This is a genomic window from Streptomyces sp. DG2A-72, assembly GCF_030499575.1.
Lineage (GTDB): Bacteria > Actinomycetota > Actinomycetes > Streptomycetales > Streptomycetaceae > Streptomyces.
Genome location: NZ_JASTLC010000001.1, coordinates 9297197 through 9354867 on the forward strand (window position 1 = coordinate 9297197; position 57671 = coordinate 9354867).

Here is a 57671-nt window from a genome sequence, read left to right on the forward strand (position 1 = left end):
CGCCGAGGTGGCCCTGCCCGAGGAGGCCGCGGACGCGGCCGACGCGTTCGGAGTGCACCCGGCGCTGCTCGATGCCGCCCTGCACGCCATGAACTTCGCCTCCGTGGCCGAGGGTTCGGGCACGCCGCTGCCGTTCGCGTGGACCGGGGTCGCCCTGCACGCGGTCGGTGCCACGGCTCTGCGGGTGCGGATCGCACCGGACGCGGCACGTGGTGGCGTGAGCGTGGAGCTGTTCGACCAGGCCGGACTGCCGGTCGCGTCGGTGGAGTCGTTGGCGCTGCGCGAGGTGAGCCCGGAGCAGTTGGCGGTCCCGGACGATGCCGACCCCCTGTTCCGGGTGGAGTGGGTGCCGGTGCCCGGCGGTTCGGGTGAGGTGGCCCCTTGGGCGGTGCTGGGGGACTCGCCTCTGGCCGACGGTGGTCTCGCGTTCGCGGATGTGGATGCGCTGATTGCCTCCTCGGAAGACCTTCCCGTCGCCGTGGTGTTGGAGTGCGCGCCCGTCGCGGGTCCGGTGCCGGATGCCGTGCGGGATCAGCTCGCCGGTGTTCTGGGTGTGGTGCAGCGGTGGGTCACTGACGAGCGGCTGGCGTCGTCGCGGCTGGTCGTGGTGACCCGTGGTGCCGTGGCCGTGTCGGGTGATCACGCGGTGGATGTGCGGACGGCGCCGGTGTGGGGTCTGGTGCGGGCGGCCCAGGCCGAGCATCCGGGCAGGTTCGTGCTGGCGGACCTTCCGGTGGAGGCCGGTGCGGAAGCGCTGGCTGCCGGGCTGGCCTCGGGTGAGCCGCAGTGGGCCGTCCGCGACGGCGCCGTACGAGCCCCGCGTCTGGTGCGGGCGCAGGTCGAGACCGGTGAGGCTCCGGGGTTCGGGAGTGGTCCGGTGCTCGTCACGGGAGCGTCCGGGACACTGGGTGGCGTCGTCGCCCGGCACCTGGTGGCGGTGCATGGTGTGCGGGAGCTGGTGCTGCTCAGCCGCCGGGGTCTCGCCGCCGACGGCATGGACGTACTGCGCGACGAACTGACCGAGCAGGGCGCGGCTGTAGAGATCCTGGCCTGCGACGCGGCCGACCCCGATGCCCTCGCCCATGCGCTCGACGGGCGCCGGCTCACCGGTGTGGTGCACGCGGCCGGGGTGTTGGACGACGGTGTGCTGGAGTCGCTGGACGCGGCCCGTTTCGACACCGTCCTGCGCCCGAAGGTGGACGCCGCCTGGAATCTGCACGAGCTCACGCGTGACTACGAGCTGTCGGCGTTCGTGGTGTTCTCGTCGGCTGCCGGTGTGTTCGGCAACGCGGGTCAGGCCAACTACGCGGCGGCGAACGTCTTCCTGGACGCCCTCGCCCAGAGTCGGCGCGCCGAAGGGCTCCCCGGCCTCTCCCTGGCCTGGGGGCTGTGGGCCGAGGCGAGCGCGATGACCGCCAGGCTCGCCGAGGCGGACCGGGAGCGGATCGCGCGGCTCGGCGCGGAGGCGCTGGGCGAGGCCGAGGGGCTGGCGCTGCTCGACCGGGCGGTCGCCGGTGACGGAGACGGCCTGCTGGTCCCCGTACGGCTCAACCTACCCGCCCTGCGCGGTCGTTCCGAGGGTGTGCCCGCCGTGCTGCGGGCGCTGGTGCCCGTCAGGGCGCGGCGGCAGGCCGCGGCCGGAGCGGCGGCGGGCTCGGGCGGCGGGCTGGTCGAGCGGCTGGCGGCGCTGAGCGAGAGCCGGCGGGCGGTGCATCTGCTGGACCTGGTGCGTACGGAGGTCGCCGGGGTGCTGGGACACCGTTCCGCCGCGACGGTCGAGCCGGAGCGTGCCTTCAAGGACCTCGGGTTCGACTCGCTCACGGCGGTGGAGCTGCGCAACCGGCTCCACGCGGCCACCGGTCTGAAGCTGGCCGCCACGGTCGTCTTCGACCACCCGACCTCGGCCGACCTGGCCCGTCATCTGCGCACACAGATCCCGCACCTGCCGGCGGCGGGCCCGGAGGGCCTGCTCGGCGAACTCGACCGGATCGAGCAGATGCTGACCGACGTCGACCCGACCGACGAGGAGAGCGCCGGCATCCAGCGGCGCCTCGCCGCCCTGCTCGCCCGCTTCGACGAGGCGGCGCGACCGGTGGAGGCTGAGCGGGTCGCCGACAAGATCGACGCGGCGACGGACGACGAGATCTTCGCCTTCATCGACAACGAACTCGGCTGAGCGCCGTACCCCTCCAGCCGGCCGCCCCCAGCCCCTCCTGGGGGCGGCCACCCCGACACCCCCCGACGCCGACCCCGGACTCCGATCGTCTCCGACGACGACTCGAATGGTGACTGACTGATGTCCAACGAGCAGAAGCTGCGTGACTACCTCAAGCGGGTGACGACCGACCTGGCCGAGACCCGCCGCCGTCTCGGACAGGCCGAGGCCGCTCGGCACGAGCCCATCGCGATCGTCGGGATGGCGTGCCGGTACCCGGGTGGTGTCGAATCGCCGGAGGATCTGTGGGAGCTGGTCGCCGAGGGCAGGGACGCGATCGACGTCATGCCCGGCGACCGCGGCTGGGACGTGGACACCCTCTACGACCCGGACCCGTCGAGCACCGGCAAGACGTACTCCCGTGAGGGCGGCTTCCTGCGGAACGCGGCCGAGTTCGACCCGGCGTTCTTCGGGATCTCGCCGCGCGAGGCGCTCGCGATGGACCCGCAGCAGCGGCTGCTGCTGGAGACGGCGTGGGAGGCGTTCGAGCGCGCGGGCATCGACCCGGCCACCCTGCGCGGCAGCCGTACGGGCGTCTTCGCGGGCGTCATGTACCACGACTACGGCGCGCGCTTCGGCACGGGCGCGGGTGCGGTCGCGCTGCCGGAGGGCGTCGAGGGCTACGTCGGCAACGGCAGCGCGGGCAGCATCGCGACCGGCCGTGTCGCCTACACCTTCGGCCTGGAGGGCCCGGCGGTGACCGTGGACACCGCCTGCTCGTCGTCCCTGGTCGCGCTCCACCTCGCCATCCAGGCACTGCGGCAGGGGGAGTGCAGCCTGGCCCTCGCGGGAGGTGTCACCGTGATGGCGACGCCGGACACGTTCGTCGAGTTCAGCCGGCAGCGGGGGCTCGCTCCCGACGGCCGGTGCAAGGCGTTCGCGGCGGGCGCGGACGGCACCGGGTGGGCCGAGGGCGCGGGCATGCTGCTCGTGGAGCGGCTGTCCGACGCCGAGCGGCTGGGCCACCCGATCCTTGCGGTGGTGCGGGGCAGCGCGGTCAACCAGGACGGTGCGTCCAACGGTCTTACGGCGCCTCATGGGCCGTCCCAGCAGCGGGTGATCCGGCAGGCGCTCGCCGCCGCGAGTCTGACGCCCGCGCAGGTCGACGTGGTCGAGGGACACGGCACGGGCACCACGCTGGGTGACCCGATCGAGGTGCAGGCGCTCCAGGCGACGTACGGGCAGGGACGTACCGACGAACGGCCGCTGTGGCTGGGGTCGTTGAAGTCCAACATCGGGCACGCGCAGGCGGCGGCCGGTGTCGGCGGGATCATCAAGATGGTGATGGCGCTGCGGGCCGGTGTGCTGCCGCGCACCCTGCACGTGGACGAACCGTCGCACCAGGTCGACTGGTCGGCCGGTGCGGTACGGCTGCTCACCGATCCGACGCCGTGGCCCGAGACCCGGGAACCGCGCCGGGCGGCGGTGTCGTCGTTCGGCGTCAGCGGCACCAACGCGCACGTGATCATCGAGCAGGCGCCGGAGCCGGCAACCGAGGCGGACAGTGACGAGACGCCTGTCGTCAGCCCCGCCCTCCTCCCCTGGCCGGTCTCCGCGCGCAGCGCCGACGCGGTGCGCGCCCAGGCGGCCCGGCTGTACGCGCACCTGCTCGCCCACCCCGATCTCACCGCCGCCGACGTCGCGTACTCGCTCGGCGCCACCCGTTCCGCGCTCCCTACCCGTTTCGTCGCGTTCGGCACCGACCGCGACGAACTCCTCGACGCCGTCGCACGGTTCGCCACGGGCGCCGAGGGCGTGACGGGCACGGCGACGCCGGGTGCGACCGCGTTCCTGTTCTCCGGGCAGGGTTCGCAGTGGGCCGGCATGGGGCGCGAACTCCGCGACCGGTTCCCGCGGTTCCGGCAGGCCCTCGACGCGGTGTGCGCCGTACTCGACCCGCTGCTCGAACGGCCGCTGCGCGAGGTGATGTTCGCCGCGCCGGGCACCGCGGAGGCCGCGGCGCTCGACACCACCGGCTGCACCCAGCCCGCAGTCTTCGCCCTGGAAGTCGCCCTCTTCCGGCTCCTGGAGTCATGGGGCATACGGCCAGACGTGCTCGCCGGGCACTCCGTCGGCGAGATCGCCGCCGCCCATGTCTCCGGGGTCCTCTCCCTGGAGGACGCCTGCACGCTGGTCGCCGCGCGCGGCCGGCTCATGCAGCGACTTCCGTCCGGCGGCACCATGGTCGCCGTCGAGGCCGGCGCCGACGAGGTCCTGCCGCTGCTCGCCGGACACGAGCACGAGGTCGGCCTGGCCGCCGTCAACGCACCCGGCGCGGTCGTCCTCTCCGGCGCGGACGCGGCCGTACGGGAGATCGTCGACGTCCTCACGGAACGCGGCCGCCGCACCAGGCGGCTCCGGGTCAGCCACGCGTTCCACTCGCCGCTGATGGAGCCGATGTTCGACGGGTTCCGGCGCACCCTTGAGGGCGTCACCTTCCACGAGCCGGGCATCCCGATCGTGTCGACCGTCACCGGCGCCACCGACCCGGAGGAGATGCGGACGGCCGACTACTGGGTCACCCATGTCCGCGCCACAGTCCGTTTCGCCGACGCCGTCACCGCCCTCCACGCGCAAGGCGTCGGCCGCTGGGTCGAGGTCGGCCCGTCGGCGGCACTGCTGCCGATGGTCCAGCAGACCCTGGACGCGATGGACGGGCCGGTGGGTCCGGAGGGTGGCGGTGGGGCCGACGTGGCCGCCCCCGGCGGTCCGGCCGTCGTCGCCGTGCTCCGCCGCGCCGAACCGGAGGAGAAAGCCCTGCTCACCGCCGTGTCCCGGCTGCACGCGGCCGGTACGTCCGTCGACTGGGCGGCCGTCCTCGAAGGGCTCGGCGCGCAACGGGTGGACCTGCCCACCTACGCCTTCCAGCGGCAGCGGTACTGGCTCGACGTCCCCGCCGGCACAGGCGACATGAGCGCGGCCGGACTCGGCGCCGCCCACCATCCGCTGCTCGGCGCGTCCGTCGCCCTCGCGGAGGGCGACGGCGTCCTGCTCACCGGCCGGCTGTCCCCGGCGGCCCAGCCCTGGCTGGCCGACCACGCCGTGGGCGGGGTGACACTCGTGCCGGGCGCGGCCCTGGTGGAGCTGGCGCTGCGCGCCGGTGACGAGGCCGGCTGCGGTCGCGTCGACGACCTCACCCTCGAAGCGCCGCTGGTCCTGCCAGCCGACGGCGCGGTGCAGGTCCAGGTCACCGTCGGGGCGCCCGACGAACGCGGGGCGCGCCCCGTCCACGTGTACTCCCGGCCGCAGCCCGACCCGCAGCACGCTCGGAGCGCCGACACCGGCTGGACCCGCCACGCCACCGGCCTCCTCACCCCGGGCACACCCGCCCCGCCCCCGTCGGACGACTTCACCGTCTGGCCGCCGCACGCCGCCGAACCGGTCGGCGTCGAGGGCTTCTACGAGGGCCTCGCGGACCGCGGCTACGACTACGGCCCCGCCTTCCAGGGCCTCCTGCGCGCCTGGCGACGCGGAGAGGAACTGTTCGCCGAGGTCGCCCTGCCCGAACAGCAGACATCCGGCGTCGGCGGGTTCGGCCTTCACCCGGCCCTCCTCGACGCCGCCCTCCACCCGATCGGCCTGACCTCCCTCGTCGCCGACGGCGCCACGCGGCTGCCGTTCGCCTGGTCCGGCGTCTCCCTGTACGCGGTCGGCGCCACGGCACTGCGGGTGCGGATCACACCGGCCGGCCCCGACAGCTTCTCCGTGACCGCGGCCGACCCGACGGGCGCGCCGGTGGCCGCCGTCGAGTCGCTGAACGTGCGCGAGATGTCGCGCGAGCAGGTGATCGCGGCGATGGGCGCGGCGGCTGCGGGGACCGGCGCCGACTCGTTGTTCGAGGTGGAGTGGGTTTCCGCGGTCGGCGGTGGCTCGGCGGAGGCCGGGGCGTGGGCGGTGCTGGGTGCCGATGGTGGGCTTCTGGCCGATGGCGGTGTCGCGTTCGCGGATGTGGAGGCGCTGCTGGCTTCTGGGTCGGCTGTTCCTGGCACGGTGGTGTTGGAGTGTGCGCCCGTTGAGGGTGGTTCGGTGCCGGATGCCGTGCGGGGTCGGCTGGCGGATGTACTCGGGTTGGTGCAGCGGTGGGTCACTGATGAGCGGCTGGCGTCGTCGCGGTTGGTTGTGGTGACGCGGGGTGCGGTGGGTGTGTCGGTTGGTGAGGCTGTGGATGTGCGGACCGCGCCGGTGTGGGGTCTGGTGCGTGCGGCTCAGTCGGAGCATCCGGGTCGGTTCGTGGTGGGGGATCTTCCGGTGGGTGCGGGCGTGGAGGAGTTGTCTGCCGGGCTGGCGTCGGGTGAGGTGCAATGGGCGGTGCGGGACGGGGTGGTTCACGTGCCGCGGCTGGTGCGGGCGCAGGTCGAGGCCGACGGGGCTGCGGGGTTCGGGGATGGTCCGGTGCTGGTCACGGGTGCGTCTGGTGCGCTGGGTGGTGTCGTCGCCCGGCACTTGGTGGCGGTGCATGGTGTGCGGGAGTTGGTGCTGCTGAGCCGCCGGGGTCTCGCCGCCGGCGGTATGGACGTACTGCGTGATGAACTCACCGACCAGGGTGCGACCGTAGAGGTGCTGGCCTGCGATGCGGCCGACCGGGACGCGTTGGCGCAGGTCCTCGACGGCCGTCGGCTCACCGCCGTGATCCATGCGGCGGGTGTGCTGGACGACGGTGTGCTGGAGTCCCTGGACGCGGCCCGTTTCGACACCGTCCTGCGTCCGAAGGTGGACGCCGTCTGGAATCTGCACGAGCTCACGCGTGACCGCGAGCTGTCGGCGTTCGTGGTGTTCTCGTCGGCTGCCGGTGTGTTCGGCAACGCGGGTCAGGCCAACTACGCGGCGGCGAACGTCTTTCTGGACGCCCTTGCCCAGAGCCGGCGTGCCGAGGGGCTCCCCGGGCTGTCGCTGGCCTGGGGGCTGTGGGCCGGGGCGAGCGCGATGACGTCCGGGCTGGGTGAGTCGGACCGGCAGCGGATCGCGCGGCTCGGTGCGGAGGCGCTGGGTGAGGCGGAAGGGTTGGCGCTGCTCGACCGGGCGCTCGGCGAGGGCGCCGCGGGTCTGCTCGTACCGGTGCGACTCAGCCGTCCCGCGCTGCGTGCCCAGGCCCAGGCGGGCACCCTGCCCGCGCTGCTGCGGACACTGGTGCCCGCGACGGAGCGACGTCAGGCCTCGGCCGGGGCGGCGGGTGCGGTCGCGGGCGGTGGCGGACTGGCCGACCGTCTGGCCGGCCTGTCGCCGGCCGAACGGGAGGAACACGTCCAGGACTTGGTACGTCGAGAGGTCGCCGGCGTCCTGGGCCACGCCACCCTGGACGCCATCCAGGCCACGCAGTCCTTCAAGGAGCTGGGCTTCGACTCGCTGACTGCGGTGGAGTTGCGTAATCGGCTCACCGCTACCACCGGTCTGCGGTTGTCCGCCACCCTGGTGTTCGACTACCCGACGTCCGCTGCCCTGGCCGATCATGTGCTGACGCAGGTCGTCGGCGAGGCCGGCCAGGTCGCGACCGCCCTCGTGTCCGCCGCGGCCGGCGCCGAGGACCCCATCGTGATCGTCGGGATGGGCTGCCGCTACCCGGGTGAGGTCATGACGCCCGAGGACCTGTGGGACCTCGTCCTGTCCGGCGGCGACTCTGTGTCCGAGTTTCCCTCCGACCGCGGCTGGGACCTGGAGAACGTCTACCACCCCGACCCCGACCACCCCGGCACCACCTACTCCCGCGAGGGCGGCTTCCTGCACCGCGCCGCCGACTTCGACCCGGCGTTCTTCGGGATCTCCCCGCGTGAGGCGTTGGCCATGGACCCGCAGCAGCGGTTGCTGTTGGAGACGGCGTGGGAGGCGTTCGAGCGGGCCGGCATCGACCCCGCGACGCTGCGGGGGAGTCGGACGGGTGTGTTCGCGGGGGTGATGTACCACGATTACGCGTCGCGGCTGCGGGAGGTGCCGGGGCATCTTGAGGGGCTGATGGGGACGGGTAATGCGACGAGTGTGGTTGCGGGGCGTCTGTCGTACACGTTCGGGCTTGAGGGTCCTTCGGTGAGTGTTGATACGGCGTGTTCGTCGTCGCTGGTTGCTCTTCATCTTGCTGTGCAGGCGTTGCGTGCGGGTGAGTGTGAGATGGCGCTTGCGGGTGGGGTGACGGTGATGGCGACGCCGGAGGCGTTTGTGAATTTCAGTCGTCAGCGGGGGCTGGCGGTGGATGGTCGGTGTAAGGCGTTCGGTGCGGGTGCGGACGGCACGGGGTGGGCTGAGGGTGCGGGGATGTTGCTGGTGGAGCGGTTGTCCGACGCCGAGCGGCTGGGGCATCGGGTGCTGGCGGTGGTGCGGGGCAGCGCGGTCAACCAGGACGGTGCGTCCAACGGTCTTACGGCGCCCAACGGGCCGTCTCAGCAGCGGGTGATCCGGCAGGCGCTCGCCGTTGCGGGACTGGGGCCCGGGCAGGTCGACGCGGTGGAGGCTCATGGCACGGGCACGACTCTCGGTGACCCGATCGAGGCGCAGGCGCTCCAGGCGACGTACGGGCAGGAGCGGCCGGTCGAACGGCCGCTGTGGCTGGGGTCGTTGAAGTCGAACATCGGGCATGCGCAGGCGGCGGCCGGTGTAGGGGGCGTCATCAAGATGGTGATGGCGCTGCGTGAGGGCGTCCTTCCCCGGACCCTGCACGCCGACGAATCCTCCCCGCACATCGACTGGTCGGCGGGGCAGGTACGGCTGCTCAGCGAGCAGACCGCCTGGCCCGAGACCGGGCAGCCGCGGCGGGCGGCGGTGTCGTCGTTCGGGTTCAGCGGCACCAACGCCCACGTGATCATTGAGCAGGCCCCCGAGCCTGCCGAGCGGGCGGAGGCCGAGCCTTGGGACGGGGGCGCCCTGCCGTGGGTTCTGTCGGCGGCCTCCCCGCAGGGCCTGCGCGCCCAGGCGGAGCGGCTGCGGTCGTACGTCGCCGAGCGGCCCGAACTGCGGCCGGTGGACGTGGCGTTCTCCCTCGCCACCACCCGGAGCGTGCTGGAACACCGGGCCGTGGTGGTGGGGGCCGAGCCGAGTGAACTCGCCGAGGGGCTGGGTTGCTTGGCGGAGGTCGGCTCGGTGGCCGGTGGGCGTACCGGGTTCCTGTTCACGGGGCAGGGGGCTCAGCGGCTGGGCATGGGGCGGGAGTTGTACGACGCCTACCCCGCGTTCCGGGACGCGCTGGACGATGCCTGTGCGGTGCTTGATCCGTTGCTGTCGCGTCCGTTGCGGGAGGTGATGTGGGGTGAGGACGCGGAGGCTCTTTCGCGGACGGAGTTCACGCAGTCGGCGTTGTTCGCGGTGGAGGTGGCGCTGTTCCGGTTGCTGGAGTCGTGGGGGATCCGGCCGGATGCGGTGGCCGGGCACTCGATCGGTGAGATCGCCGCCGCGCATGTGACCGGGGTGCTCTCCCTGGCGGACGCGTGTGCGCTGGTTGCTGCGCGGGGCCGGTTGATGCAGGCGTTGCCCGCTGGTGGCGTGATGGTCGCGGTGCAGGCGGGCGAGGACGAGGTGCTGGCCCTGCTGGCGGAGGTGTCCGACCGGGCCGGTGTCGCCGCCGTCAACGCCCCTGAAGCGGTGGTGATCTCCGGTGCCGAGGCGGAGGTCGAGCAGGTCGCTGCCGTGCTCGCCGCCCAGGGCAGGCGGGTCAAGCGGCTCGCAGTGAGTCACGCCTTCCACTCCCCGTTGATGGAGCCGATGCTGGAGGACTTCCGGGCCGTCGTGGAGGGGTTGACCTTCCGCGACGTGCCGTCGGTGCCGTTCGTGTCGACCGTCACCGGCGCGGTTGTGGGCGCGGAGATCGCTGACCCCTCTTACTGGGTGCGGCATGTCCGGGAGGCCGTCCGGTTCGCGGACGGGCTGCGGGCGCTGCACGGGCTGGGTGTGCGGCGGTTCGTGGAGGTCGGCCCGGACGCCGTTCTGACCGGGCTCGTCGAGCAGACCCTGGAGACCGACGTGGCGGCCGTGGCCGTACTGCGCCGTGATCAGGCCGATGTGCGGGCGCTGATGTCGGCGGTGGGCCGGCTGCACCTGGCCGGGGTTCCCGTCGACTGGTCGGCGGCGCTGCCCGGTGGGCGGCGCGTGGACCTGCCGACGTACGCCTTCCAGCACGAGCGGTACTGGCTGGAGGAATCGGCCGGCGTCGGTGACGTCACCGCGGCCGGGCTGCGAGGTGCGGGGCATCCGCTGCTCGGGGCGGCGATGGAGCTGGCCGGGTCCGACCGGACGGTGTTCTCGGGCCGGGTGTCGGTCGCCTCGCACGGGTGGCTGGCGGATCACGCTGTGGGCGGTGTGGTGCTGGTACCGGGCGCCGCGCTGGTGGAGCTGGCGCTGCGCACCGGAGACGGGGTGGGCTGCGGGCGGTTGGAGGAGCTGACCCTCCAGGCGCCGCTGGTCCTGCCGGAGACCGGTGCCGTGCAGCTCCAGGTCTCCGTGGGCGAGGCGGACGTCGAAGGCCGCCGTCCCGTCGAGATCCACTCGCGTCCCCACGACCCGACCGGTGCCGTGACCGCCGAGTGGACCGCGCACGCGGACGGCGTCCTGGCGGCGGCCGACGCCGCTCCCGACAAGCACGACGCGCCCTGGCCGCCCGCCGGGGCCACGTCTGTCGACGTCTCCGACGTGTACGACGCGCTCGCCGACAAGGGCCTGGTCTACGGCCCGGCGTTCCGCGGACTGCGGGCAGCGTGGCGGCTCGACGACGAGGTGTTCGCCGAGGTCGCGCTGCCGGAGGAGGCTGCGGAGACGGCCGACGCGTTCGGGCTGCACCCTGCGCTGCTCGATGCCGCCCTGCACGCGATCGGGCTGCTGCCGCTCGCCGACGGCGAGGGGACGCGGCTGCCGTTCGCTTGGTCCGGGGTGACCCTGCACGCGGTGGGCGCGACGACGCTGCGGGTACGCATCGCGCCGGACGGACGCGGGGGCGTGACCGCGGACCTCTTCGACGAAGCCGGACTGCCGGTCGCCGGGGTCGAGTCGCTGAGCCTGCGGGAGGTGTCGCGGGAACAGCTGGCCGCGGCGGCTTCGACAGCGGGGGACGAGTCGCTGTTCCGGTTGGAGTGGGGGCCGGCGGTGGGTGGCTCGGCGGATGCCGGGACGTGGGCGGTGCTCGGAGACGGCCCTCTGGCCGATGGCGGTGTCGCGTTCGCGGATGTGGAGGCGCTGCTGGCTTCTGGGTCGGCTGTTCCTGGCACGGTGGTGTTGGAGTGTGCGCCCGTTGAGGGTGGTTCGGTGCCGGATGCCGTGCGGGGTCGGCTGGCGGATGTACTCGGGTTGGTGCAGCGGTGGGTCACTGATGAGCGGCTGGCGTCGTCGCGGTTGGTTGTGGTGACGCGGGGTGCGGTGGGTGTGTCGGTTGGTGAGGCTGTGGATGTGCGGGTGGCGCCGGTGTGGGGTCTGGTGCGTGCGGCTCAGTCGGAGCATCCGGGTCGGTTCGTGGTGGGGGATCTTCCGGTGGGTGCGGGCGTGGAGGAGTTGTCTGCCGGGCTGGCGTCGGGTGAGGTGCAATGGGCGGTGCGGGACGGGGTGGTTCACGTGCCGCGGCTGGTGCGGGCGCAGGTCGAGGCCGACGGGGCTGCGGGGTTCGGGGATGGTCCGGTGCTGGTCACGGGTGCGTCTGGTGCGCTGGGTGGTGTCGTCGCCCGGCACTTGGTGGCGGTGCATGGTGTGCGGGAGTTGGTGCTGCTGAGCCGCCGGGGTCTCGCCGCCGGCGGTATGGACGTACTGCGTGATGAGCTCGCCGATCAGGGTGCGACCGTAGAGGTGCTGGCTTGCGATGCGGCCGACCGGGATGCTTTGGCGCAGGTACTGGACGGTCGTGAGTTGACTGCCGTGATCCATGCGGCGGGTGTGCTGGACGACGGTGTGCTGGAGTCCCTGGACGCGTCTCGCTTCGACAGGGTGCTGCGTCCGAAGGTGGACGCCGTCTGGAATCTGCACGAGCTCACGCGTGACCGCGAGCTGTCGGCGTTCGTGGTGGTCTCGTCGGCTGCCGGTGTGTTCGGCAACGCGGGTCAGGCCAACTACGCGGCGGCGAACGTCTTTCTGGACGCCCTTGCCCAGAGCCGGCGTGCCGAGGGGCTCCCCGGGCTGTCGCTGGCCTGGGGGCTGTGGGCCGGGGCGAGCGCGATGACGTCCGGGCTGGGTGAGTCGGACCGGCAGCGGATCGCGCGGCTCGGTGCGGAGGCGCTGGGTGAGGCGGAAGGGTTGGCGCTGCTCGACCGGGCGGTGGCCGACGACGAAGGCGGCCTGCTGGTCCCCGTACGGCTCAACCTCCCCGCCCTCCGCACGCTCGCCGAATCCGGACGGCTGCCCGCGCTACTCGGCGGACTCGTCCGCACCCGGCCCCGGCGTGCGGCCGAGACGACGGTGGGCAGCGGCGTCGGCCTGCGCGAACGACTGGCGGGCATGAACGAGGCCGAAGCCGAACGGCACCTGATCCACCTGGTGCGCAGCGAGGTCGCCGCCGTCCTCGGACACGCGTCGCCGGACGTCGTGGGCGCGAAGAGGTCGTTCACCGAGCTGGGCTTCGACTCGCTGACCGCGGTGGAACTGCGCAACCGCCTCACCGCGGCCACGGGCCTGCGCCTGCCCGCCACGCTCATCTTCGACTACCCGAACTCCACCCTGCTCGCCGAACAGATCCGGCTGGAAATCGTGCCGGAAGGGGCCGCCGCAGAGCAGGACGACCCCGAGGAGAAAGCCTTCCGCGAGGCCGTCTCCGCCATCCCCATGTCCCGGTTCCGCGAGGCCGGCCTGCTGGACCGGGTACTGCAACTCGCCGATCCGGAGGGGCAGCAAAAGACCGCCGCGGGAGGGGAAGAGACGGAATCCATCGACGAGATGGACGTCGACAACCTGATTCGCATGGCACTCGACGGCAAAGACTCCTGACCCACCTCGTAATCCGGAGCACATCATGGCAACGCCCAACGAAAAGGTCGTCGAAGCACTTCGCGCCTCACTCAAGGAAACGGAGCTGCTGCGCCAGCAGAACAACGCCCTGCGCGCTGCCTCCAGCGAGCCGATTGCGATTGTGGGGATGGGGTGTCGTTTTCCGGGGGGTGTGGTTTCTCCGGAGGGGTTGTGGGAGGTGGTGTTGTCGGGTGCGGATGTGATTTCGGATTTCCCGTCGGACCGTGGCTGGGACGTGGAGGGGCTGTACGACCCTGATCCGGATCGTCCTGGGAAGACGTACGGGCGTCGGGGCGGTTTCCTGGACGCGGTGGCGGATTTCGATGCCGGGTTCTTCGGGATTTCGCCGCGTGAGGCGTTGGCGATGGATCCGCAGCAGCGGTTGCTGTTGGAGACGGCGTGGGAGGCGTTCGAGCGGGCCGGTATCGATCCGGCGACGCTGCGGGGGAGTCGGACGGGTGTGTTCGCGGGGGTGATGTACCACGATTACGCGTCGCGGCTGCGGGAGGTGCCGGGGCATCTTGAGGGGCTGATGGGGACGGGTAATGCGACGAGTGTGGTTGCGGGGCGTCTGTCGTACACGTTCGGGCTTGAGGGTCCTTCGGTGAGTGTTGATACGGCGTGTTCGTCGTCGCTGGTTGCTCTTCATCTTGCTGTGCAGGCGTTGCGTGCGGGTGAGTGTGAGATGGCGCTTGCGGGTGGGGTGACGGTGATGGCGACGCCGGAGGCGTTTGTGAATTTCAGTCGTCAGCGGGGGCTGGCGGTGGATGGTCGGTGTAAGGCGTTCGGTGCGGGTGCGGACGGCACGGGGTGGGCTGAGGGTGCGGGGATGTTGCTGGTGGAGCGGTTGTCCGACGCCGAGCGGCTGGGGCATCGGGTGCTGGCGGTGGTGCGGGGCAGCGCGGTCAACCAGGACGGTGCGTCCAACGGTCTTACGGCGCCCAACGGGCCGTCTCAGCAGCGGGTGATCCGGCAGGCGCTGGCCGCCGCTGGTCTCACCCCGGCCGGCATCGACGCGGTGGAGGCCCATGGCACGGGTACCTCGTTGGGTGACCCGATCGAGGTGCAGGCGCTCCAGGCGACGTACGGGCAGGAGCGGCCGGTCGAACGGCCGCTGTGGCTGGGGTCGTTGAAGTCGAACATCGGGCATGCGCAGGCGGCGGCCGGTGTTGGCGGGATCATCAAGATGGTGATGGCGCTGCGGGCCGGTGTCCTTCCCCGGACTCTGCACGCCGACGAGCCCTCCCCGCATATCGACTGGTCGGCGGGGCAGGTGCGGCTGCTCAGCGAGCAGACCGTCTGGCCCGAGACCGGGCAGCCGCGTCGGGCGGCGGTGTCGTCGTTCGGGTTCAGCGGCACCAACGCCCACGTGATCATCGAGCAGGCCCCCGAGCCCGCAGAGCCTGCCGAGGTCGGGCCCTCGGACGGGGATGTGGTGCCGTGGGTGGTCTCGGGCGCCTCGTCGGAGGGGCGGCGGGCGCAGGGGGAGCGGCTACGGTCGTATCTCGCCGAGCGGCCCGAACTCAGGCCCGTGGACGTGGCGTTCTCCCTCGCGACGACGCGCAGCGCGCTGGAGCACCGGGCTGTCGTCGTGGGCGCCGATCGGAACGAACTTCTCGACGGCCTCGGTGAGTTGTCCCTCACCGGCCCTGTGGCGGAGGGCATGTCCGCCTTCCTGTTCACGGGGCAGGGTGCTCAGCGGTTGGGCATGGGGCGGGAGTTGTACGACGCCTTCCCTGTGTTCCGCGAAGCGCTGGATGACGTGTGCGCTGGTCTTGATCCGTTGCTGTCGCGTCCGTTGCGGGAGGTGATGTGGGGTGAGGACGCGGAGGCTCTTTCGCGGACGGAGTTCACGCAGTCGGCGTTGTTCGCGGTGGAGGTGGCGCTGTTCCGGTTGCTGGAGTCGTGGGGGATCCGGCCGGATGCGGTGGCCGGGCACTCGATCGGTGAGATCGCCGCCGCGCATGTGACCGGGGTGCTCTCCCTGGCGGACGCGTGTGCGCTGGTTGCTGCGCGGGGCCGGTTGATGCAGGCGTTGCCCGCTGGTGGCGTGATGGTCGCGGTGCAGGCGGGCGAGGACGAGGTGCTGGCCCTGCTGGCGGAGGTGTCCGACCGGGCCGGTGTCGCCGCCGTCAACGCCCCTGAAGCGGTGGTGATCTCCGGTGCCGAGGCGGAGGTCGAGCAGGTCGCTGCCGTGCTCGCCGCCCAGGGCAGGCGGGTCAAGCGGCTCGCAGTGAGTCACGCCTTCCACTCCCCGTTGATGGAGCCGATGCTGGAGGACTTCCGGGCCGTCGTGGAGGGGTTGACCTTCCGCGACGTGCCGTCGGTGCCGTTCGTGTCGACCGTCACCGGCGCGGTTGTGGGCGCGGAGATCGCTGACCCCTCGTACTGGGTGCGGCATGTCCGGGAGGCCGTCCGGTTCGCGGACGGGCTGCGGGCGCTGCACGCCTTCGGAGCCAGGCGGTTCGTCGAGATAGGCCCGGACGCTGTCCTGACCGGGCTTGTCGAGCAGACTCTCGAGACGGACGCCGTGGCCGTACTGCGGCGGCGGGTGCCCGAGGTGCGGGCGGCGGTCGAGGCGGCCGGTGGCTTCTTCGTGCGGGGTGGTTCGGTCGACTGGTCGGCGTTGCTGGCCGGTGGGCGGCGCGTCGACCTGCCGACGTACGCCTTCCAGCACGAGCGGTACTGGCTGGACGCCCCCGTCGGCGTCGGTGATGTCACGGCCGTCGGTCTGAGCGCGGCGCGGCATCCGCTGCTGGGCGGTGCCATCACGCTCGCCGACCGCTCGGGCGTGCTGCTCACCGGGCGGCTGTCGCCGGCGACCCACGCCTGGTTGGCGGACCACGCGGTTCACGGCACCGTCCTCGTGCCCGGCACCGCGCTGGTCGAGCTGGCGCTGCGGGCCGGTGAGGAGGTCGGCTGCGACACCATCGAGGAGCTGACCCTCCAGGCGCCGCTGGTGCTCCCGGCGACCGGCGCCGGCGCCGTCCAGGTGCAGATCGTCGTCGGTGAACCGGACGCCCGGAACCTGCGCCCGGTCGACGTTTACGCCCGCATCGAGGACGACACGGTCGACGCCTCCTGGACCTGCCACGCCACCGGCCTCATCGCCCCCGGCACCAGGACCCCGGAGGAGGCCGCCGACTTCGCCGTCTGGCCGCCGCGCGACGCGGAACCGGTCGACATCGGCGGCTTCTACGACGCGATGGCCTACCGCGGCTACGACTACGGGCCCGTCTTCCGGGGCCTGCGCAGCGTCTGGCGGCGCGGCGACGAGGTGTTCGCCGAGATCGCGCTGCCGGCGGAAGCGGCCGACACGGCCCGGGAGTTCGGGGTGCACCCCGCCCTACTGGACTCCGCCCTGCACGCCGCCGCGGCGGCGGCCGACGAGCGGGTTGACGGCGCCCGCGTCCCCTTCTCCTGGCGCCGCGTCGCGCTGTACGCGGCGGGTGCCACGGCCCTTCGGGTCCACCTCACCCCCGCCGGAGAGAGCCTCGCCCTTCGCGCGGCGGACACGGAGGGCCAGTTGGTAGCCTCCGTGGAGTCGCTGGTATTCCGCGAGGTGAGCCGGGAGCAGATGGCCGCCTCCCAGGGCGCCGACTCCCTGTTCCGGACGGAGTGGGTGCCGGCGCAGGCGACTTCGAACGCGACCGACGAGGCTTGGGCGGTGCTCGGCGACGGGCTCCTGGCCGAGGGCGGTCGGGCGTTCGCCGACGTCGATGCGCTGCTGGCTTCTGGGTCGGCTGTTCCTGGCACGGTGGTGTTGGAGTGTGCGCCCGTTGAGGGTGGTTCGGTGCCGGATGCCGTGCGGGGTCGGCTGGCGGATGTACTCGGGCTGGTGCAGCGGTGGGTCACTGACGAGCGGCTGGCGTCGTCGCGGCTGGTCGTGGTGACCCGGGGTGCTGTGGCCGTGTTGGGTGACGAGCCGGTGGATGTGCGGGTGGCGCCGGTGTGGGGTCTGGTGCGTGCGGCTCAGGCCGAGCATCCGGACCGGTTCGTGCTGGCGGATCTTCCGGTGGACGTCGGTGCCGATGCGCTGGCGGCCGGGCTGGCCTGCGGTGAGGCGCAGTGGGCCGTCCGGGACGGTGCCGTACGCGTCCCGCGCCTGACCCGTGTGCAGGCTGCTGTCCCCGGTGTCCCGGCGTTCGGGGATGGTCCGGTGCTGGTCACGGGTGCGTCTGGTGCGCTGGGTGGTGTCGTCGCCCGGCACTTGGTGGCGGTGCATGGTGTGCGGGAGTTGGTGCTGCTGAGCCGCCGGGGTCTCGCCGCCGGCGGTATGGACGTACTGCGTGATGAACTCACCGACCAGGGTGCGACTGTCGAGGTGCTGGCCTGCGATGCGGCCGACCGGGACGCGTTGGCGCAGGTCCTCGACGGCCGTCGGCTCACCGCCGTGATCCATGCGGCGGGTGTGCTGGACGACGGTGTGCTGGAGTCCCTGGACGCGTCTCGCTTCGACAGGGTGCTGCGGCCGAAGGTGGACGCGGCCTGGAACCTGCACGAACTGACCCGTGACCTGGACCTGGACGCCTTCGTGGTGTTCTCGTCGGCTGCCGGTGTGTTCGGCAACGCGGGTCAGGCCAACTACGCGGCGGCGAACGTGTTCCTGGACGCCCTTGCCCAGAGCCGGCGTGCCGAGGGGCTCCCCGGGCTGTCGCTGGCCTGGGGGCTGTGGGCCGACGACAGTGCCATGACCGCCGGGCTCGCCGAGGCGGACGTGCGGCGGCTGTCGCGTTCGGGGGCCGGTGCGCTGTCGGTCGAGGAGGGGCTCGCGCTCCTCGACACCGCCGCCACGGCCGACCACGACGGCCTGCTGATCCCCGTACGCCTCGACCTCGCCGCCCTGCGCTCCGCCGACGCCGTACCCGAGCGAGTGCCGCCGATCTTGCGCGGACTCCTGCCCACCCCGGCCCGGACCCGACGCAGGGCCGTAGGCGCCGCGACCGGCGCGGCGGCCGATGGTGGTGAACTCGCCCGTACGCTCGCCGCGTTGGACGCCCCGGCGCGCGCGGCCCATGTACTGGACCTGATCCGGTCGGCCGTCGCGACGGTGCTCGGGCACGCCTCGCCAGACACGGTCGAGCCCGAGAAGTCGTTCCGAGACCTCGGCTTCGACTCGCTGACTGCGGTGGAGTTGCGTAATCGGCTCACCGCTACCACCGGTCTGCGGTTGTCCGCCACCCTGGTGTTCGACTACCCGACGTCCGCTGCCCTGGCCGATCATGTGCTGACGCAGGTCGTCGGCGAGGCCGGCCAGGTCGCGACCGCCCTCGTGTCCGCCGCGGCCGGCGCCGAGGACCCCATCGTGATCGTCGGGATGGGCTGCCGCTACCCGGGTGAGGTCATGACGCCCGAGGACCTGTGGGACCTCGTCCTGTCCGGCGGCGACTCTGTGTCCGAGTTTCCCTCCGACCGCGGCTGGGACCTGGAGAACGTCTACCACCCCGACCCCGACCACCCCGGCACCACCTACTCCCGCGAGGGCGGCTTCCTGCACCGCGCCGCCGACTTCGACCCGGCGTTCTTCGGGATCTCCCCGCGTGAGGCGCTGGCCATGGACCCGCAGCAACGGCTGCTGTTGGAGACGGCGTGGGAGGCGTTCGAGCGGGCCGGTATCGATCCGGCGACGCTGCGGGGCAGCCGGACGGGTGTGTTCGCGGGGGTGATGTACCACGATTACGCGTCGCGGCTGCGGGAGGTGCCCGGCCACATGGAGGGTCTGATGGGCACCGGCACGGCCGCCAGTGTGGTCTCCGGCAGACTGTCGTACACGTTCGGGCTGGAGGGCCCGGCGGTGACCGTCGACACGGCCTGCTCGTCGTCGCTGGTCGCGCTGCACCTCGCTGTGCAGGCGTTGCGTGCGGGTGAGTGTGAGATGGCGCTCGCCGGTGGGGTGACGGTGATGGCGACGCCGGGCGCGTTCATCAACTTCAGTCGGCACCGCGGACTTTCGCCCGACGGTCGGTGCAAGGCGTTCGGTGCGGGTGCGGACGGCACGGGGTGGGCTGAGGGTGCGGGGATGCTGCTGGTGGAGCGGTTGTCCGACGCCCAGCGGCTGGGCCACCCGATCCTGGCGGTCGTGCGGGGCAGCGCGGTCAACCAGGACGGTGCGTCCAACGGTCTTACGGCGCCCAACGGTCCCTCCCAGCAGCGGGTGATCCGGCAGGCGCTGGCCGCCGCTGGTCTCACCCCGGCCGGCATTGACGCGGTGGAGGCCCATGGCACGGGTACCTCGTTGGGTGACCCGATCGAGGTGCAGGCGCTCCAGGCGACGTACGGGCAGGGGCGGTCGGTCGAACGGCCGCTGTGGCTGGGGTCGTTGAAGTCGAACATCGGGCATGCGCAGGCGGCGGCCGGTGTAGGGGGCGTCATCAAGATGGTGATGGCGCTGCGTGAGGGCGTCCTTCCCCGGACCCTGCACGCCGACGAATCCTCCCCGCATATCGACTGGTCGGCGGGGCAGGTGCGGCTGCTCAGCGAGCAGACCGTCTGGCCCGAGACCGGACAGGCGCGGCGGGCGGCGGTGTCGTCGTTCGGGTTCAGCGGCACCAACGCCCACGTGATCATTGAGCAGGCCCCCGAGCCTGCCGAGCCGACCGACACCAGGCCTTGGGACGGGGGCGCCCTGCCGTGGGTTCTGTCGGCGGCCTCCCCGCAGGGCCTGCGCGCCCAGGCGGAGCGGCTGCGGTCGTACGTCGCCGAGCGGCCCGAACTGCGGCCGGTGGACGTGGCGTTCTCCCTCGCTACCACCCGGAGCGTGCTGGAACACCGGGCTCTCGTCGTCGGCGCCGACCGCGACGGCCTCCTCACCGCCCTCGACACCCCGACGGAGACCACCGACACCCCGACCGGCCGCACCGCCTTCCTGTTCACGGGGCAGGGTGCTCAGCGGTTGGGCATGGGGCGGGAGTTGTACGACGCCTACCCCGCGTTCCGGGACGCGCTGGACGATGCCTGTGCGGTGCTTGATCCGTTGCTGTCGCGTCCGTTGCGGGAGGTGATGTGGGGTGAGGACGCGGAGGCTCTTTCGCGGACGGAGTTCACGCAGTCGGCGTTGTTCGCGGTGGAGGTGGCGTTGTTCCGGTTGCTGGAGTCGTGGGGGATCCGGCCGGATGCGGTGGCCGGGCACTCGATCGGTGAGATCGCCGCCGCGCATGTGACCGGGGTGCTCTCCCTGGCGGACGCGTGTGCGCTGGTTGCTGCGCGGGGCCGGTTGATGCAGGCGTTGCCCGCTGGTGGCGTGATGGTCGCGGTGCAGGCGGGCGAGGACGAGGTGCTGGCCCTGCTGGCGGAGGTGTCCGACCGGGCCGGTGTCGCCGCCGTCAACGCCCCTGAAGCGGTGGTGATCTCCGGTGCCGAGGCGGAGGTCGAGCAGGTCGCCGGCGCCTTGGCCGCCCAGGGCAGGCGGGTCAAGCGGCTCGCAGTGAGTCACGCCTTCCACTCCCCGTTGATGGAGCCGATGCTGGAGGACTTCCGGGCCGTCGTGGAGGGACTGACCTTCCATTCCCCTGCGCTGCCCGTCGTGTCGACCCTCACCGGGGCCGCCGTGTCGGGCGAGATGGGCGCCGCCGACTACTGGGTCTCCCACGTCCGTGCGACCGTCCGCTTCGCCGACGGGGTGCGCGCCCTGCACGCCCTGGGCGTGCGGAACTTCGTGGAGGTCGGTCCGGACGGCGTGCTGACCGGGCTCGTCGAACAGGCCCTGGAGACGGACGTGGCCGCCGTGGCCGTACTGCGTCGCGATCAGGCCGATGCGCGGGCGCTCATGTCCGCGGTGGGCCGGCTGCACCTGGCCGGGGTCCCCGTCGACTGGCCGGCGGTGCTGCCCGGCGCCCGGCGCGTCGAACTGCCCACGTACGCCTTCCAGCACGAGCGCTATTGGCTGGACCCGGAGGAGTTGGAGGCGGCCGACGGCACGGTGGCTCCGGTCACGTCCCAGGACAGTGCAGAGATGCCGGACACCGACGCCCGTTTCTGGCTGGCCGTGGCCGATGAGGACCTGGGCTCGCTGGCGGCCCTGCTGGGGGTCGACGGCGAGACGGGCGGCGCGCGGGAACGCGCGGCGGTCGAGGCGGCGTTGCCGGTCCTCGCGTCGTGGCTGAGGCGTAGGCGGGCCGACGCCCCCGCGCCGCACTATCGCGTCGGCTGGACCGCCGTGGCCCGGCGTCCGGACGACGCTACGGCACGGCTGCGGGGCACCTGGCTGCTGGCCGTACCGGCGCGGCTCGGTGCCGAGGACGCCCTGGTGACGCGCCTCGCCTCGGCGCTGGGAGCCGCGGGAGCCGACGTACGGGTCGTCGCCGGTGACCCGGAGGCAGCGTCGCACGACGACCTCGCCGCCGAAGTGTCGTCCCTGGCGGCGGACGGCGGTGATCTCGCCGGTGTCCTGTCGCTGCTCGGCCTCATGTCGGCGGACGGCCCCGGGGCCGCTCGGGAGGCGGCCGCCGGCACGCTGGCACTGCTGCGTGCCCTGTCCGGCGCCGGTGCGTCCGTGCCCGTGTGGTCCCTGACCGCGGGGGCCGTGTCGACGGGCGGCTCGGAGCGGGTGACCGCGCCCGCCCAGGCCGTGCTGTGGGGCCTCGGCCGGCTGCTCGCGGAGGACACCGAAGCGCGCTGGGCCGGTGTCGTCGACGTACCAGCCCGGTGCGGTGACCGTGTGCTGAGGCGGCTGACCGAGGTGCTGGCGGCCCCGGCCGAGGAGACCGAGCTGGCCGTGCGTGACGCGGGTGTGTTCGCCCGGCGACTCCTGAAGGCGGCCGGTGCGGCCGACGGCCCGGCCACGGCCACGGCACTCGCGCCGCGCGGCACGCTCCTGGTGAGCGGCGGCATCGACACCTGGCGGGACCGCGTGGCCCGCCGTCTGCTGGCCTCCGGTGCGGCGCACGTCCTTGTGGCCACCGCGCCGGACGAGCCGGAGCCGGCGGGCACGCCGGAACCCGCCGTGGACGGGATCACCCACGTCGTCTGCGACGTCTCCGACCGCCCTGCGTTGGCCCACCTCGTCGCATCGCTGGCCGACGGGCCCGACGGGCGTCCCCTGGGCGGCGTGGTGCACGCCCCGCGCGTCGCCGCGGCCGACGGCCCGCTGGACAAGGCGCTCGACGAAGTCCTGGGCGCCGAACTCCCCGCTCTGACAGGACTTTCCGGCACCGCGGACCCGGTCGCCCTGTTCCTCGCCGTGGACGTGGACGCCCTGGTCGGCGCCCCGGACACCGGTGCCGTCGCGGCGCTGGCCGGCTGGTGGGAGGCCGTGGTCCGGGAACGGGCCGCCGACCGGGCGCCGGTACGGCTGATCGCCGCCGACCCCGATGGGCTCGACCTCGCCGTGCTGGACCGGGCCCTGGAGCGGGAGGACGGGCTGCTGGTCGTCACGGGACGGGACTGGGCGCAGTACGCCGGCACTCGCGCGGACACTCGCGGCAGGCGCCTCCTGGAGGGTCTCCCCGAGGCGCGGGCGGCGCTCACCGCGGCGTCCCCCGCAGGGGAGGCGGGGGAGTCCGGCCGGCTGGCCGGGGTCGACGGCCCCGAGTCGCTGCGCCGCGTCCTCGCCGCAGGGGACGCCGGCCAGCGGCTGGAGACGCTGGTGGAGCTGGTGCGCGGGCAGGTCGCCGTCGTCCTCGGGCACGCGTCGGCCGACGCCGTCTCCGCCGACGGCGACTTCATGGACCTGGGGTTCGCCTCGCTCACCGCGGTCGAGTTCGGGCACCGCCTCACCGCGATCACCGGGCTGAAACTGCCCACCACCCTGATCTACGACCACCTCAACCCGGTCGAGCTCGCCGAGTACCTCGCGGACGAACTCGCCCCCGAACTCACCGCCGCCTGACGGCACGGCCGGCGCCACCCCTTTGATCCGACAGAAAGTGGGACCCGATGACCTCCGCAGTGGACACCGGAGTCTGGATACGCCGTTACCGGCCCGCCCCCGACGCGGGCGTGCGACTGCTGTGCCTGCCGCACGCCGGCGGCGCGGCCAGCTACTACGTGCCCGTGGCCGCCGCGCTCGCGCCCGCCGCCGACGTGCTCGCCGTGCAGTACCCGGGGCGTCAGGACCGCCGCTCCGAGGAACCCCTCGCAGACCTGCGGGAGTTGGCGGACCGGGTCGCCGACGCGGTCCGTGACGGCGACGAGCGGCCCCTCGCGGTGTTCGGCCACAGCATGGGGGCGCTCCTCGGCTACGAGGTGGCACTCCGGCTGGAAGAGTCCGGACGCGGCCCGGTGGCACTGTTCGCGTCGGGGCGGCGCGCCCCGAGCGCGGTCAGGCCCAGCGAGGACATGCACAAGCACACCGACAGCGCCCTGCTGGACGGGGTGCGCCGGCTCAGCGGCACCGACGCTCAGGTCTTCGAGGACGAGGAGCTGGTGCGGATGGTGCTGCCCGCGATCCGCGCCGACTACCACGCAGTGGAGACGTACGAGCTGCGTCCCGGCGACCGCGTGCGCTGCCCGGTGACCGTGCTGACGGGCGACGACGACCCCATGACGACGGTGGAGGAGGCCCGCGCCTGGTCCGCCCACACCGAGGGCCCCACCGACCTCCACGTCTTCCCCGGCGGGCACTTCTATCTCAACGACTGCGCGGCGGAAGTCCTCGCCGTCATCCGGGCCCACTTGGGGTTGTGACACGCCGACGAGGCCGGGCCGGCCCCCCGTGGGGAACCCGCCCGGCCTCGTCGTGGGTCCGCGGCCGGTGCCTCAGACGAGGGCGGCCGGACGGTACGACGCCGTGTAGCGGACCAGGAGCCGTTCGAGGTACGCGGGCCCGCCGGCCGGGGCATGATCGCCGACGTGGTGGCGCAGCCGGTCGACGCGGACCGTGGTGCGCCCGCCCCGGTCGCCGGCGTCCACCACGTCCCAGCGTGCCGTCCGCCCCAACTGCCGCTCCACACCGCGCACGATGTCCTCGACGGCGTACGGCGTCCCCGCGGCCACGTTCAGCACCTCCCGACGCGTGCCCGAGGCGAGCAGCGCGTCCAGGCAGGCGACGACATCGGCGACGTCGACCAGGTCGCGGTGGGCACCCGCGAAGACGCGGACCTCGCCGGAGGCGATCTGCGCGACCAGCGCGGGCAGCAGCTGGTGCGGGCGCTGGTGGCTGCCCACGACGTGGCTGAGCCGCAGCACCAGCCAGGAGGCGTCCGAGTCGGCCAGATCCTGCGCCAACCGCCGTTCCAGGTCCAGCTTGTGGCGTCCGTACGGGGTGACGGGCGCCGCGGACTCCTCCCCTGCGGGGGTGTCGCAGGTGCCGTAGAGGGCCTGGGACGCCGTGGAGAGGAACACCAGCGTGCGGCCCTCGGCCCCGCAACGGCGGGCGGTGTCCCGCACCAGGGCGGCCTCCCGTGCGAGGGCGTCCGGCGAGGCGACTGCCGTGCTCGACACCCCGGCGGCCAGCACGGTCACGTCCTCGTGTGCCCCCGCGAGGGCGGACAGATGGCGGGCGAGGAACCCGCGTCCGACGATCTCCACCGCACTCACCACCCCTTCCCGTGCGCGATCGCGGCGACGGATGCCTCGGAAGCCGCCGAAGCGGCAGCGGCCGTCGAGGTGGTCGGCGGGTCACCGTGCGGCTTCTCGGCCCTCGTGGCGGCGTTCCGTACGTCGGCCAGGAGCCGGGCCAGTTCCACCGCGGCGGACGCGCCCCGCCGGGCCGTGTCCACGCCGCCCGGCAGGCCGAGCGCGGCGGCCGCGAACGCCCTTACGGTCGCCGTGACCTGGTCCTCGGCCGGGAGCCGCAGGACCCGCTCCTCCTGGCCGGTGCGCAGATGGACGACGGGTTCGTGGTCGGCGGGCGGGGTGAAGGCGCGGTCGAGGCGGATCCGGCCGTGGCTGCCCCACAGTTCGTACGACGACTCGTACGCGTGGCGCATGCCGAACGTCAGGTGGGCGGCGACCGGGCGGGGCGCGGACGGCGGGGTGCGCAGCAGGACGGCGCCGGCGATGTCGACGCCGTGGCGGGGGTCGTCGACGAGGGTGGCGTCCCCGACGCGCAGGCCCTCACCGAGGACGTGGGCGGCGAGGCGCAGCGGGTAGACGCCGGTGTCCGCGAGGGCGCCGCCGCCCAGGTCGGCACGGTGCCGGATGTCGTCGGCGGGCAGCTCCGGGATGGTGAACGTGGCGTTCACATGCCGGAGTTCGCCGATCGCGCCCTCGTCCAGCAGTGCGGTGATCCGGGCGTGGGCGCCGTGATGGACGAACATGACGTTCTCCATCAGCACCAGCGAGCGGGCGGCGGCCAGGTCGGCCAGCTCCGCCGCCTCCCCGGGGTTGCCGGTCAGTGGCTTCTCCACCAGCACGTGCTTGTCGGCGAGCAGCGCCCGGCGGGTCCAGTGGGCGTGCAAGGAGAACGGCGTCGGGATGTACACGGCGTCGACGTCGGTCCGGTCGAGCAGCGCGTCGTAGGGCGTGACGGCGGCGCAGCCGTACTCGGCGGCGAGGCCGTCGGCGCGGCCCGGCGCGCGGCCGGCGACGGCGGTGACGCGGGTCTCGGGCACGGCGGCGAACGCGGGCAGCATCCGGCGCCGGGCGATGGCCGCCGCGCCGAGCACCCCGATCCGGAGCGGGACGATGACCTTCTCCGCGCTGCCGGTCATGAGGGCCGGGCGACGGAACGCAGGCACGCGAGCAGGGTCCGCGCCTGGACGTTGACGCTGAGCCCGGCGCTGGTGAGCCGTTCCAGCTGGCGCGGGCTCAGCCAGGCGTACCCGGGCGGCAGGGGCTCGGCGGCGAGGGCGCCGTCGGCCTCGACGAGGAGGTAGCGGCTGACGGCGTTGCGGAACCGGCCGCCCTCCTCGGCGTGCACGGCGCTGTAGCGGACCCGGGCGGGCGGCGCGGCCAGCACCTCGTCGAGGTAGCGGGGACGCTTGTCCTCGGGGTAGTTGGCGGGGACGCACTGGACGGTGGGCGCCACCTCGACCACCAGGGGCAGGCCGCCCTCCATGCGGGCGTGCGCCAGGACGTGCGGCATGCCGTCGAACTCGTGGAGCAGGAACGCGGTGACGCCCTCGCCGTGCGGTTCGATCAGCGGCTGCGTCCAGCTCGGCACCTCACGGCTGCCGGCCTCCACGGCGACCGCGACGACGTCGAAGAAACGCCCGTCCTCGCGGGTGATCTCGCGCTCGGCGCGCCGCCAGCCGGGCAGCCCGCTCAGTGGGACCGTCTCGATCGTCCAGTCGTGGGTGGAGCGGTGCTCGGTGAGCCAGCTGAGGACTTCCGCGTCCGGGATGAACGCCAGCCGGCTGTCCGGCTGATCCGCGAGGGAGGGCAGGCAGGACAGCACGGTGCGGGAGTCCATGTTGACCGTGTTGTCCCGGCGGAGCAGTTCGTACAGCTGGCCCAGGGTGAGCCAGCAGAAGTCGGGGTGCGGGGGCACCTCGTCACGGGTCTCGACGATCATGTTGCGGTTGTGCTTGCGGTAGAACCACGAGCCGTGCTCGGACTGCAGCACGTCCGCCAGGACCCGGCCCCGGCACGGCCCGGCGAAGTACTCCACATACCTGACGGGCGCGCCGCGGTGCGCGCGCGTGTAGTTGCTGCGGGTCGCCTGCACGGTCGGCGACAGCTGCAGCAGATTCGGATTGCCGGGTTCCATCTTCGCCTGCATCAGAAAATGCAGAACACCGTCGATTTCCTTCGCCAGGATTCCGAGAATGCCGACCTCGGGCTGCCGGATGATCGGCTGATGCCATTCGGGGAAGGGCCCGGCCGTGGTGCGGACCCGCAGTCCTTCCACGGTGAAGAATCTGCCGGACTGGTGGACCAGGTTTCCGGTGGGCTGACGGAAATGCCAGCCCTTCAGTTCGGTGAAATCGATCCGCCGCACCCTGAAGGCGTGTTCGCGCCCACGCTCGGCCAGCCAGTCGGCGAACTCCGCGGTGGCCAACTGGACGCCCCGGTCGGTCACCCGCGCCGATCGGGCGAGCAGATCCGTCGTCCGCCGGTCCCAGCGCGGACCGGTCCGCGAGCCGGTCCGCTGGGGCTCCACGAGTGCCGCCGCCCGGTTCTGCGCGGTGGAGTCCACCGTCGCTGCACGTGTCGTCATTTCCGACAGCGTACGGACGCCGGGCCCCCCTATTGGCCCCCTAATATCCCCTGACAGAAAGCAGCGGACCGGAATTGTGCGGGGGTTTTCCGGGGTCGGCGTTCGGCAATCTTCTGCGACGGCCGTGGGCTTGCTAGTTTGCCGGATGTAATCGACTCGACTCGGCCGCCTCCGGCCGCGACGGCAGGAAAACGAATTGTTGAACGAAACGCAGAGTGCGCAGAATACGCACGGCGGGCAAGGGCCGCAGGGCATACGGGGTTCGCAGAGCGCGGTCGCGGGCACGCCCGGTGGCGCGGCGGACGACGCCACGTTCGCCGTCGGTCTGCTCGCCGAGGCGGCCCGGCTCACGGTGGCCGAGGAACGGTGGGCGGATCTCGAGGCACGGCGCGGCCGGCTCCTCGGCGCCGGCCGGGCGCTGGAGGCCCTCGACCTGGACGGGCAGCGGCTGCACCCCGCGTTCCGTCTCGAATGGAAGTGACACAGACGTGAACCCGATGGCAGAGACCGGGACCGGCACCGAAACGGCCGCTCCCGGTCACGAGTTGAGCGCGGTGGAGGCGGCGGCCCGCATCGCCGACGGCAGCCTGAACCCCGTCGACCTGGCCCAGCAGGTCCTCGCCCGCATCCGCGAGGCCGACCCAGAGGTGGGCGCGTACACCGTCGTCCTGGAGGAGTCGGTCCTCGACGAGGCCGAGCGGGCCGCCAAGCGCATCGCCCAGGAGGGCCCGCGCGGCCCGCTGGACGGGGTGCCCGTGTCGGTCAAGGACTTGTTCGACGTGGCCGGCACGCCCACCTGGGCCGGTTCGGCCGCGCTGCGCCGGGCCGGCGGGACATCGGCCGCCGCCGACGCCGCAGTGGTCGCGCGGCTGCGGTCGGCGGGGGCGCTTGTCCTCGGCAAGACGCAGATGGACGAGTTCGCGTTCGGCACCGTCACCCCGGGCACGCGCAACCCGCGCTGCCCCGAACGCTCCGCCGGCGGCTCCAGCGGCGGCGCCGCCGCGGCCGTCGCGGCCGGCATGGGCCCCCTCGCCCTCGGCAGCGACACCGGCGGCTCGGTGCGCATCCCGGCCGCCATGTGCGGGGTGGTCGGGCTGAAGCCCACGTACGGTGTGCTGCCGGGTGAGGGCGTGGCCCCGTTGTCCTGGTCGCTGGACACACCGGGCGTGCTGTCCCGCAGCGTGGCCGATGCGGCACTGGCGTTCGCGGCACTGACAGGAGCGGACACCGACGCGCACTCGGAGCCGGGGGCGGCGTCGGAGCCCGCCTCGGCGGAGGGTCTGACGCTCGCCGTCCCGGACGACGCGCTGTTCACGCGCTGCGCGCCGGACGTGGCGGAGCGCGTCGCCGCCGGGGTGGACCAGCTCGCCGCGCAGGGCGCACGCATCGTGCGGGTGAGCCTTCCGATGGCCGACCTGGTGTCGCCCGCCGTCGCGCTGATCATGGCCGCGGAGGCGAGCGCCCACCACCGCCGCGCCCTGCGGGACGGCGCCGAGCTGCACCCGACGACCCGCGACCGGCTGGAGGAGGGCGCGCTGGTCCCGGCCAGCGACTACATCGACGCGCTGCGCACCCGGCAGCTCCTGCACGCCAAGTGGCAGGAGGCGTTCGAGGGCGTCGACGCGTTCGTCCTGCCGACGGTTGCCATCACCCCGGTCGCGCACGGCGAGTTCTTCCTGCCGCAGCCCGACGGCGGCATGGACGTCGTCCCCGTCGCCAGCACCCGCTTCGCCCACCCGGCGAGCCTGACGGGCCTGCCCGCCCTCTCCGTGCCCTGCGGCTCCCCCGAGGATGGCCTCCCGGTCGGCCTGCAGTTCATGGGCCGTCCCCACGGCGAACAGACCCTCCTGCGCCTCGGCCGCCTCTACGAGCGCTTGACCGGCGGCCCCTGGCCGGTGGCCGAGGTGCCGGCCGGCGCCTGAACAGACTCCCGGCCGGACGGGACCCGGGCCGCCGCCGACCCGACCGCCCGGGCCGGACCGGCCCAGCGAAACCCGGTGGCCGCGCGCGGGGGCGCTGTGCCGGTCCGACCGCAGACGGGGAGGTGTGGACGCCGGCGGAGCCACGGCCCGGCAGATCCGACGGGCTCGACAGACCCGTCAGATTCGGCAGACCTGATGGGCTCCCCAGTTCCCATGGGCTCGCCAGGACCGATGGCTCGCCAGGACCGGTGGGCTTGCCAAGTCCGGTGGGCTTGCCAAGTCCGGTGGGCTTGCCAGGACCGGTGGGCTTGCCAAGTCCGGTGGGCTTGCCAGGACCGGTGGGCTCGCCAAGTCCGATCGGCTCGCCAGGACCGACAGGGGCGCCGACCCGGCAGGCTCAACCGGCCCGGGGATTTCGCGGCCTTCCCCGGCCCGGTCGGGGACCACCGACCCCCGCGATGCCACCGGCTCGGCGGGTTCCACCGGCTCGCCCCGATTGCCCGGACCGCCGGGCTCAGCCGACTCGCCAGGCCCACCGCCTACCTGCCTACCCGGCCCACCTGGCAGCCCACCTGCCCACCGCCTGCCGCACCTGGCCACCTGGCCACCTGTCCCACCTGGCCCACCAGCACCGCCGTACCCCGTCCCCTTGCCCTTCGGCGTCTGGCTCTGCGTGGCCTTCCCCGTGCCGCATATGCCTGTCCCCGTGTCTGGCGGCCTGGCCCGGCACGTCCTCCGCAGCGATCCGCCCGCGCCGCGACCGCACCACCTCTTCCGGGCCGACGGGTGGGTGCTCCAGGAGACCCTGGCCCGGTTGCCGGCCCTCCGGAGCCCCTGGCTGCGAGATGCTGAAGGACCTCACGCAGCACCAGTACGCCCGCGTCTTCTGGGGGCGCTGCCCACCGTCCCCCGGCGGCCTCAGAGCTGGTCGGCGACGAACGCGGCCAGGGCCTCCGCCGTGCGGTGTTCGAAGACGTCCTGGAGGCGCAGGGGCAGGCCCTCCTCGCGGGCGGCGGCGACGAGGCGGATGGCGCCCATACTGTCCCCTCCGTGCAGGAAGAAGTCGTCCTCGGGCCCGATCCCGTCGGCGTCGGCGTCCCCGAGACCGAGGATGTCCGCGAACAGCCGGCACAGCAGCTTCTCGCCCGGCGTCCGGGGCTCGCGCCCGCCGCGCGCCGGTGCGCCGAAGTCGGGGGCCGGCAGGGCGGAGCGGTCGAGCTTGCCGTTGGGGGAAAGGGGAAGGGCGTCGAGGACGACGACGGCGGACGGCACCATGTACGCGGCCAGCGACTCGGCGGCGAACGCCCGCAGTTCCTCCGGTACACAGCCCTCGCCGACCACGTAGGCGACGAGATGCTGGGCGCCCGGGGTGTCCTCACGGAGCAGCACCGCGCACTGCGCGACACAGGCGTGGCCCAGCAGCACCTGCTCGACCTCGCCCAACTCCAGTCGCTGGCCGCGCAGTTTGACCTGGTCGTCGGCGCGGCCCACGAAGACGACGGTGCCGTCGGGGGACTGCCGTACGAGGTCGCCGGTGCGGTACATGCGGGCGCCGTCCGGCTGCCAGGGGTCGGTGACGAAGCGTTCGGCGGTGAGGTCGGGCCGGCCGAGGTAGCCGCGGGCGACTCCCGCTCCCGCCAGGTGCAGTTCGCCGGTCTCGCCGGGTGCGCACGGCCGGCCCCGCTCGTCGAGAACGTAGGCGCGCGTGTTGAGGACGGGCCGTCGGCCGATCGTCGGCGAGGGGTACTGCGCGAGCAGGGCGACGAACGCGTCGACAGTGCACTCGCTGGGCCCGTACAGGTTGAGCGCGAGCAGGTGCGGCAGGGCGCGCAGCCGTTCCCACTGGACGGGCCCGATGGCCTCGCCGCCGAGCGCGAGCACCCCGAGCCGGTGGGGCAGGCCGGTGTCGAACAGACCGCTGCGGTCGAGCTGTTCGGCGAAGGTGGGGGTGGTCTCCACGACGTCGATGCGGTGCTCGGCGATGTGCCGGACCAGGAGGGACGGGTCCCGGCGGACGTTGTCGTCGACGAGGTGCAGTTCGTGCCCCTCGAACAGCCACAGCAGCGGGTCCCAGGCCGCGTCGAACGACTGCGCGGCGGTGTGCGCGACGCGCAGCCGCTCCCGCCCGAGGTGCCGGGTCGCGGGCCCGAAGAACAGCTCGCGGTGCGAGGCGACCAGGTTCATCAGGGAGCGGTGCTCGACGACCACGCCCTTGGGGCGGCCGGTCGAGCCCGACGTGAACAGCACGTACGCGGCGTCGTGCGGCGTGAGCGGCCGGGTGCGCTCGGCGTCCCCGACGGGGTCGGGGGACAGGGCGTCCGTCGCCGCGGCGCTACCGGGGTCGTCCAGGCACAGCGCGGGGACGTCCGGCGCGAGCCGCGCGGCGAGGTCGCGGGTGGTGAGCAGCAGGCGGGGGCGCGCATCGGCGAGCATGCCGGTGATGCGCTTCTCCGGGTAGCCGCTGTCCACGGGCACGTAGGTGGCGCCGGCGGTGAGGACGGCGAGCAGCGCGACGATCGAGTCGGCGGTGCGCGGTAGCAGTACGGCGACCAGGTTCTCGGCACCGACGCCCTCCGCGAGCAGCCGGCGGGCCAGCCTCTGCACGCGGGCGTGCAGTGCGCCGTAGGTGTACGTCGCGTCGGGCGCGACCAGGGCCGTGGCGTCGGCCCGCGCCGTGGCCGCAGCGCCGAACAGGTCGGGCAGCGGAGTGCCGGGCACCGGTCGCACGGGCCCGGTCAGCGCGTGCGCCGCGACCTCGGCCGTGCTTGCCGGGCAGGCGTCCTCGCTGGCCATGCTGTCGTCCTCGCGGTCGGGGGCGGTGCTCACTGCAGGAGGGCGGAGACGGCGGCGGCCACCTCGTCGGTCGCCAGCAGGTCGACGTGCGCGACGTCGGGGAAGGGGATCTCCTTGGCGACCAGCCGGCCCGCCTCGCCACTGCCTGCGGAGGTCACGGCGGTGGCGGCGGACCAGGTGGAGACCAGCGCCTCGGGCTCCTGCGCCGCGATCTGACTGGAGCCGCACACGAAGGACACGTACGTGGTGAAGCCGCCGAGGAATTCCGCCGTGCGCTCGTCGTCCAGACCGGCGCGGCGGCACGCGGGCTCGCCGTACTCGCGGAAGAGACGGCTCAGCTGCATGCCCAGGGTGGTGAGGCCGTCGGCCTGCTCGCGCGCCTGCTCGCCGCGCTGCCGCGCTGCGGCGGTTTCCTCAGCGGTCAGCTCCGGCAGGAAGCGTTCCATGATCTGCTGGTACTGCCAGTAGAGAAAGAACTCCTGCGGGATGTCCGGGTCGAAGAAGACCGTGTCCGGCGCCTCGCCCTGCACTGCCCCGATGCGGTGTGCCAGGACGGCCGCGTACGGACTGGCGGCGCAGAATCCCATCACCGCGCGCACCGGACGCCCGCTCGCCTCGGCCCCGGCCATCCAGCGGTCGATCCACTCGGCACCGGTCAGCGTGGTACCGGAGGCCAACGGTGGCGGCAGCGTTTCCCAAAGGGCGTACGGAATGTCGAGCCGCTCGGCGAGATCCGTGAAACCGGCTTCTCGCCGGCCCGTACCGGGAAAGTCGACGGCGAGAACGATGCCGTCCGCCGTCCCGCCGGACCGGACTGCCCAGGATCCGCTCCCGCTCATGATGTGCCCGCCTCCCCCAAGAGTCGCTGAAACGCCCGTCAACAGCGTTCGAACGCAGACCCTAGGCGCGCCGCACCCGTGGACAAACCCCAGTCGGCCCCCTATTGGCCCCTGTCCGTACGGACCTCATCGGCGGCCTGCCGTCGGTCAGGTGCGGGACGAGTTCGGTGAGCTGTTCCCGGACGCGGAGTTCATCGAAGGGTTCGGAGTGCGCGGCAAGGTACCGAAAGCGGCCGCTCCCTCTTCCCGCGGTGCGATGCCCGAGGTTCCGCCGGTGATCAGGATCGTGTTGCCGGTCATCTTCATGAGGGTCTCTCTCCTTCGTCACGGCGGGCCGGTGAGCGCTCGCGGCCTCGACCGTAGGAGCGCCCCCGCAGGGGCGGGAGAGGAAGGTTTGTCCATGGATCGGCGGTCCCTGCCCGGTGGAGGTGGAGTGGGCCAACCCAGCGGATCCGGTGTCGCTTCGGCGTCGGGGCATCCGAGGACAGCCCTGCACGCGCCCACACTGGCTCCCCCTTTCCTGGCCAGGACTGCCAGGCCTGCGTCAGGCGGCGGGAATGAATCCGGCGGTGGGCGGGTTGTACGGGGCGGTCGTAGTTTTTGTGTCTGTGTTTCATCGCACGCTCGCGAAGAACGATGTCGCGGGCGCCGCCTTCCTTCAGGGAACTGGAGAAGTAGCGTCCAGGCCGGCCCGGGGCACCGCACGGTGCGGGTCCCGTACCCAGCCCCTGCAAGGAGCAACAAAATGACTCAGGGAACCGTCAAGTGGTTCAACGCCGAGAAGGGCTTCGGTTTCATCGCCCAGGCCGACGGCGGCCCGGACGTCTTCGTGCACTACTCGGAGATCGACAGCTCCGGCTTCCGTAGCCTCGAGGAGAACCAGCACGTGGAGTTCGAGATCGTCCAGGGCCCCAAGGGCCCGCAGGCCTCGCACGTCCGCGCCATCTGAGACCCGGCGAGCAAGACCTGCCGGACACCTCTTGATGCGAGGGCCGGCGCCGGATGGCGCCGGCCTTCGGCACATCCCGGGCCGCCCAGTGCGCTGAGCCCCGGGGTAAAGGCTGGTACGGCCACATGACCTCGCAGATCGTCATATGGCATACCGGCCGCGTTCCCTGCCGCTGTAAGACAACGCGCCGGCGAACCCGGTACCGACCTGTCCGCGAACAGCGTGCATGCCCTCGGGCAACGGGTCCGGTCGCTGTCCGGGTCCTGGCCGGCGCTTGCCGCACGGCGATCAGCGTGAGCGGCATCGCCCGGCAGGCCGGGGTCGACCGCGCCTTCCTCTACCGCCACCGCGACCGGCTTGCCCTCATCCACGCGGCCGAACGGCAACCCTCTGCCTCTGGCCCCGGGGCCGGGCCTCCCGGTCAGCCTCGCCTCGCTCCAGGCCGACCTCGCCCACGCACACTCCCGCAGCACCCGGCTCGTCACCCAGACCCAGCGCCCGGAGCGACGGCTGGCCGAGCTCCGAGCTGTTGGCGTGGCTGGGGGAGAGGGACACGGAGCCGGAGGCTGCCCGGGCGGCCAACCGCGAGCTGACCCGGGCCCTGAATCAGTGGGGAGCCGCGCGGACCGCCAGGGTCTGGCCGGCTCGGTCATCCAGTTCCCGGTCGGGACAGTCCCTGGCCGCGCAAGGCGCGCTCCGGCGGGCGCCCCCGCCTCGGCCGCCGCCCCGAGGAGACCAACACGACCGCGACCGAGCTTGCGCGGCCGAGTGGCCGCAAATACTTGGCTAGCCACGTTTTGACTGCTACGGTCATTACGTGGCCAGCCACCTAAATGGGTGGTGGTGCGAGAGGAGTCGTCATGAAAGCCATCCTGTTTGACCGTTTCGGTGGTACGGAAGTGCTGCACGAGGCGGACATCGAGGTCCCGCAACCCGGCCCCGGCCAGGTCCGTGTCCGCGTGAAGGCGTCCGGAGTGAACGGGCTGGACGGCAAGATCCGCTCGGGGATGCTGGAGGCTGTGTACCCGACGACCTTCCCGTCCGTCCCCGGTGGCGAGCTGGCCGGCGTGGTGGACGCGCTGGGTGAGGGTGTGCGGGACGTGCAGGTGGGTGACGAGGTGCTGGGCTGGGCAGACACCGGCTCGTACGCCGAGTACGCGCTGGCCACCATCGTGGCCCCCAAGCCCGCCGACCTGGAGTGGCAGGACGCGGTCGCGCTGCCGGTGGCGAGTAGGACGGCCGAGCGGGTCCTGAACCTGCTGGGCGTCACCGCCGGGGAGACCGTACTGATGCACGGCGCGTCCGGAGGGGTCGGAACGCTGGCGGTCCAGCTCGCCACGGCCCGCGGAGCGCGTGTCATCGGCACCGCGGGCCCCGCCAACCAGGACTACCTCACCTCGCTCGGTGCCACCGCGACCGTGTACGGCGAGGGCCTGGTCGAGCGGGTCCGGGAGCTGGCCCCCGACGGCGTGGACGCGGTGTTCGACCTGGCCGGCAAGGGCGCCCTGGAGGACTCGATCACACTGCGGGGCGGCACCGAGCGCATCGTCACCATCGCCGACTTCCGCGCGCAGCAGCTCGGCATCACCTTCGCCCAAGGTTCCGCGCAGGCCTCGCCCGAGCGCCTGGCCGCCCTGGCCCAGGACGCCGCGGCCGGAAAGCTCGTCACCACCGTCACCTCCTACCCGCTCGACCAGGCTGCCACCGCCCAGCAGGTCAGCGACGCCGGGCATGTGCGGGGCAAGCTCGTCCTCACCGTTGCCTGACCACACCTTCTTGCCACTGCCACGCCCTACCCACCCGCTGTTCTCGATGACCGCCCGGTCATCGCCCTGTCGAGAAGGACCATTCATGTTGAATTCCCTGTGGACGCAGACCGCCGTCGGCGGCATGTCCCTGCCGCACCGCCTGGTCATGGCCCCCATGACCCGCGACCGCTCCACGCCCGAGGGCGTCCCGACCGAGCTGAACGCCGAGTACTACGCCCAGCGGGCCTCGCACGCGCTGATCATCACCGAGGGCACCCAGCCCTCCGCCGACGGCCAGGGCTACCTCCTCACCCCCGGCATCCACAATGACGAGCAGATCGCCGGCTGGCGCAAGGTCACCGACGCCGTGCACGCGGCCGACGGCCGGATCGTCATCCAGCTGATGCACACCGGACGCATCGCCCACCCCGACAACACCCCCCACGGACGCCGGCCGGTCGCCCCTTCGGCGATCCGGCCGAAGGGCCAGATGTTCACCGCGTCCGGGCCCCAGGAGATGCCGACACCCCGTGCTCTGTCGACGCAGGAGGCCACGGCGACCGTCGAGGACTTCCGCCGCGCCGCAGCGGCCGCCGTCGCGGCAGGCGCCGACGGCGTGGAGATTCACGGCGCCAACGGCTACCTGGTGCACCAGTTCCTGTCCGACAACTCCAACCAGCGCACCGACCGCTACGGCGGTTCCCTCGAGGGCCGCATCCGCTTCGCCGTCGAGGTCGCCGCTGCCGTGGCCGACGAGATCGGCGCCGACCGCACCGGCCTGCGCATCTCCCCCGGCAACCCCTACAACGACATCGCCGAGTCCGACACCGCCGAGCTGTATCCGGCGCTCCTGCGCGCCCTCAGCCCGCTCGGCCTCGCCTACCTCCACGTCCTCCACGCGGGCGACGAGGAGCTGCTGGGCACCCTGCGCGCGCTGTGGCCGACCACGCTGATCCTCAACCGGGGCGGCACCGACCTGCCCACCCGCGCCAAGGACATCGACAACGGCACGGCCGACCTTGTCTCCGTCGGCGCCCTCGCGCTCGCCAACCCGGACCTGGTCGAGCGGCTACGCTCTGACGCGCCGCTGAACACCCCCGACCCGGCGACCTTCTACGGCGGCGGAGTGGCCGGCTACACCGACTACCCCACCTACACCGTCTGAGGAACCAAACCATGTCCGCCCCCACACCCCGCACCCCCACGACGGCCAGCGAAGGGCCGATGAGCTACGCGATCTTCCAGCTCGCCCGTGCTCACCGCGCCCGCGCCGCCGCCATGCTCCGTGAGATGGACCTGCATCCCGGACAGGAACTGCTGCTGATGCACCTCCTCGACCGGGACGGCCAGACCCAGTCCGAGCTGCTCGAAAGCGTGGGCCTGGACCACTCCACCGTCTCCAAGTCCCTGCGCCGCATGCAGGACGCCGGCCTGCTGATCCGCGAGCCGGCCGAACACGACCGGCGCGTCATGGTCGTCCACCTCACCGACAAGGGCCGTGCCATGCGCGAGCCCCTGGCAGCCATGTGGCGGGCCCTGGAGGAGACCTCCGCGCTGAACCTGTCGGCGCAGGAGGCAGAGTCCTTCGTCCGCACCGCCTACGCCATCGCCGACGCGATCAACAGCCGCACTCTTCCGCAAGAAGAGTCCGAGTAGCCCGCCTCGGCTCGCACCCCGGTTCCGGCCTGGAGCGCGGATCGTTTCCGGGCTCCCCGACTGTCGGAAGAAGCCCGGCGAGCCGAGCCGGCGGATGTGGCGGAACGGCCGTTCACCCCAGCGTCAGGGAGAACGGGGCTGAGCGGGGGTTCAGCGTCAGGGACAAGCGCGAGCTGTCCCGGTGGAAGCAGGACGGAACGCATTCAGGGGGCAGGGCAACACCCCCGCGGGGATCCGCCCACTGCTGGGGCGCGGTAAGAACGTCCGCGCCCTGGTCCGGCCGACCACCGACGTGAGCAGGCTCGAAAGCCGGGGTGTCGAGATCGCCCGCGGCGACATGCTCGACGGCGACTCGCTCGTCGCCGCCATGAACGGCGTCGATGCCATCATCACCATCGCTGCCGGCCACACCCGCGGCGGCAAGGACGCGCACGACATCGACACCGTCGGCAACGCCAGCCTCGCCGAGGCCGCCCACCGCACCATCCGGCGGTTCGTCCTGACCAGCATCCTCACCAGTGACCAGACACCCCAAGTCCCGCACTTCTGGCACAAGAAGATCGCCGAGGACAAGCTCGAACAGCTCGGTGTCCCGTTCGTCGCGCTGCACCCGGGGGCGTTTCTCGACCAGATCGCGAGTATGGCGGGCGATCCGGTCGACAAGGGCCGCCTGATCCGGGTGGGCAAGACCACCGTCCCGCTGACCTTCGTCCACACCTCCGATCTCGCGGCGTACCTGGCGGCCGCGGTCGACGCCGGCGACGGTGAGCGCATCGACATCGGCTGGGACCGTCCGGTCAGCATGCGCGAAGTGGCCGACGTGCTGGGCAGCCGGGCCGGAAAGAAGATCAAGGTGTGGGCCGCCGCCACGTCGCCGACACCCGCCGGCAGGGGCAGCTGTTCGGCCCGGTCCCCACGGCTGAGGACGTCCTCAGCCGGTACACCGACGAGCTGGGCAGCCAGCCGCGTTCACCGATGAGCGGCCAGCACTGCCGCGAGGCCCTCTTGCAGGTCCTTGACGAAATACTCGGGAACCTCCAGCGACGGGAAATGTCCTCCGATTTCCGGTGCCCTCCATCGGACGATCTGTCGGTACCGCTCCTGTGCCCAGGGGCGCGGACACTTCTCGACGTCGCGGGGATACATGGTGATTGCTGACGGGACGTCGACCCGAAGCCCGGGGTCCAGCGAGTTGTGGCTTTCGTAGTAAATGCGGGCCGCCGATGCGCCGGTCCGCGTCAGCCAATACAGGGTGACGTCGTCAAGAACGCGGTCCCTGGAAATCGTCTCGAACGGGCTGTCTTCGGTGTCCGACCACTCGGCGAATTTGTCGAGGATCCAGGCAAGAAGTCCGACCGGTGAATCGACGAGCGAGTAGCCGATGGTCTGCGGCCGGGTCGCCTGCTGCTTCGCGTACGCCGCGCGGTGGCGCCAGAAATCGCGGGTTTCCTCGGCCCACTTGCGCTCGACCGCCGTCAGCCCGTCCGTTGTCATCCCGGGCGGCCCCTCCGCGAACGTGGTGTGGATGCCGAGAACGTGCGCGGGGAACCTTCCGGCGAGAACCGTGGTGATATTGCCTCCCCAGTCGCCGCCGTGGGCCGCGAACTTGCCGTAGCCCAGCCTTCCCATCAGCTCCACCCATGCGGCCGCGATCTTTTCGGTTCCCCACCCGGTGGTGGCCGGCTTGTCGCTGTAACCAAAGCCTGGCAGCGATGGGACCACGACGTGGAACGCCGGCGCGTCTGCATCTTTCGGATCTGCCAGTTCGTCCACTACGTCGATGAACCGAGCAACGCTGTCTGGCCAGCCGTGCGTCAAGATCAGCGGAGTGGCATCCGCGCGCGCTGATCGGCGGTGCAGGAAGTGGATTCCCAGATCATCAATGGTCGTGCGGAACTGGCCGATGCTGTTGAGGCGCTCTTCGAACGACCGCCAGTTGTACCCGGTGCGCCAGTAGTTCACGACATCGACGAGGTCGGCGAGAGGAACGCCCTGTTCCCATCGGCGAGGGTCGGGCGCGGCGCGATAGACCGTCTCGGCCTCCGGTAGCCGCGCCGCGGCCAATCGCCCGCGCAGATCGTCGAGGTCGGTGTCAGTTGCGTGGGCTTCAAATGCTTGCACGTCGCTGGTTGGACGGGGCATGAGACCTCCTGGCGATCGCGGAACCGGCTAAGACGGTTCTAGCAGGCCTCCATGCCGACGGGCAACCAGCTAAGGTGGTTCCATGCGTGCTGGATTCCCTGATTTCCGCCTCGGCAACGTGCTGGCGACCAGCTTCACGGGGACTCTGTCGGAGCGTCATGGCGACGCTGTGGAGCGCATTCCCACGCCGCGCCGACTCGTCGACTGGCTGGCGGTGAACGGCCTCGCCGTGGACTCCTGCACCACTGCCCAACTCGACCTCGCTCGGGAACTGAGGGAGGCGATTCACGCCGCCGCGACAGCCGCCGCGCTCCAGGACGCTCTCCCTGCGTCTGCTGTCCAAGTCATCAATGACTGCAGCGTTCAAGGTCGGGCCGCGGCGATCCTGACGCCCGAGGGTGAGCGGCGATGGCGGCTCAGCTCGGCTTCCTGCGTGGAAGATGCTCTCAGCGTGATCGCCGCCGACGCGATCAGCGTCATCGCAGGCGAACGAGACGGCAAATTGGCCTTGTGCGCATCGCCGACCTGCCGAGCCGCCTTCTTCGACACCAGCCAAAGCCGTACCCGCAAATGGTGTGACATGAACACATGCGGGAATCGTCAGAAGAAAGCGCGCTTCAAAGCCAACCAGCGCAAAAACCCCAGATCAGCGGAGTGATCGTCACCTCGGCACGGTCTGGGCATGGTGGCGAAGTCGTGGGTGTACTAGATCCAGAACTTGACGTCCCTGCTGTCCGTACGGCCGCTGCTGTCGAGGTCACCGGCGTCACCTGCGGTGGGGAGGGCCTTCAGGCCCGAACGGACCGACAGCAGATGGAACTTGGTGAAGCCGTACAGCAGCTTCTTCGGCCCGAAGGCCCCGTAGGGCTCACGGGTCATAGTGCTGCACCGCCCTTCCGTGGGAGGTGTCGAGAAACCGCGCCACCCGGGCGTCGGCCTCCGCGAGGAGCGCGGGCTCGTCCACGGTGAGCAGCCGCCCGTCGCGCATCAGGACGCGGCCGTCGACGACCACCGTACGTACGTCACTGGCGTGGGCGCTGTAGACCAGGGCGGCGTGCGGGTCGTGCGGACAGGTCGGTGAGGCCCCGCATGGCCAGTCGCAGGGTGTCGGAGACGGTCATCCAGATGGCGTCGCGCACCGCCTGCTTCTGGGTGAGCGCGACCAGCCGTAGCGCCACCTACACGTCGAGGGTGTTGTGACCGGCGGCGCCGTCCGTGCCGACCGCCACCGTGACCCCCGCGCCGAGCAGCTCGCGGACCGGGGTGAGCGGAGACAGCGCGTGCTTGAGATGCGCCTTGGGGTAGCAGGCCACGGCGGTCGTACTCGCGTACTCGGCCGGCAGCGGCAGGTCCTGCTCGACGATGCCGCAGCCGTGCGCGATCAGCGCACCCGCCTGAAGCACCCCGGTCTCGTACAGCACCCGGATCGGGGTGATGCCGCGCCGCTCCGGACTGGACCGCGTCTGCTCCACATGCTCGGCGGCGTGGATGTGCATCCGCGGGCCGAGCTCCCGGGCGTGCCCGGCCAGGGGCCGCAGGTCCGCGTCATTCACCGTGGTACGGGGCATGCGGCCCGAGCGAGACGGTCACCCGGCCCGCCGCTCGCCCGTGCCAGGTCTCGGCGAACTTCACGCCGGCCTCAAGGGCTTCCTGGCCCCGCTGCTGAAGTACGTGGGAGCGATGTCGGCCCGCAGACCGGTCTCGGCGACCGCCTCGGCGATCTGCTCGGGGAAGAAGTGGTGGCCGGCGAAGGCGGTGACACCGGAACGGATCATCTGCGCGCCGGCCGGCCGCGCCCGGCCCGCACGTCCGCCGGAGTGAGGTTGGACTCCATCGGCCGGACGCGCTCGTTGAACCAGCCCTCGACCGTCACGTCCTCGGCCGCACCGCCCATCAGCACCATGGGGCTGTGCGTGTGTGCGTTGACCAGGCCTGGTACGGCGAGCAGCCCGCGCCCGTCGACGACCTCAGCCGCGCAGGCGTCAGGGGCCGCGCCGGTCGGCCGCACCTCCTCGATGACACCGTCCCCGACCACGATGTCCCGCGCCGGAAGGATCTCGCACGCGCCCTCCGGCGGAACCCGCAGCACATCGCAGCCCCTCAGCAGGAGACGCCCTGCGGACGGAGGCGTTCTGTCGCTCATGCGGCGACGGCAGGTGACAACAAGTCGATGCCTCAGCCCGCCGTTCGCTCCGAACTGGTAGAAGACGGGCATGACCACTTCACCCCACCCTCGTGGCGCTACCCGATGACCGCCGGCATCGACACCCCCGACTGCCGTGGCCGTACCGGACTCGACCGGACCGGCCTGGACTTGACCGGCAACCCGCGTGTGAAGGTGCGGGAGGTGACCCTGCTCTCCAGTCACTGGTACGTCGAGCGCGCGACGACCTTCGACTTCCAGCATGCCGACGGCACCTGGAGCACCCAGCAGCGCGAGACGCACGACCGCGGCAACGGGGCCACCATGCTGCTGTACGACACGGAACGCGAAACCGTGCTGCTCACCCGCCAGTTCCGCTACCCCGTCTACGTCAACAACCACCCGGACGGGATGCTGATCGAGACGCCCGGTGGACTGCTCGACGACGATGACGAGCACCCGGAGATCGCCGTACGGCGTGAGGTGGTCGAGGAGACCGGCCACACCATCGGCTCCGTCCGGCATGTCTTCGACGTCTATATGAGCCCGGGCTCGGTCACCGAACGTGTCAGCTTCTACGCCGCCGAGTACGGACCGTCGACCCGCACCCATGAGGGCGGGGGACTGGACGAGGAGGGCGAGGACATCGAGATCCTCGAAGTGCCCTTCCGCAGAGCCCTGGAGATGATCCGCACCGGGGAGATCGCCGACGCGAAGACCATCATGCTGCTCCAGTGGGCGGCGCTGGAGGGGCCGTTCGGGGGCTGAACCGGCGTACTGACTTGACTTGGAGCGCACTTCAAGCTGAAGACTCCCGTTCACGCGCCCCGAACGTGGGCGCGGAACGGGAGGCATCCACCATGGAGTACCGCACGATCGGCACCGATCCGAAGACCCGCCGCGAGGTGAGCGTGCTCGCCCTCGGTGCCATGCTGTTCGGCTCGCGCACGGACGAGGCGACCTCCTTCGCGGTGCTCGACCGCTATGTCGAGGCCGGGGGCACCTTCATCGACACGTCCGACAACTACGCCTTCTGGGAGGACGGAAGCCAGGGCGGGCAGAGCGAGGAACTGCTCGGCCGGTGGCGGCGCAGCCGCGGTGTCGGCGACGAGATCGTCATCGCGACCAAGCTCGGCGCCCGCCCCCTCGCCCCCGGCACGAGCTATGTCGACAACCCGGAGGGCCTGTCGGCGAAGGTGATCCGGGAGTCGGCCGAGCGCAGCCGGGAACGGCTGGGCGTCGCCAAACTGGATCTGCTGTACGCGCACATCGAGGACCACAGGGTCCCGCTCCAGGAGACGGTCGAGGCCTTCGCCGAGCTGGTGGCCGAGGGCACGGTCGGCCTGCTCGGAGTCAGCAACCACGCCATGTGGCGGGTGGAGCGAGCCCGCGCCCTCGCCGCCGCGGCCGGACTTCCCGGCTACGAGGTGCTCCAGTACGCGCACAGCCATCTGCGGCCCCGTACCGACGTACCCGATGACCTCTTCCCCGACGGCAGCCTCGGCCACGCCGGCGCCGAGCTGCTGAGCTATCTGCGGGCCGAGCCCGGATTGACCCTGATCGCCTACTCGCCGTTGCTGAAGGGGGCCTACACCCACCCGGACCGGCTGCCCGCGGACTTCGACCACCCCGGGGCCGCGGCCCGCCTGAAGGTGCTGCGCGAGGTCGCCAAGGAGACCGGCGCGACCGTCAACCAGGTGGTGCTGGCCTGGCAGATCGGCGGCGAGCTGCCGATCGTACCGCTGGCGGGGGCGTCGTCGGTGGCGCAGCTGGACGAGAACCTGGCCGCCGTCGACCTGGAGCTGACCGCGGAGCAACGGGCCCGGCTGGACGCCGCTCACTGACCGCGACGGTCGTTCGGCTCCGCAGTAGGCTGCTGGGAGAGCCGAAGGAGAGCGGGTCATGTCCATGCTTCCCACCGAGCGATCCATCCGGACCACCCCCGAAGGCCTCCTGTGGGAGCCCGGCGAACGCTGGGTGCGCGGCGTCAAGGGTGATGTCACCGTCGTGGACAGCCGGCATCCCGTCCTCGTCTGGGAGCCCGAACTGCCCGTTCCGCAGTACGCCTTCCCGCGCGAGGAGGTCCGCACCGACCTCCTCCGCCCGGCCAAGAACCCGCCGACCGGCACGCACACCGGCTCGCAGATCTTCTACGACCTCGAGGCCGACGGCGAGCTGGTGGAGAACGCGGCATGGACCTTCCCCGCCGAGGACCTGGCCGGGCACATCGCCTTCGCGTGGTTCCTGCGCTGGGACAGGGGTCTCGACCACTGGTACGAGGAGGACGAGGAGATCTTCGTCCACCCGCGCGACCCGCACAAACGGGTGGACGCGCTGCCCAGCAGCCGCCATGTCCAGGTCGAGATCGACGGCACGCTCGTCGCCGACACCCATCGCCCGGTGCTGCTCTTCGAGACCTCGCTGCCGACGCGGTACTACATCCCGCCCGAGGACGTCCGCCGCGATCTGTTCGTCCCCACCGACCACCACACGTCATGCCCGTACAAGGGCACCGCCGACTACTGGTCGTGGCGGGGCGAGGCCGACGTACCGCCGAACATCGTCTGGAGCTATCCGGACCCGCTGACCGCGGTGGCCGCGATCAGGGGACGCTTCGCCTTCTACAACGAGGCGATCGACATCACCGTGGACGGCGAACGCCTCGAGCGCCCGGTCACCCCGTTCAGCGCGTCGCTCGGCATCCGGCCGCGCACGTAGCGCGGGGCCGATCAGGGCCTGACCAGCAGGCGGAAGTCGAAGGCGTACCGGGACGCGCGGTAGATGTGCGTTCCGTACTCGATCGGCCGCCCGGTGTCGTCGTAGGCCGTGCGCTGCATGGTGAGCAGGGCGGCGCCCTCCTTCTCGTCGAGGCGGGCGGCCTCGTCGGGGGTGGCGGAGCGGGCGCCGACAGTCTGGCGGGCGCTGTGCAGGGTGATGCCGGCGGAGCGCAGCATGCGGTACAGGCCGGTCGACTCGAGCCGGGGGGTGTCCAAGGCGAGCAGGCCGGCCGGCAGGTAGTTGCGGAGGAACGCCACCGGCTGGCCGTGCGTGCGGCGCAGCCGCTCCAGGACGACGACCTCGGCGCCCTCCGCGAGACCGAGGGCGGCGGCGACATCGGCCGTGGCCGCGATCCGCTCGTTGCGCAGCACCTCCGTGGTGGGGCCCTGCCCGGCCGCCTCCAAGTCGTCGTAGAGACTGCTGAGTTCGAGCGGGCGCTTGACCTGGCTGTGCACGACCTGGGTGCCGACGCCGCGGCGGCGGACCAGCAGGCCCTTGTCGACGAGGGACTGGATGGCCTGGCGGACGGTGGGCCGGGACAGGCCGAGGCGGGCGGACAGGTCGATCTCGTTGCCCAGGAGGTTGCCCGGGGCGAGCACGCCGTGCTCGATCGCCGCCTCCAGCTGCTGGGCGAGTTGGTAGTACAGCGGCACCGGACTGCCCCGGTCCAGGGCGAAGTCCACCGCGTCGAGCCCGGGGGAGGGCACGGCACGCGCGGAGCCACCGGTCTTCGCCATGCTAGCCAACTCCCTGTGAGGGACGGTCGGTTGAGGCGGGGGATACGGCCGCGTACTGTACGGTCGTCGCCAGATCCCAGCCGGACAGCAGTCCGTGACACAGCGCCCCGCCGAACGCCCCGCCCATGCCATGGCCGTTGACCGGCCCGACAGTGGCGGGAGGAGCGGGAGGGGCTTCGGCCGTGCTGCCGTCGTGGTGCATGGCGAGTACGCCCGCGGCGCCCAGCCCGACCACCGCCGTCTCGACACCCGCGTCGAGCAACGCCCGTGCGCACGCGTGCGGTTCGCGCACGCCGGTCATGATCTCGCAAGCGTCGAGGGTGCCGACCGCGACCGTGGCGTGCCGCAGCGCCTCGGCGTAGTACGGGCGGGCCTCCTCGGGGTCCGACCAGGACTGCGGGCGCCAGTCGAGGTCGAAGACGGTGATGCCCGCCCTGCCGCGGGCCTTGAGCGCGGCGAGGACGGCGGACCGCCTGGGCTCGTGGCTCAGGCCGGTACCGGTGATCCAGAAGACGCGGGCCGCGCGGATGGCGAAACAGTCCATCTCGTAGGGGTCGTCGCCGGTGGAGGTCAGCACGGCCGCGGAACGGCCCAGGCCGGCGGCGGCGACCGCCACGTCAGCGGCGGTATCCCCGATTCCTGTGCGGCCCATGGTGATGAGATCATATGGCTGGGCTGACTCGGCCATGCGCGCTCCTCGTCGAGCTGGGGAAGGTGGTCCCACCCATGGGGCCTGCCGACTCTCAGGTTGTAGGGCGCGAAGACCGATGCTGTCAATGCTTTGTTCTTACATTCGGACCTGATTGTGAAATGATGTCTTGACAAAGTATTGACAGCGGCCCCGCCAAGGGATTTGATCCCGTCCCAGCAGACAAGCCACGTTCGGCGGCGCAAGACCCGGACCCGCGAGGGCCCGGACCCGGATCCCCCCGATCCGCCGCCTCCTGCGCCGTCGTTCCTCGTCGCACAGTGAGGTGCAGGAAAAGATGGACCGCTCTTCTCGCTCCCGCAGAATCGCCCCCGTAGTGGCCGTGGTGGCGGCAGCTGCCCTGACCCTCGCAGGCTGCTCCAGCAGTTCCGGCGGCAAGAAGGCCGAGGAGAACGCGGAAGGCGCCTCGGCGGGCAAGGCCACCACACCCCGGATGAAGGTCGCCCTGGTCACCCACCAGGCGCCCGGTGACACCTTCTGGGACATCGTCCGCAAGGGCGCCCAGGCCGCCGCGGCCAAGGACAACATCGAGCTGATCTACTCCGCCGACCCCAACGCGGGCAACCAGGCCAACCTGGTGCAGAACGCCATCGACCAGAAGGTCGACGGCATCGCCGTCACCCTCGCCAAGCCGGACGCCCTGAAGGACGTCGTGAGCAAGGCGAAGTCGGCGAACATACCCGTCGTCGGCCTCAACTCCGGTGTGAGCGAATGGCAGAAGCTCGGCCTGATGGAGTTCTTCGGCCAGGACGAGACGGTGGCGGGCGAGGCACTCGGCAAGCGGCTGAACGAGGACGGCGCCAAGAAGGCCATCTGTGTCATCCAGGAGCAGGGCAACATCGGTCTCACCCAGCGCTGTGACGGTGTGGCCAAGACCTTCAACGGCGACATCGAGCCCCTCAACGTCAACGGCACCGACATGCCGTCCGTGAAGTCGACGATCACCGCCAAGCTCACGGAGGACAAGGCGATCGACCACGTCATCACGCTCGGTGCCCCGTTCGCGCTGACGGCCGCACAGGCGGTCGACGAGACGGGCAGCAAGGCCAAGGTGGCCACTTTCGACCTCAACAAGGACCTGACCAGCGCCATCAGCAAGGGCACCATCGAGTTCGCCGTCGACCAGCAGCCCTACCTCCAGGGCTACCTGGCGATCGACTCGCTGTGGCTCTACAAGAACAACGGCAACTACATGGGCGGTGGCGAGCAGCCGGTGCTGACCGGTCCGGCCTTCGTCGACAAGTCCAACGTCGACGCCGTCGCCGCGTTCGCCGCGAAGGGCACCCGGTGATGAGCATGGCCCAACAGGCTGAGCCGGCGGTGACCACACCGCCGGCCCCCGGCCCCGGCAAGGAGAAGGACGGGCGGACCGCGCAACGCCCGCCGGCGCTACGGCTGCTCGCCCGCCCCGAGGTCGGTGTCTTCCTCGGCGCCGTCGCGGTGTACGTCTTCTTCCTCGTCGCGGCGCCGCCGGTGCGCGACGGCGGCTCGATGGCGAACATCCTGTACCAGTCGTCGACGATCGGGATCGTGACGATCCCGGTGGCGCTGCTGATGATCGGCGGGGAGTTCGACCTGTCGTCCGGTGTCGCGGTGATCACCTCGGCGCTGACCGCGAGCATGCTCGCCTACCAGCTGAGCATGAACGTCTGGGTCGGCGTGATCGCGGCGCTGCTGGTGTCGCTGGCGGTGGGGTTCTTCAACGGCTGGATGGTGGTCAAGACCGGGCTGCCGAGCTTCCTGGTCACCCTGGGCACCTTCCTGATCCTCCAGGGCGTCAACCTGGCCGTGACGAAGCTGGTCACCGGCAACGTCGCGACCGACAACATCAGCGACATGGACGGCTTCGACCAGGCCAAGGCCATCTTCGCCTCGTCCTTCGAGGTCGGCGGCGTCAATGTGAAGATCACCATCGTGTACTGGCTGGTCTTCGCGGCGATCGCCACATGGGTCCTGCTGCGCACCAAATACGGCAACTGGATCTTCGCGGTCGGCGGCAACAAGGACAGCGCGCGGGCCGTCGGTGTCCCGGTCGCCTTCACCAAGATCTCGCTGTTCATGCTGGTCGGCCTCGGCGCCTGGTTCCTCGGCATGCACCAGCTGTTCGCCTACAACACCGTGCAGTCCGGCGAGGGCGTCGGCATCGAGCTGATCTACATCTCCGCCGCGGTGATCGGCGGCTGTCTGCTGACCGGCGGCGCCGGCAGCGCCATCGGCCCGGTCTTCGGCGCCTTCATGTTCGGCATGGTGCAGCAGGGCATCGTCTACGCCGGCTGGAACCCCGACTGGTTCAAGGCGTTCCTCGGCGTGATGCTGCTCGGCGCCGTCCTGATCAATCTGTGGGTCAGCCGTACGGCGACCAGGAGGTGACCCCATGACATCCAGCAACGGAACCGGCACGCATGGCGCAGTCCTCGCGGACACCGTCCCCGAGAAGGACACGCCGATCGTCGAACTGCGCAACGCGGGCAAGTCGTACGGCAATATCCGCGCCCTGCACAGCGTCGACCTGAAGGTCTTTCCCCAGCAGGTCACCTGCGTGCTCGGCGACAACGGCGCCGGCAAGTCCACCCTCATCAAGATCATCTCGGGGCTGCACCAGCACACCGAGGGCGAGTTCCTCGTCGACGGCGAGCCGGTGCGCTTCTCCACCCCGCGCGAGGCGCTCGACAAGGGCATCGCCACCGTCTACCAGGACCTCGCCGTGGTCCCGCTGATGCCGGTGTGGCGGAACTTCTTCCTCGGCTCCGAGATGACCAAGGGCCCCTGGCCCATCCGCCGCCTCGACATCGAGCGGATGAAGAAGACGGCCGACGAAGAGCTGCGCAACATGGGCATCATCCTCGATGACCTGGAGCAGCCCATCGGCACCCTCTCCGGCGGCCAGCGTCAGTGCGTGGCGATCGCCCGAGCCGTCTACTTCGGCGCCCGGGTGCTGATCCTGGACGAGCCCACCGCCGCCCTCGGCGTCAAGCAGTCCGGCGTGGTCCTGAAGTACATCGCCGCCGCCCGCGACCGCGGCCTCGGCGTCATCTTCATCACCCACAACCCCCACCACGCCTACATGGTCGGCGACCACTTCAGCGTCCTGCGCCTCGGCACCATGGAGCTGAACGCCTCCCGCGACGACGTCAGCCTCGAGGAACTCACCAACCACATGGCGGGGGGCACCGAACTCGCCGCGCTCAAGCACGAGTTGGCGCAGGTGCGCGGCGTCGACGTCGAGGAGCTTCCGGAAGAGGGGGACCTCACCGCCCCCGTGGCGACCTCCTCCGAAGGGAAGTCCCTGAAATGACCCCTGCGCTGGACCGCATCCGGGTCGGCTCGGCCCCCGACTCCTGGGGCGTCTGGTTCCCCGACGACCCCCAGCAGGTGCCCTGGGAACGCTTCCTGGACGAGGTCGCGGAGGCCGGCTACTCCTGGATCGAGCTGGGCCCGTACGGCTATCTCCCGACCGACCCGGCGCGGCTCACCGACGAGATCGCCAGGCGTGACCTGAAGGTGTCCGCGGGCACGGTCTTCACCGGCATGCACCGTGGCCCCTCCGTCTGGGAGTCCACCTGGGAGCACGTCAGCCAGGTCGCCGCGCTCACCCAGGCCATGGGCGCCCGGCACCTCGTCGTCATCCCGTCCTTCTGGCGCGACGACAAGACCGCCGAGATCCTCGAACCGCCGGAGCTGACCGGCGAGCAGTGGGCGCACCTCACCAAGGGCATGGAACGGCTCGGACACGAGGTGAAGGAGGCGTACGGCCTCGACATCGTGGTCCACCCGCACGCCGACACCCATATCGACACCGAGGACCATGTCGAGCGGTTCCTCGACTCGACCGACTCCGAACTGGTCAACCTCTGCCTGGACACCGGGCACTACGCCTACTGCGGCGGCGACAGCGTCAAGCTGATCGAGACGTACGGCGAACGCATCGGCTATCTGCATCTCAAGCAGGTCGACCCGGAGATCCTCGCCGACGTGGTGGCGAACGAGGTGCCCTTCGGGCCCGCGGTGCAGCGCGGGGTGATGTGCGAACCCCCGTCCGGGGTGCCGGAGTTGGAGCCGGTTCTGGTCGCGGCCCAGAAGCTGGGCGTGGAACTGTTCGCGATCGTCGAGCAGGACATGTACCCGTGCGAGCCCGACAAGCCCCTGCCCATCGCTGTGCGTACACGGAAGTTCCTGCGGTCCTGCGGCGCCTGACCACGGGAAATGATCCTTGTTAGACGGAGCGTCATATTACTGAAGCGTAATAATCCGAGGGATACCGCGAGTAACTTACGCGTGAGTAGGGTCGCGGCAATCCGCTGTGGAGCGGTCCGGGGACGCCGTGGGACGACGTGCGGCCTCGACCCCACCCTGCCCGGCCTCGCCCCACGAGGCCGGGCAGGCCGCTCCGCATGCACTCCTCAGGAGGACGCATGTCTCTCGGAAGACGCCTGGTGATAGCGGTGTCCACCGCCGCCTGCCTCGGCGCCCAGGCCCTGCCGGCCGCCGCGGCGACGGACTCGGACACCGAGGTGGTGTCCCGTGGTGTCACGATCCCCGCGTTCTACAACCCGCCGGCCTCACTCCCGGCGGCCAATGGCGCGTTGATCCGCAGTGAGCCGCTGCACCTCGCCCTGAGCCTGCCCGGCCTGAACGGACCGTTGCCGGGCGAGGCGACCCGTCTGATGTACAAGTCCACCGATTCCAACGGCAGACCGGTGGCCGTCACCGGCGCCTACATCGAACCCTCCGCCGCCTGGAAGGGCTCCGGGCCACGCCCGCTGGTCGCGGTGGCACCCGGCACCATGGGGCAGGGCGACCAGTGCGCGGCCTCCATGGGCCTGGAGCACCCGCTGCGTCTCAATGGCCAGACCCTGTCCGTCGGTTACGAGAATCTGGCGGTCTATCGGCTGCTGGCCAAGGGTGTCGCGGTCGTCGTCACCGACTACGCCGGCCTCGGCGCGACGGACCGGCTGCACACGTACGTCAACCGTGTCGACGAGGCGCACGCGGTGCTGGACGCCGTCCGCGCGGCCCGTGCCCTCGCCGGAGCGTCGGTCACCTCCGGGTCGAAGGTGGGTCTGTACGGCTACAGCCAGGGCGGCGGGGCCTCGGCCGCGGCAGCCGAGCTGCAGCCCTCGTACGCCCCGGAGCTGACGCTCGCGGGCACCTACGCGGGCGCTCCGCCGGCCGACCTGAACGCGGTCACCGAGGCCATCGACGGCAGCGACCTGGCCGGGGCCCTGGGCTGGTCGCTCAACGGGTTCCTGCAGTCCGACCCGGAGCTGCGGCCGATCGCCGACGCCCACCTCAATGACAGGGGCAAGGCCGCGCTGAAGGACCTGTCGACGATGTGCGTCGGCGACGCGCTCTTCGGCTACGCCTTCGCCAAGAGCACGAACTGGACCAAGGACGGCCGGTCCATCAGCGAGATCATCCGCTCCGAGCCCAAGGTCCAGGCGTTCCTCGACGAACAGCGCATCGGCACGCATCTGCCGAAGAGCCCGGTCCGTCTCGCCACCGGCACCGCGGACAACCTCGTACCGCACGGGCAGGCCCGCGATCTCGCTGCCACGTGGTGCAAGAAAGGAGCCGATGTCACCTACAAGGCGGTGGTCCTGCCCAGTCTCGGCGACGCGCTGCTCAACCACTTCGCCCCCCTGCTCACCGATCAGGGTTCGGCGATCTCGTGGCTGACGGACCGCCTGGCGGGCGAGCCGGCGAAGTCCAACTGCTGGAGCATGCCCGTCCAGCCGTGAGAAGAGAGGGCTCGGCCCGTGCGAAAGAGGGGGCTCGGCGGTTCGATCACCGAGCCCCTTTCTCGTACGTCTTCTCGTACGTCAGACCGCGCGCACTTCCTGAATCGTCACCGGCCGGTGCTCGTGCAGCGACAGCGTGCACGCGTCCGCGATCCAGCCCGCTTCCAGCGCGTCCTCGATCGTGCACGGCGAGGGCCGGGTACCGGCCACGACCTCGGTGAACGCGGTGAGTTCGGCCCGGTAGGCCGCGGCGAAGCGGTCCATGAAGAAGTCGTGCGGGGTGCCGGACGGGAAGGTCACGCCGGGCTCCACCGAGCGCAGCGGCAGCTTGTCCTCCAGGCCGACGGCGATGGAGTCCGTGAAGCCGTGGATCTCCATGCGGACGTCGTAACCCCGGGCGTTGTGACGGGAGTTGGAGACCACGGCGATCGTGCCGTCGTCCAGGGTCAGGATCGCGCCGGTGGTGTCGGCGTCGCCCGCCTCCTTGATGTAGTCGGCACCCCGGTTGCCGCCGACGGCGTACACCTCCGTCACCTCGCGGCCGGTCACCCAGCGGATGATGTCGAAGTCGTGCACCGAGCAGTCCCGGAAGATGCCACCGGAGGCGGCGATGTACGCGGCCGGCGGCGGCGCCGGGTCGAGCGTGGTCGACCGGACGGTGTGCAGCTTGCCCAGCTCGCCGCTTTGCACGGCGGCCCGCGCGGCGACGAACCCGGCGTCGAAGCGGCGGTTGTAGCCGATCTGGATCGGCACGTCGCTGCCCTGGACAGCCTTCAGTACCCCGACGCCCTCGCTCATCGTCTTGGCGACGGGCTTCTCGCAGAACACGGGGATACCGGCCTCGACCCCGGCCAGGATCAGCGCGGGGTGGGCGTCCGTCGCCGCCGCGACGACGATGCCGTCCACACCGGCCGCCAGCAGGGCCTCGGGCGAGTCCACGACCTCGGCCCCGAACCGCTCCGCGGCGGCCTTGGCGGCCTCCGCGAACGGGTCGGTGACGACGAGGGAGTCGACCGCGTCGAGTCCGGACAGAGTCTCGGCGTGGAAGGCGCCGATGCGGCCGAGGCCGAGGATGCCGATACGCATGGGGTGTTGCTCCTTGGAAGGTACGGGTTTCTTGCAGAGAGGTCTTAGTCGAGTCCGCCGAGTACGTTCTGGTCCCAGTCGATCACCGAACCGGTGACCACGCCCGACCGGTCCGACAGCAGGAAGACCACGAAGTCCGCGATCTCGTCCGGCTGGCCCAGCTTTCCCATCGGCAGCTTCGCGGCAGCCTCCTCACGCCAGTCGTCGCCGGCGCCGTGGAAGGTCCTCTGGGTCGCGTCCTCGCCCTCGGTCGCGGTCCAGCCGATGTTCAGGCCGTTGATCCGGATCCGGTCCCAGCGGTGGGCGTGCGCCGCGTTGCGGGTCAGGCCGATGAGCCCGGCCTTGGCGGCGACGTACGGCGCGAGGAACGGCTGTCCGCCGTGGGCCGAGGACGTGATGATGTTGACGATCGTGCCGGGCGCCTTGCGCGCCACCATGTCCTCGACGGCGGCCTGCATGGTGAAGAAGGGCGCCCTGAGGTTGATCGCGATGTGCTGGTCGAACAGCTCGGGCGTGGTGTCCAGCAGCGTGCCCCGTGAGGTCAGTCCCGCCGAGTTGACCAGGCAGTCGATCCGGCCGTACGCGGCGACGACGTCACCGACGACGGTCTTCGCCTGCCCGGCGTCCGCCAGGTCGGCCCGGATGAACATGGCCTTCCCGTCGCCGGCCGTCAGCTCGGACACCAGCTCCTCACCGAGGGCCGGACGCCGGCCGGTGACGGCCACCACCGCTCCCTCGCGGACCGCGGCCCGCGCGATGGCGGCACCGACACCCTGGCTGCCGCCGCCCACGAGGACGACCTTGTCGTCGAGAAGTCCCATGTCTGGTCGGGTCCTTTCAGCTCTCGCGCCGCTCGGCGCCGGCCCGCAGCTCGTCACGCAGAGCCTCGGATGTCCATGCCTCACGCACGGCCCGCCGTACGACGTCGGCCTGCGAGGGCGGGGCCAGTCCGTCGACCGGCGGATCGCTGTCGAGGTTGGTGGGGAAGGGGTAGCCCTCGGCGCTCGCCGCGATGACGTTGTCCAGCCAGCGCTCGCCTTCGGACCTGCGCTTGAGCAGCACGGGGAAGAGGGCGTTCGCGATCGCCTCCCGGTCCACCGTCTCCATCGCCCGACCGAACGCGGAGGACACCTGGAGGAGATTGGCCATCCGCCGGATGTCCGCGGAGCGGTTGGTGCCGGCGGCGTGGAACAGGGCCGGGTTGAAGAAGACGGCGTCGCCCTTGGCGAGCGGGAGCTGGACGTGCCGGTCCGCGAAACAGTCCTGGAACTCCGGCAGTCGCCACGCCAGATAGCCGGGCTCGTACGACTGCGAGTACGGCAGGTACATCGTCGGGCCGGACTCCACCGGCATGTCGCAGTGCGCGACCGCGCCCTGAAGTGTGAGCACGGGGGAGAGGCGGTGGACGTGCGCCGGGTAGGCGGCGGCCGTCTCGTTGGAGAGGAACCCGAGGTGGTAGTCCCGGTGTGCGGTCTGGGCCGCGCCGCCCGGGTTGACCACGTTGACCTGTGAGGTGACCTGGTAGCCGGGGCCGAGCCAGGCCTGCGAGACGAGGGCCAGGATGTCGTTGGCGTAGTAGTCGGCGAACGCCTCGGGGTCGTACAGGGCCGCCTTCTCCAGCGCGTTCCACACCCGGTCGTTGGCACCGGGCTTCGCGAAGTGGTCACCGGCGCTCGCGCCCGAGGCGCGCTGCTCGGCGATCAGGGCGTCGAAGACGGTGGTCAGCCGGTCGACGGCGTCCAGGTCCGGGAAGGCCCGCCGGCAGACGACGATGCCGGGTCCGTCGGTCAGCGCTCGGACCAGCTCGGCCTGGACGTCCCGGCGGCTCGCGTCGCGCAGCCGGTCGCTGTCGTACACCAGGACGTTCCGCTCCACGGCCGCGGCGTGCCGGTAGTCGGCGGCCTCGGTCGTCCGCTCGACCAGCGCGCGGAAGGCGTCGAGGTCGCAGTCCTGCTCGGCCGGCCAGGAGGTGGAGGACATCGTCGTCCCTTCGGTGACAGCGGCGACTCAGCCCTGTCATTCTTGTCAGTACAAACCCTTCGAACAACCAGCAGGCAGCCATCAAAAACCCCTCAGGGCAACCGAAGGAGCCGTCCGCATGGGCCACCCCTTCCCGATCCGGGAGATCGCACGTCAGGCAGGGCTGAGCGAGGCCACCGTCGACCGCGTGCTCAACGGGCGGGGAGGCGTGCGGGAGAGCACCGAGCGCGAGGTCCGGCAGGCCATCGCCGATCTGGACCGGCAGCGCACCCAGGTCCGGCTGGTCGGCCGCACCTTCATGATCGACATCGTCATGCAGACGCCGGAACGGTTCTCCACCGCCGTACGCGCCGCGCTCGAGGCCGAGCTGCCGTCCCTGCACCCGGCCGTCGTACGCTCCCGGTTCCACTTCAGGGAGACCGGCCCGGTGCGGGAGCTGACCGCGACGCTGGACCGGATCGCCCGGCGCGGCTCGCAGGGCGTGATCCTCAAGGCGCCCGACGTCCCCGAGGTCACGGCCGCCGTCACCAGGCTCGCGGAGGCGGGCATTCCGGTGGTGACCCTGGTGACGGACCTGCCCGCGACGCCCCGCCTCGCCTACGTCGGCATAGACAACCGGGCCGCCGGGGCGACCGCCGCGTACCTCATGGGCCAGTGGCTCGGAGACCGCCCCGGCAATGTGCTCACCAGCCTCAGCAGCGGGTTCTTCCGCAACGAGGAGGAGCGCGAGATGGGCTTCCGCAGTGCCATGCGCGCCCGGCATCCGGACCGCACGCTGGTCGAGATCGCCGAGGGACAGGGCCTCGACGCCACGCAGTACGATCTCGTCCGCGCCGCTCTGAAACGCGACCCGGACATTCGCGCGGTCTACTCGATCGGCGGCGGCAACATCGCCACCCTGCGCGCCTTCGAGGACCTGGGCCGGGAGTGCGTGGTGTTCGTCGCGCACGACCTCGACCACGACAACACCCGGCTGCTGCGCGAGCACCGGCTGTCCGCCGTCCTCCACCACGACCTGCGCCAGGACATGCGCGAGGCCTGCCACCTGGTCATGCGGGCCCATGGAGCCCTGCCGCCCGCGGGACCGGCCCTGCCGTCCGCGATCCAGGTCGTGACGCCGTACAACATGCCTACGGCGTGACCCAGGCACCGCTCTCGGCCGATCGCGCCATCGCGTCGAGTACGGCCGCACTGTGCACGGCGTCCGCGAGCGTCGCCCCGTACGGTGTGCCCTCCGCGATCGAGCGCAGGAAGCGGTGGGCCTCGATGACCTTGAGGTCGTCGTAGCCCATGCTGTTGGCCGCGCCCGGCTGGAAGGCGGCGTACTCGCCGTCGCCCGGCCCGACGTAGACCGTGCTGACGGGCTGGTCCTGGTACGTCGTGCCGCGGCTGACGCCCAGTTCGTTCATACGGCGGAAGTCCCAGAAGACGGCTCCCTCGGTGCCGTGCACCTCGAAGCCGTAGTTGTTCTGCTCGCCGACCGCGACCCGGCTGGCCTCCAGGACACCGCGGGCGCCTGAGGCGAAGCGCAGCAGGCAGCTCACGTAGTCCTCGTTCTCGACCGGGCCGAGTGCGCCGCCCGTGGCGCGGGTGTGACCGGCGGTGGCGCCGAGGGGACGGGCCCGCTCGGGGACGAAGATCGCCGTGTCGGCGGTGAGGGACGCGATGTCGCCCAGCAGGAAGCGGGCCAGGTCGGCGCCGTGCGAGGCGAGGTCGCCCAGCACTCCGCTGCCGCCGCGTTCCCGCTCGTACCGCCAGGTCAGCGCGCCCTCGGGATGCGCCGCGTAGTCGCTGAAGAGCCGGATGCGGACATGGGTGACCGTGCCGATGTCGCCGGCGGCGATCAGCTCGCGGGCGGTCGCGACGGCGGGCGCGTTGCGGTAGTTGAAGCCGACCGCGCTCTGCACGCCGGCCTTGGCCACGGCGTCGGCGACCGACCGGGCGTCGTCGGCGGTCAGGCCGACCGGCTTCTCGATCCAGATGTGCTTGCCGGCCTCCGCCATCGCGACGCCGATCTCGCGGTGCAGGAAGTTCGGGGCGGTGATGCTGACCGCCTGGACGCGGGGATCGGCGGCCACCTCGCGCCAGTCGCGGGTGGCCGAGGCGAAGCCGAACTGGGCGGCGGCCTCCTCGGCCCGGCCGGGCACCTCCTCGGCGACGGTCACGAGTTCGGGCCGGAGGGGCAGTTGGGGGTAGTGGTGCGGGACTCGGGCGTACGCCTGGGTGTGCACCCGGCCCATCCAGCCGAATCCGACGACGGCGACACCGAGCGTATCCACCATGAGAGCCCCTCTTCGGCCCCCTTGGGCCTCTTTGGACCGGTCCATTCCCTGTCCAGGCCACCCTGAGCGGGGTTTCCGCATGGTGTCAAGGGCTTTGACAAGACGTCCACCTCGTGGAACGGTCCACTTCATGAGAGCGCCGACCATCCGAGACGTGGCCGAACGCGCCGGTGTCTCCAAGTCGCTGGTCTCCCTGGTGCTGCGCGGCTCCGCGCAGGTACGGCCGGAGAAGCGGGACGCCGTGCTGCGGGCGGTGCGCGAGCTCGGCTACCGCCCCAACGCCGCCGCGCGCAGCCTCAGCGAGCAGCGCTCCCGCACGGTCGGCGTCCTCCTCAACGACCTGCGCAACCCGTGGTTCGTAGACCTGCTGGACGGCCTCAACTCCCTGCTGCACGACAACGGCCTGCACATGCTGCTGGCCGACGCCCGCCTCAACCGCCGCATAGGCCAGGACCTCGCCCGTCCCTTCCTGGACCTCCAGGTCGACGGCCTGGTCGTGGTCGGCACGCTGCCCGACCCGGCGGCACTCGGGGCGGTCGCCGAGCGGATCCCGGTCGTCGTCGCGGGCGCGCGCGAGGCGGTGCCGGCCGGCGTCGACGTGGTCGCGGGCGACGACGAGAAGGGCGCGCGGCTGGTCACCGGGCACCTCATCGGGCTCGGCCACCGGCGGATCGCGCACATCGCGGGCTTCGGCGCGGTCGGCGAACTGCGGCGGCGCAGCTTCGAGGAGACGATGCGGGCGCACGGTCTCGTGGACGGTGCCGTGGTCGAGCCCAGCGACATGACCGAGGAGGGCGGCTACCGGACCACCGTCCGGCTGCTGAGCCGCCCCGACCGGCCCACCGCCGTCTTCGCCGTCAACGACATCGCGTCCGCCGGTGCCCTGTCGGCCGCCGACGAGCTGGGCCTGCGGGTCCCGCGCGATGTGTCCGTCGTCGGCTACGACAACACCAGCATCTCCCGGCTGCGCCACGTCTGGCTCACCACGGTGGACAGCGCCGGGCATGAGGTCGGCCG

At 71.8% G+C, this 57671-nt stretch carries 40 protein-coding genes (2 of these 40 running past the window's edge); 22 read left to right on the forward strand and 18 right to left on the reverse strand.

Annotation, left to right across the window (positions count from 1 at the left end; genetic code table 11):
• The 4 genes from QQY66_RS44045 to QQY66_RS44060 all read left to right on the forward strand — a co-directional run.
• On the forward strand, window positions 1-2176 hold the 3' portion of the coding sequence (locus QQY66_RS44045; protein ID WP_301986068.1) for a type I polyketide synthase. It extends 8564 nt beyond the left edge of the window; only the last 2176 of its 10740 coding nucleotides appear in the window; its start codon lies off the left edge, out of view; it ends in the stop codon at window positions 2174-2176.
• A gap of 120 nt (window positions 2177-2296) precedes the next feature.
• Window positions 2297-13093: a type I polyketide synthase gene (locus tag QQY66_RS44050; protein ID WP_301986069.1), complete on the forward strand. Its 10797-nt coding sequence runs from the start codon at window positions 2297-2299 to the stop codon at window positions 13091-13093.
• Window positions 13094-13118: 25 nt separating this feature from the next.
• Window positions 13119-22940: a type I polyketide synthase gene (locus tag QQY66_RS44055; RefSeq protein ID WP_301986070.1), complete on the forward strand. Its 9822-nt coding sequence runs from the start codon at window positions 13119-13121 to the stop codon at window positions 22938-22940.
• A 47-nt stretch (window positions 22941-22987) separates the two neighbouring features.
• On the forward strand, window positions 22988-23737 hold the full coding sequence (locus tag QQY66_RS44060; protein WP_301986071.1) for a thioesterase II family protein: 750 nt from the start codon (window positions 22988-22990) through the stop codon (window positions 23735-23737).
• A 72-nt stretch (window positions 23738-23809) separates the two neighbouring features.
• On the opposite strand, the gene QQY66_RS44065 is transcribed toward QQY66_RS44060, so the two are convergent.
• The 3 genes from QQY66_RS44065 to QQY66_RS44075 are packed head-to-tail and all read right to left on the reverse strand — an operon-like array spanning window position 23810 to window position 27152.
• Complete coding sequence (locus QQY66_RS44065; RefSeq protein ID WP_301986072.1) at window positions 23810-24589, reverse strand: NAD(P)-dependent oxidoreductase; 780 nt, start codon at window positions 24587-24589, stop codon at window positions 23810-23812.
• Complete coding sequence (locus QQY66_RS44070) at window positions 24586-25731, reverse strand: Gfo/Idh/MocA family protein (RefSeq protein ID WP_301986073.1); 1146 nt, start codon at window positions 25729-25731, stop codon at window positions 24586-24588. The genes QQY66_RS44065 and QQY66_RS44070 overlap by 4 nt, the downstream gene beginning before the upstream one ends.
• On the reverse strand, window positions 25701-27152 hold the full coding sequence (locus QQY66_RS44075) for an NDP-hexose 2,3-dehydratase family protein (protein WP_301986074.1): 1452 nt from the start codon (window positions 27150-27152) through the stop codon (window positions 25701-25703). Before QQY66_RS44075 ends, QQY66_RS44070 begins: the two co-directional genes overlap by 31 nt.
• A 199-nt stretch (window positions 27153-27351) precedes the next feature.
• On the opposite strand from QQY66_RS44075, the gene QQY66_RS44080 reads away from it, so the two are divergent.
• Both QQY66_RS44080 and QQY66_RS44085 read left to right on the forward strand, forming a co-directional pair.
• Complete coding sequence (locus tag QQY66_RS44080; RefSeq protein ID WP_301986075.1) at window positions 27352-27633, forward strand: hypothetical protein; 282 nt, start codon at window positions 27352-27354, stop codon at window positions 27631-27633.
• 16 nt (window positions 27634-27649) lie between these two features.
• The gene (locus tag QQY66_RS44085; protein WP_301987699.1) at window positions 27650-29074 is read left to right on the forward strand and encodes an amidase; all 1425 of its coding nucleotides are present in this window, start codon (window positions 27650-27652) and stop codon (window positions 29072-29074) included.
• A 918-nt stretch (window positions 29075-29992) separates the two neighbouring features.
• On the opposite strand, the gene QQY66_RS44090 is transcribed toward QQY66_RS44085, so the two are convergent.
• Both QQY66_RS44090 and QQY66_RS44095 read right to left on the reverse strand, forming a co-directional pair.
• Window positions 29993-31900, reverse strand: a complete 1908-nt coding sequence (locus QQY66_RS44090) for a non-ribosomal peptide synthetase (protein WP_301986076.1) — start codon at window positions 31898-31900, stop codon at window positions 29993-29995.
• Window positions 31897-32706 carry a hypothetical protein gene (locus QQY66_RS44095; protein ID WP_301986077.1) on the reverse strand — a complete coding sequence of 270 codons (810 nt, stop codon included), beginning with the start codon at window positions 32704-32706 and terminating at the stop codon, window positions 31897-31899. Before QQY66_RS44095 ends, QQY66_RS44090 begins: the two co-directional genes overlap by 4 nt.
• A 745-nt stretch (window positions 32707-33451) precedes the next feature.
• On the opposite strand from QQY66_RS44095, the gene QQY66_RS44100 reads away from it, so the two are divergent.
• From QQY66_RS44100 to QQY66_RS44120, 5 genes are all read left to right on the forward strand, one after another.
• On the forward strand, window positions 33452-33655 hold the full coding sequence (locus tag QQY66_RS44100; RefSeq protein WP_301986078.1) for a cold-shock protein: 204 nt from the start codon (window positions 33452-33454) through the stop codon (window positions 33653-33655).
• 860 nt (window positions 33656-34515) lie between these two features.
• The gene (locus QQY66_RS44105) at window positions 34516-35421 is read left to right on the forward strand and encodes an NADP-dependent oxidoreductase (RefSeq protein WP_301986079.1); all 906 of its coding nucleotides are present in this window, start codon (window positions 34516-34518) and stop codon (window positions 35419-35421) included.
• 85 nt (window positions 35422-35506) lie between these two features.
• Window positions 35507-36568 (forward strand): alkene reductase, encoded by a 1062-nt coding sequence (locus tag QQY66_RS44110; protein WP_301986080.1) that lies wholly within the window; start codon window positions 35507-35509, stop codon window positions 36566-36568.
• An 11-nt stretch (window positions 36569-36579) separates the two neighbouring features.
• Window positions 36580-37059, forward strand: a complete 480-nt coding sequence (locus QQY66_RS44115; protein ID WP_301986081.1) for a MarR family winged helix-turn-helix transcriptional regulator — start codon at window positions 36580-36582, stop codon at window positions 37057-37059.
• A 181-nt stretch (window positions 37060-37240) separates the two neighbouring features.
• Window positions 37241-38038, forward strand: a complete 798-nt coding sequence (locus QQY66_RS44120) for an NAD(P)H-binding protein (RefSeq protein WP_301986082.1) — start codon at window positions 37241-37243, stop codon at window positions 38036-38038.
• Here QQY66_RS44120 and QQY66_RS44125 read toward each other — a convergent pair.
• On the reverse strand, window positions 38029-39201 hold the full coding sequence (locus tag QQY66_RS44125; protein ID WP_301986083.1) for an epoxide hydrolase family protein: 1173 nt from the start codon (window positions 39199-39201) through the stop codon (window positions 38029-38031). The two genes, QQY66_RS44120 and QQY66_RS44125, sit on opposite strands and share 10 nt — an antisense overlap.
• Before the next feature lie 82 nt (window positions 39202-39283).
• Here QQY66_RS44125 and QQY66_RS44130 point away from each other — a divergent pair, with 82 nt between their 5' ends.
• Complete coding sequence (locus tag QQY66_RS44130; protein WP_301986084.1) at window positions 39284-39859, forward strand: CGNR zinc finger domain-containing protein; 576 nt, start codon at window positions 39284-39286, stop codon at window positions 39857-39859.
• Between the two features lie 47 nt (window positions 39860-39906).
• Here the strand turns inward: QQY66_RS44130 and QQY66_RS44135 are convergent, their stop codons facing one another.
• The 6 genes from QQY66_RS44135 to QQY66_RS44160 form a co-directional block, all read right to left on the reverse strand.
• Window positions 39907-40080 (reverse strand): hypothetical protein, encoded by a 174-nt coding sequence (locus QQY66_RS44135; protein WP_301986085.1) that lies wholly within the window; start codon window positions 40078-40080, stop codon window positions 39907-39909.
• On the reverse strand, window positions 40070-40213 hold the full coding sequence (locus QQY66_RS44140; RefSeq protein WP_301986086.1) for a hypothetical protein: 144 nt from the start codon (window positions 40211-40213) through the stop codon (window positions 40070-40072). Before QQY66_RS44140 ends, QQY66_RS44135 begins: the two co-directional genes overlap by 11 nt.
• 10 nt (window positions 40214-40223) lie before the next feature.
• A complete protein-coding gene (locus tag QQY66_RS44145; RefSeq protein ID WP_301986087.1) occupies window positions 40224-40379 on the reverse strand; it encodes a hypothetical protein in 156 nt (51 codons plus the stop codon).
• The gene (locus QQY66_RS44150; protein WP_301986088.1) at window positions 40380-40754 is read right to left on the reverse strand and encodes an amidohydrolase family protein; all 375 of its coding nucleotides are present in this window, start codon (window positions 40752-40754) and stop codon (window positions 40380-40382) included.
• Window positions 40755-40829: 75 nt separating this feature from the next.
• Window positions 40830-40976 (reverse strand): hypothetical protein, encoded by a 147-nt coding sequence (locus QQY66_RS44155; RefSeq protein WP_301986089.1) that lies wholly within the window; start codon window positions 40974-40976, stop codon window positions 40830-40832.
• Window positions 40973-41344: a hypothetical protein gene (locus QQY66_RS44160; RefSeq protein WP_301986090.1), complete on the reverse strand. Its 372-nt coding sequence runs from the start codon at window positions 41342-41344 to the stop codon at window positions 40973-40975. Before QQY66_RS44160 ends, QQY66_RS44155 begins: the two co-directional genes overlap by 4 nt.
• A gap of 105 nt (window positions 41345-41449) precedes the next feature.
• Here QQY66_RS44160 and QQY66_RS44165 point away from each other — a divergent pair, with 105 nt between their 5' ends.
• The 3 genes from QQY66_RS44165 (at window position 41450) to QQY66_RS44175 (ending at window position 44062) form a co-directional block, all read left to right on the forward strand.
• Entirely contained in the window at window positions 41450-42112 is a 663-nt protein-coding gene (locus tag QQY66_RS44165) for an NUDIX domain-containing protein (RefSeq protein ID WP_301987700.1), read from the forward strand.
• Window positions 42113-42204: 92 nt separating this feature from the next.
• Window positions 42205-43188, forward strand: a complete 984-nt coding sequence (locus QQY66_RS44170; protein ID WP_301986091.1) for an aldo/keto reductase — start codon at window positions 42205-42207, stop codon at window positions 43186-43188.
• A 58-nt stretch (window positions 43189-43246) separates the two neighbouring features.
• Window positions 43247-44062: a DUF427 domain-containing protein gene (locus QQY66_RS44175; protein WP_301986092.1), complete on the forward strand. Its 816-nt coding sequence runs from the start codon at window positions 43247-43249 to the stop codon at window positions 44060-44062.
• Window positions 44063-44073: 11 nt separating this feature from the next.
• On the opposite strand, the gene QQY66_RS44180 is transcribed toward QQY66_RS44175, so the two are convergent.
• Both QQY66_RS44180 and QQY66_RS44185 read right to left on the reverse strand, forming a co-directional pair.
• Window positions 44074-44859: a GntR family transcriptional regulator gene (locus QQY66_RS44180; RefSeq protein WP_301986093.1), complete on the reverse strand. Its 786-nt coding sequence runs from the start codon at window positions 44857-44859 to the stop codon at window positions 44074-44076.
• Window position 44860: 1 nt separating this feature from the next.
• Window positions 44861-45547 carry a PfkB family carbohydrate kinase gene (locus tag QQY66_RS44185; RefSeq protein WP_301986094.1) on the reverse strand — a complete coding sequence of 229 codons (687 nt, stop codon included), beginning with the start codon at window positions 45545-45547 and terminating at the stop codon, window positions 44861-44863.
• Window positions 45548-45845: 298 nt separating this feature from the next.
• On the opposite strand from QQY66_RS44185, the gene QQY66_RS44190 reads away from it, so the two are divergent.
• From QQY66_RS44190 to QQY66_RS44210, 5 genes are all read left to right on the forward strand, one after another.
• The gene (locus QQY66_RS44190; protein ID WP_301986095.1) at window positions 45846-46859 is read left to right on the forward strand and encodes a sugar ABC transporter substrate-binding protein; all 1014 of its coding nucleotides are present in this window, start codon (window positions 45846-45848) and stop codon (window positions 46857-46859) included.
• Window positions 46859-47938: an ABC transporter permease gene (locus tag QQY66_RS44195; protein ID WP_301986096.1), complete on the forward strand. Its 1080-nt coding sequence runs from the start codon at window positions 46859-46861 to the stop codon at window positions 47936-47938. The genes QQY66_RS44190 and QQY66_RS44195 overlap by 1 nt, the downstream gene beginning before the upstream one ends.
• A 4-nt stretch (window positions 47939-47942) precedes the next feature.
• The gene (locus tag QQY66_RS44200) at window positions 47943-48863 is read left to right on the forward strand and encodes an ATP-binding cassette domain-containing protein (protein WP_301986097.1); all 921 of its coding nucleotides are present in this window, start codon (window positions 47943-47945) and stop codon (window positions 48861-48863) included.
• Window positions 48860-49762: a sugar phosphate isomerase/epimerase gene (locus QQY66_RS44205; protein WP_301986098.1), complete on the forward strand. Its 903-nt coding sequence runs from the start codon at window positions 48860-48862 to the stop codon at window positions 49760-49762. The genes QQY66_RS44200 and QQY66_RS44205 overlap by 4 nt, the downstream gene beginning before the upstream one ends.
• A 218-nt stretch (window positions 49763-49980) precedes the next feature.
• On the forward strand, window positions 49981-51306 hold the full coding sequence (locus QQY66_RS44210) for an alpha/beta fold hydrolase (protein WP_301986099.1): 1326 nt from the start codon (window positions 49981-49983) through the stop codon (window positions 51304-51306).
• 81 nt (window positions 51307-51387) lie between these two features.
• On the opposite strand, the gene QQY66_RS44215 is transcribed toward QQY66_RS44210, so the two are convergent.
• From QQY66_RS44215 to QQY66_RS44225, 3 genes are read right to left on the reverse strand one after another with little or no spacing between them, the layout of a single operon-like run.
• Entirely contained in the window at window positions 51388-52392 is a 1005-nt protein-coding gene (locus QQY66_RS44215) for a Gfo/Idh/MocA family oxidoreductase (RefSeq protein ID WP_301986100.1), read from the reverse strand.
• 44 nt (window positions 52393-52436) lie between these two features.
• The gene (locus QQY66_RS44220; RefSeq protein WP_301986101.1) at window positions 52437-53213 is read right to left on the reverse strand and encodes an SDR family oxidoreductase; all 777 of its coding nucleotides are present in this window, start codon (window positions 53211-53213) and stop codon (window positions 52437-52439) included.
• Window positions 53214-53229: 16 nt separating this feature from the next.
• Window positions 53230-54372: a phytanoyl-CoA dioxygenase family protein gene (locus tag QQY66_RS44225; protein WP_301986102.1), complete on the reverse strand. Its 1143-nt coding sequence runs from the start codon at window positions 54370-54372 to the stop codon at window positions 53230-53232.
• Window positions 54373-54490: 118 nt separating this feature from the next.
• Between QQY66_RS44225 and QQY66_RS44230 the strand changes: the two genes are divergently transcribed.
• The gene (locus tag QQY66_RS44230; protein ID WP_301986103.1) at window positions 54491-55513 is read left to right on the forward strand and encodes a LacI family DNA-binding transcriptional regulator; all 1023 of its coding nucleotides are present in this window, start codon (window positions 54491-54493) and stop codon (window positions 55511-55513) included.
• Here the strand turns inward: QQY66_RS44230 and QQY66_RS44235 are convergent.
• Entirely contained in the window at window positions 55503-56654 is a 1152-nt protein-coding gene (locus QQY66_RS44235; protein WP_301986104.1) for a Gfo/Idh/MocA family protein, read from the reverse strand. The two genes, QQY66_RS44230 and QQY66_RS44235, sit on opposite strands and share 11 nt — an antisense overlap.
• A gap of 130 nt (window positions 56655-56784) precedes the next feature.
• Between QQY66_RS44235 and QQY66_RS44240 the strand changes: the two genes are divergently transcribed.
• Window positions 56785-57671: the 5' portion of a LacI family DNA-binding transcriptional regulator gene (locus QQY66_RS44240; protein WP_301986105.1), read on the forward strand. 124 nt of this gene lie beyond the right edge of the window; 887 of the gene's 1011 nt are visible here — the first part of the coding sequence; the start codon lies at window positions 56785-56787; the stop codon falls past the right edge of the window.

What these genes read in the sequence shown, in the direction of transcription:
- QQY66_RS44050 (WP_301986069.1), top strand. Translation starts at nt 2,297, where the DNA reads ATGTCCAACGAGCAGAAGCTGCGTGACTACCTCAAGCGGGTGACGACC.
- QQY66_RS44055 (WP_301986070.1), top strand. Translation starts at nt 13,119, where the DNA reads ATGGCAACGCCCAACGAAAAGGTCGTCGAAGCACTTCGCGCCTCACTC.
- QQY66_RS44060 (WP_301986071.1), top strand. Translation starts at nt 22,988, where the DNA reads ATGACCTCCGCAGTGGACACCGGAGTCTGGATACGCCGTTACCGGCCC.
- QQY66_RS44075 (WP_301986074.1), bottom strand. Translation starts at nt 27,152, where the DNA reads ATGACGACACGTGCAGCGACGGTGGACTCCACCGCGCAGAACCGGGCG.
- QQY66_RS44085 (WP_301987699.1), top strand. Translation starts at nt 27,650, where the DNA reads ATGGCAGAGACCGGGACCGGCACCGAAACGGCCGCTCCCGGTCACGAG.
- QQY66_RS44095 (WP_301986077.1), bottom strand. Translation starts at nt 32,706, where the DNA reads ATGAGCGGGAGCGGATCCTGGGCAGTCCGGTCCGGCGGGACGGCGGAC.
- QQY66_RS44100 (WP_301986078.1), top strand. Translation starts at nt 33,452, where the DNA reads ATGACTCAGGGAACCGTCAAGTGGTTCAACGCCGAGAAGGGCTTCGGT.
- QQY66_RS44105 (WP_301986079.1), top strand. Translation starts at nt 34,516, where the DNA reads ATGAAAGCCATCCTGTTTGACCGTTTCGGTGGTACGGAAGTGCTGCAC.
- QQY66_RS44110 (WP_301986080.1), top strand. Translation starts at nt 35,507, where the DNA reads ATGTTGAATTCCCTGTGGACGCAGACCGCCGTCGGCGGCATGTCCCTG.
- QQY66_RS44115 (WP_301986081.1), top strand. Translation starts at nt 36,580, where the DNA reads ATGTCCGCCCCCACACCCCGCACCCCCACGACGGCCAGCGAAGGGCCG.
- QQY66_RS44125 (WP_301986083.1), bottom strand. Translation starts at nt 39,201, where the DNA reads ATGCCCCGTCCAACCAGCGACGTGCAAGCATTTGAAGCCCACGCAACT.
- QQY66_RS44130 (WP_301986084.1), top strand. Translation starts at nt 39,284, where the DNA reads ATGCGTGCTGGATTCCCTGATTTCCGCCTCGGCAACGTGCTGGCGACC.
- QQY66_RS44135 (WP_301986085.1), bottom strand. Translation starts at nt 40,080, where the DNA reads ATGACCCGTGAGCCCTACGGGGCCTTCGGGCCGAAGAAGCTGCTGTAC.
- QQY66_RS44155 (WP_301986089.1), bottom strand. Translation starts at nt 40,976, where the DNA reads ATGATCCGTTCCGGTGTCACCGCCTTCGCCGGCCACCACTTCTTCCCC.
- QQY66_RS44160 (WP_301986090.1), bottom strand. Translation starts at nt 41,344, where the DNA reads ATGAGCGACAGAACGCCTCCGTCCGCAGGGCGTCTCCTGCTGAGGGGC.
- QQY66_RS44165 (WP_301987700.1), top strand. Translation starts at nt 41,450, where the DNA reads ATGACCGCCGGCATCGACACCCCCGACTGCCGTGGCCGTACCGGACTC.
- QQY66_RS44170 (WP_301986091.1), top strand. Translation starts at nt 42,205, where the DNA reads ATGGAGTACCGCACGATCGGCACCGATCCGAAGACCCGCCGCGAGGTG.
- QQY66_RS44175 (WP_301986092.1), top strand. Translation starts at nt 43,247, where the DNA reads ATGTCCATGCTTCCCACCGAGCGATCCATCCGGACCACCCCCGAAGGC.
- QQY66_RS44180 (WP_301986093.1), bottom strand. Translation starts at nt 44,859, where the DNA reads ATGGCGAAGACCGGTGGCTCCGCGCGTGCCGTGCCCTCCCCCGGGCTC.
- QQY66_RS44185 (WP_301986094.1), bottom strand. Translation starts at nt 45,547, where the DNA reads ATGGCCGAGTCAGCCCAGCCATATGATCTCATCACCATGGGCCGCACA.
- QQY66_RS44190 (WP_301986095.1), top strand. Translation starts at nt 45,846, where the DNA reads ATGGACCGCTCTTCTCGCTCCCGCAGAATCGCCCCCGTAGTGGCCGTG.
- QQY66_RS44195 (WP_301986096.1), top strand. Translation starts at nt 46,859, where the DNA reads ATGAGCATGGCCCAACAGGCTGAGCCGGCGGTGACCACACCGCCGGCC.
- QQY66_RS44200 (WP_301986097.1), top strand. Translation starts at nt 47,943, where the DNA reads ATGACATCCAGCAACGGAACCGGCACGCATGGCGCAGTCCTCGCGGAC.
- QQY66_RS44205 (WP_301986098.1), top strand. Translation starts at nt 48,860, where the DNA reads ATGACCCCTGCGCTGGACCGCATCCGGGTCGGCTCGGCCCCCGACTCC.
- QQY66_RS44210 (WP_301986099.1), top strand. Translation starts at nt 49,981, where the DNA reads ATGTCTCTCGGAAGACGCCTGGTGATAGCGGTGTCCACCGCCGCCTGC.
- QQY66_RS44215 (WP_301986100.1), bottom strand. Translation starts at nt 52,392, where the DNA reads ATGCGTATCGGCATCCTCGGCCTCGGCCGCATCGGCGCCTTCCACGCC.
- QQY66_RS44220 (WP_301986101.1), bottom strand. Translation starts at nt 53,213, where the DNA reads ATGGGACTTCTCGACGACAAGGTCGTCCTCGTGGGCGGCGGCAGCCAG.
- QQY66_RS44225 (WP_301986102.1), bottom strand. Translation starts at nt 54,372, where the DNA reads ATGTCCTCCACCTCCTGGCCGGCCGAGCAGGACTGCGACCTCGACGCC.
- QQY66_RS44230 (WP_301986103.1), top strand. Translation starts at nt 54,491, where the DNA reads ATGGGCCACCCCTTCCCGATCCGGGAGATCGCACGTCAGGCAGGGCTG.
- QQY66_RS44235 (WP_301986104.1), bottom strand. Translation starts at nt 56,654, where the DNA reads ATGGTGGATACGCTCGGTGTCGCCGTCGTCGGATTCGGCTGGATGGGC.